Source organism: Streptomyces sp. NRRL S-646 (assembly GCF_000720765.1).
Lineage (GTDB): Bacteria > Actinomycetota > Actinomycetes > Streptomycetales > Streptomycetaceae > Streptomyces.
On the sequence record NZ_JODC01000014.1, the window covers coordinates 1 to 57167 of the forward strand.

The 57167-nt window shown below is 70.2% G+C and carries 50 protein-coding genes, 2 pseudogenes and 1 riboswitch (1 of these 53 running past the window's edge); of the genes and pseudogenes, 36 read left to right on the forward strand and 16 right to left on the reverse strand.

Translation table 11 applies throughout. From position 1 onward, the window contains the following. The 3 genes and pseudogenes from IH68_RS0134080 to gcvT all read right to left on the reverse strand — a co-directional run. Nucleotides 1-225 (reverse strand): annotated as a pseudogene (locus IH68_RS0134080) (serine hydroxymethyltransferase); the annotation flags it as partial. A 14-nt stretch (nucleotides 226-239) separates the two neighbouring features. Further along, complete coding sequence (gene gcvH, locus IH68_RS0134085; RefSeq protein ID WP_030942748.1) at nucleotides 240-617, reverse strand: glycine cleavage system protein GcvH; 378 nt, start codon at nucleotides 615-617, stop codon at nucleotides 240-242. A 128-nt stretch (nucleotides 618-745) separates the two neighbouring features. Further along, a complete protein-coding gene (gcvT, locus tag IH68_RS0134090; protein WP_030942750.1) occupies nucleotides 746-1879 on the reverse strand; it encodes a glycine cleavage system aminomethyltransferase GcvT in 1134 nt (377 codons plus the stop codon). 155 nt (nucleotides 1880-2034) lie between these two features. Continuing rightward, nucleotides 2035-2139, reverse strand: a riboswitch (glycine riboswitch). Between the two features lie 190 nt (nucleotides 2140-2329). Between gcvT and IH68_RS0134095 the strand changes: the two genes are divergently transcribed. The 10 genes from IH68_RS0134095 to IH68_RS0134145 all read left to right on the forward strand — a co-directional run bounded on the left by IH68_RS0134095 (nucleotide 2330) and on the right by IH68_RS0134145 (nucleotide 13922). Beyond that, nucleotides 2330-2998: an AAA family ATPase gene (locus tag IH68_RS0134095; RefSeq protein WP_030942752.1), complete on the forward strand. Its 669-nt coding sequence runs from the start codon at nucleotides 2330-2332 to the stop codon at nucleotides 2996-2998. Between the two features lie 82 nt (nucleotides 2999-3080). Continuing rightward, entirely contained in the window at nucleotides 3081-3875 is a 795-nt protein-coding gene (locus IH68_RS0134100; RefSeq protein ID WP_030942753.1) for an enhanced serine sensitivity protein SseB, read from the forward strand. A gap of 173 nt (nucleotides 3876-4048) precedes the next feature. After that, entirely contained in the window at nucleotides 4049-4843 is a 795-nt protein-coding gene (locus tag IH68_RS0134105) for an enhanced serine sensitivity protein SseB C-terminal domain-containing protein (protein ID WP_030942754.1), read from the forward strand. A 310-nt stretch (nucleotides 4844-5153) separates the two neighbouring features. After that, nucleotides 5154-6161 carry an ABC transporter permease gene (locus IH68_RS0134110; RefSeq protein WP_030942755.1) on the forward strand — a complete coding sequence of 336 codons (1008 nt, stop codon included), beginning with the start codon at nucleotides 5154-5156 and terminating at the stop codon, nucleotides 6159-6161. A gap of 70 nt (nucleotides 6162-6231) precedes the next feature. Further along, nucleotides 6232-8022 carry an ABC transporter substrate-binding protein gene (locus tag IH68_RS0134115; RefSeq protein ID WP_030942756.1) on the forward strand — a complete coding sequence of 597 codons (1791 nt, stop codon included), beginning with the start codon at nucleotides 6232-6234 and terminating at the stop codon, nucleotides 8020-8022. 110 nt (nucleotides 8023-8132) lie between these two features. Further along, nucleotides 8133-9131, forward strand: a complete 999-nt coding sequence (locus IH68_RS0134120) for an ABC transporter permease (RefSeq protein WP_030942758.1) — start codon at nucleotides 8133-8135, stop codon at nucleotides 9129-9131. Beyond that, a complete protein-coding gene (locus IH68_RS0134125; RefSeq protein ID WP_030942760.1) occupies nucleotides 9128-10225 on the forward strand; it encodes an ABC transporter ATP-binding protein in 1098 nt (365 codons plus the stop codon). Before IH68_RS0134120 ends, IH68_RS0134125 begins: the two co-directional genes overlap by 4 nt. Further along, nucleotides 10222-11487, forward strand: a complete 1266-nt coding sequence (locus IH68_RS0134130; protein ID WP_051833881.1) for an ABC transporter ATP-binding protein — start codon at nucleotides 10222-10224, stop codon at nucleotides 11485-11487. Before IH68_RS0134125 ends, IH68_RS0134130 begins: the two co-directional genes overlap by 4 nt. Before the next feature lie 354 nt (nucleotides 11488-11841). After that, nucleotides 11842-13233, forward strand: a complete 1392-nt coding sequence (locus IH68_RS0134140; protein ID WP_030942764.1) for a M1 family metallopeptidase — start codon at nucleotides 11842-11844, stop codon at nucleotides 13231-13233. A 32-nt stretch (nucleotides 13234-13265) separates the two neighbouring features. Further along, entirely contained in the window at nucleotides 13266-13922 is a 657-nt protein-coding gene (locus IH68_RS0134145) for a trimeric intracellular cation channel family protein (RefSeq protein WP_030942766.1), read from the forward strand. Here IH68_RS0134145 and IH68_RS0134150 read toward each other — a convergent pair. After that, nucleotides 13831-15054 (reverse strand): alpha/beta hydrolase, encoded by a 1224-nt coding sequence (locus tag IH68_RS0134150; protein WP_030942769.1) that lies wholly within the window; start codon nucleotides 15052-15054, stop codon nucleotides 13831-13833. The two genes, IH68_RS0134145 and IH68_RS0134150, sit on opposite strands and share 92 nt — an antisense overlap. 164 nt (nucleotides 15055-15218) lie before the next feature. Between IH68_RS0134150 and IH68_RS0134155 the strand changes: the two genes are divergently transcribed. Next, nucleotides 15219-16079 carry a thioesterase family protein gene (locus tag IH68_RS0134155; protein WP_030942771.1) on the forward strand — a complete coding sequence of 287 codons (861 nt, stop codon included), beginning with the start codon at nucleotides 15219-15221 and terminating at the stop codon, nucleotides 16077-16079. Here the strand turns inward: IH68_RS0134155 and IH68_RS0134160 are convergent. Beyond that, nucleotides 16066-16770: a TIGR03086 family metal-binding protein gene (locus tag IH68_RS0134160; protein WP_267883760.1), complete on the reverse strand. Its 705-nt coding sequence runs from the start codon at nucleotides 16768-16770 to the stop codon at nucleotides 16066-16068. The genes IH68_RS0134155 and IH68_RS0134160 overlap by 14 nt on opposite strands. A 110-nt stretch (nucleotides 16771-16880) precedes the next feature. Between IH68_RS0134160 and IH68_RS0134165 the strand changes: the two genes are divergently transcribed. Next, nucleotides 16881-17858, forward strand: a complete 978-nt coding sequence (locus tag IH68_RS0134165; protein WP_030942776.1) for a helix-turn-helix transcriptional regulator — start codon at nucleotides 16881-16883, stop codon at nucleotides 17856-17858. A gap of 151 nt (nucleotides 17859-18009) precedes the next feature. Next, the gene (locus IH68_RS57330; RefSeq protein WP_030942778.1) at nucleotides 18010-18351 is read left to right on the forward strand and encodes a hypothetical protein; all 342 of its coding nucleotides are present in this window, start codon (nucleotides 18010-18012) and stop codon (nucleotides 18349-18351) included. Nucleotides 18352-18421: 70 nt separating this feature from the next. Here the strand turns inward: IH68_RS57330 and IH68_RS0134175 are convergent, their stop codons facing one another. Next, nucleotides 18422-19048, reverse strand: coding sequence for a TetR family transcriptional regulator (locus IH68_RS0134175; RefSeq protein ID WP_030942780.1), 627 nt, complete (start codon nucleotides 19046-19048; stop codon nucleotides 18422-18424). 146 nt (nucleotides 19049-19194) lie between these two features. Here IH68_RS0134175 and IH68_RS57335 point away from each other — a divergent pair, with 146 nt between their 5' ends. The 3 genes from IH68_RS57335 to IH68_RS0134190 all read left to right on the forward strand — a co-directional run bounded on the left by IH68_RS57335 (nucleotide 19195) and on the right by IH68_RS0134190 (nucleotide 20961). After that, nucleotides 19195-19356 carry a hypothetical protein gene (locus IH68_RS57335; protein WP_030942782.1) on the forward strand — a complete coding sequence of 54 codons (162 nt, stop codon included), beginning with the start codon at nucleotides 19195-19197 and terminating at the stop codon, nucleotides 19354-19356. A gap of 37 nt (nucleotides 19357-19393) precedes the next feature. Beyond that, nucleotides 19394-19678, forward strand: a complete 285-nt coding sequence (locus IH68_RS0134185) for a hypothetical protein (RefSeq protein WP_030942785.1) — start codon at nucleotides 19394-19396, stop codon at nucleotides 19676-19678. A 119-nt stretch (nucleotides 19679-19797) separates the two neighbouring features. Then, entirely contained in the window at nucleotides 19798-20961 is a 1164-nt protein-coding gene (locus tag IH68_RS0134190; RefSeq protein ID WP_030942788.1) for a cysteine desulfurase family protein, read from the forward strand. 21 nt (nucleotides 20962-20982) lie between these two features. Here IH68_RS0134190 and IH68_RS0134195 read toward each other — a convergent pair whose 3' ends face one another. Both IH68_RS0134195 and IH68_RS0134200 read right to left on the reverse strand, forming a co-directional pair. Further along, nucleotides 20983-22506: a multicopper oxidase family protein gene (locus IH68_RS0134195; protein WP_051833882.1), complete on the reverse strand. Its 1524-nt coding sequence runs from the start codon at nucleotides 22504-22506 to the stop codon at nucleotides 20983-20985. 185 nt (nucleotides 22507-22691) lie between these two features. Beyond that, nucleotides 22692-23351 (reverse strand): N-acetylmuramoyl-L-alanine amidase, encoded by a 660-nt coding sequence (locus tag IH68_RS0134200; RefSeq protein ID WP_030942792.1) that lies wholly within the window; start codon nucleotides 23349-23351, stop codon nucleotides 22692-22694. Between the two features lie 60 nt (nucleotides 23352-23411). On the opposite strand from IH68_RS0134200, the gene mnmA reads away from it, so the two are divergent. Next, entirely contained in the window at nucleotides 23412-24548 is a 1137-nt protein-coding gene (mnmA, locus tag IH68_RS0134205; protein ID WP_030942795.1) for a tRNA 2-thiouridine(34) synthase MnmA, read from the forward strand. A 6-nt stretch (nucleotides 24549-24554) separates the two neighbouring features. Here mnmA and IH68_RS0134210 read toward each other — a convergent pair whose 3' ends face one another. The 5 genes from IH68_RS0134210 to IH68_RS0134230 all read right to left on the reverse strand — a co-directional run bounded on the left by IH68_RS0134210 (nucleotide 24555) and on the right by IH68_RS0134230 (nucleotide 30123). Continuing rightward, the gene (locus tag IH68_RS0134210; RefSeq protein WP_107057565.1) at nucleotides 24555-26189 is read right to left on the reverse strand and encodes a glycosyltransferase family 39 protein; all 1635 of its coding nucleotides are present in this window, start codon (nucleotides 26187-26189) and stop codon (nucleotides 24555-24557) included. Nucleotides 26190-26199: 10 nt separating this feature from the next. Beyond that, nucleotides 26200-27201: a glycoside hydrolase family 26 protein gene (locus IH68_RS0134215; RefSeq protein ID WP_030942801.1), complete on the reverse strand. Its 1002-nt coding sequence runs from the start codon at nucleotides 27199-27201 to the stop codon at nucleotides 26200-26202. Further along, on the reverse strand, nucleotides 27198-28826 hold the full coding sequence (locus tag IH68_RS0134220) for a glycosyltransferase family 2 protein (RefSeq protein ID WP_078912745.1): 1629 nt from the start codon (nucleotides 28824-28826) through the stop codon (nucleotides 27198-27200). The genes IH68_RS0134215 and IH68_RS0134220 overlap by 4 nt, the downstream gene beginning before the upstream one ends. Nucleotides 28827-28966: 140 nt before the next feature. Continuing rightward, nucleotides 28967-29740 (reverse strand): alpha/beta fold hydrolase, encoded by a 774-nt coding sequence (locus IH68_RS0134225; RefSeq protein WP_030942808.1) that lies wholly within the window; start codon nucleotides 29738-29740, stop codon nucleotides 28967-28969. Nucleotides 29741-29799: 59 nt separating this feature from the next. After that, on the reverse strand, nucleotides 29800-30123 hold the full coding sequence (locus IH68_RS0134230) for a DUF427 domain-containing protein (RefSeq protein WP_030942811.1): 324 nt from the start codon (nucleotides 30121-30123) through the stop codon (nucleotides 29800-29802). 50 nt (nucleotides 30124-30173) lie between these two features. Here IH68_RS0134230 and IH68_RS0134235 point away from each other — a divergent pair, with 50 nt between their 5' ends. The 10 genes and pseudogenes from IH68_RS0134235 (at nucleotide 30174) to gatB (ending at nucleotide 41630) form a co-directional block, all read left to right on the forward strand. After that, nucleotides 30174-30713: a TIGR00730 family Rossman fold protein gene (locus IH68_RS0134235; RefSeq protein WP_030942815.1), complete on the forward strand. Its 540-nt coding sequence runs from the start codon at nucleotides 30174-30176 to the stop codon at nucleotides 30711-30713. Nucleotides 30714-30924: 211 nt separating this feature from the next. Continuing rightward, a complete protein-coding gene (locus IH68_RS0134240; protein WP_030942818.1) occupies nucleotides 30925-31623 on the forward strand; it encodes an SDR family oxidoreductase in 699 nt (232 codons plus the stop codon). 210 nt (nucleotides 31624-31833) lie between these two features. Next, the gene (locus IH68_RS0134245; RefSeq protein ID WP_030942821.1) at nucleotides 31834-32835 is read left to right on the forward strand and encodes a methionine synthase; all 1002 of its coding nucleotides are present in this window, start codon (nucleotides 31834-31836) and stop codon (nucleotides 32833-32835) included. Nucleotides 32836-32850: 15 nt separating this feature from the next. Beyond that, the gene (ligA, locus tag IH68_RS0134250; RefSeq protein ID WP_030942824.1) at nucleotides 32851-35043 is read left to right on the forward strand and encodes an NAD-dependent DNA ligase LigA; all 2193 of its coding nucleotides are present in this window, start codon (nucleotides 32851-32853) and stop codon (nucleotides 35041-35043) included. A gap of 259 nt (nucleotides 35044-35302) precedes the next feature. Further along, on the forward strand, nucleotides 35303-37549 hold the full coding sequence (locus tag IH68_RS0134255; RefSeq protein WP_030942827.1) for a putative bifunctional diguanylate cyclase/phosphodiesterase: 2247 nt from the start codon (nucleotides 35303-35305) through the stop codon (nucleotides 37547-37549). After that, nucleotides 37527-37730, forward strand: a pseudogene (locus IH68_RS59910) (hypothetical protein); the annotation flags it as partial. The gene IH68_RS0134255 and the pseudogene IH68_RS59910, both read left to right, overlap by 23 nt. 326 nt (nucleotides 37731-38056) lie before the next feature. Beyond that, nucleotides 38057-38353, forward strand: a complete 297-nt coding sequence (gene gatC, locus IH68_RS0134265) for an Asp-tRNA(Asn)/Glu-tRNA(Gln) amidotransferase subunit GatC (RefSeq protein ID WP_007384860.1) — start codon at nucleotides 38057-38059, stop codon at nucleotides 38351-38353. 5 nt (nucleotides 38354-38358) lie between these two features. Then, on the forward strand, nucleotides 38359-39861 hold the full coding sequence (gene gatA / locus IH68_RS0134270; RefSeq protein WP_030942830.1) for an Asp-tRNA(Asn)/Glu-tRNA(Gln) amidotransferase subunit GatA: 1503 nt from the start codon (nucleotides 38359-38361) through the stop codon (nucleotides 39859-39861). Next, nucleotides 39858-40100: a hypothetical protein gene (locus IH68_RS0134275; protein ID WP_030942833.1), complete on the forward strand. Its 243-nt coding sequence runs from the start codon at nucleotides 39858-39860 to the stop codon at nucleotides 40098-40100. Before gatA ends, IH68_RS0134275 begins: the two co-directional genes overlap by 4 nt. A gap of 15 nt (nucleotides 40101-40115) precedes the next feature. Next, nucleotides 40116-41630, forward strand: a complete 1515-nt coding sequence (gene gatB / locus IH68_RS0134280; protein WP_030942836.1) for an Asp-tRNA(Asn)/Glu-tRNA(Gln) amidotransferase subunit GatB — start codon at nucleotides 40116-40118, stop codon at nucleotides 41628-41630. 56 nt (nucleotides 41631-41686) lie between these two features. On the opposite strand, the gene IH68_RS0134285 is transcribed toward gatB, so the two are convergent. Then, on the reverse strand, nucleotides 41687-42490 hold the full coding sequence (locus tag IH68_RS0134285) for an SAM-dependent methyltransferase (protein WP_030942839.1): 804 nt from the start codon (nucleotides 42488-42490) through the stop codon (nucleotides 41687-41689). Nucleotides 42491-42676: 186 nt separating this feature from the next. On the opposite strand from IH68_RS0134285, the gene IH68_RS0134290 reads away from it, so the two are divergent. From IH68_RS0134290 to IH68_RS0134320, 7 genes are all read left to right on the forward strand, one after another. Next, nucleotides 42677-42970 carry a hypothetical protein gene (locus IH68_RS0134290; protein WP_030942841.1) on the forward strand — a complete coding sequence of 98 codons (294 nt, stop codon included), beginning with the start codon at nucleotides 42677-42679 and terminating at the stop codon, nucleotides 42968-42970. 190 nt (nucleotides 42971-43160) lie between these two features. Next, entirely contained in the window at nucleotides 43161-45404 is a 2244-nt protein-coding gene (locus tag IH68_RS0134295) for an MMPL family transporter (protein WP_030942844.1), read from the forward strand. Beyond that, entirely contained in the window at nucleotides 45382-45954 is a 573-nt protein-coding gene (locus IH68_RS0134300; protein ID WP_030942847.1) for a GNAT family N-acetyltransferase, read from the forward strand. The genes IH68_RS0134295 and IH68_RS0134300 overlap by 23 nt, the downstream gene beginning before the upstream one ends. 80 nt (nucleotides 45955-46034) lie before the next feature. Further along, the gene (locus tag IH68_RS0134305; protein WP_030942850.1) at nucleotides 46035-46586 is read left to right on the forward strand and encodes a hypothetical protein; all 552 of its coding nucleotides are present in this window, start codon (nucleotides 46035-46037) and stop codon (nucleotides 46584-46586) included. Nucleotides 46587-46783: 197 nt separating this feature from the next. Beyond that, nucleotides 46784-46981 carry a hypothetical protein gene (locus IH68_RS0134310; protein WP_030942853.1) on the forward strand — a complete coding sequence of 66 codons (198 nt, stop codon included), beginning with the start codon at nucleotides 46784-46786 and terminating at the stop codon, nucleotides 46979-46981. Between the two features lie 149 nt (nucleotides 46982-47130). Continuing rightward, nucleotides 47131-50169: a helix-turn-helix transcriptional regulator gene (locus IH68_RS0134315; RefSeq protein ID WP_078912746.1), complete on the forward strand. Its 3039-nt coding sequence runs from the start codon at nucleotides 47131-47133 to the stop codon at nucleotides 50167-50169. Nucleotides 50170-50191: 22 nt separating this feature from the next. Further along, nucleotides 50192-50383, forward strand: a complete 192-nt coding sequence (locus IH68_RS0134320; protein WP_030942858.1) for a DUF6191 domain-containing protein — start codon at nucleotides 50192-50194, stop codon at nucleotides 50381-50383. Nucleotides 50384-50387: 4 nt separating this feature from the next. Here IH68_RS0134320 and IH68_RS0134325 read toward each other — a convergent pair whose 3' ends face one another. Beyond that, nucleotides 50388-51533: a PQQ-dependent sugar dehydrogenase gene (locus tag IH68_RS0134325; RefSeq protein ID WP_030942861.1), complete on the reverse strand. Its 1146-nt coding sequence runs from the start codon at nucleotides 51531-51533 to the stop codon at nucleotides 50388-50390. A gap of 156 nt (nucleotides 51534-51689) precedes the next feature. Further along, nucleotides 51690-52688: an aldo/keto reductase gene (locus IH68_RS0134330; protein ID WP_030942864.1), complete on the reverse strand. Its 999-nt coding sequence runs from the start codon at nucleotides 52686-52688 to the stop codon at nucleotides 51690-51692. Between the two features lie 75 nt (nucleotides 52689-52763). Between IH68_RS0134330 and IH68_RS0134335 the strand changes: the two genes are divergently transcribed. Further along, nucleotides 52764-53714: a 2-hydroxyacid dehydrogenase gene (locus IH68_RS0134335; RefSeq protein ID WP_030942866.1), complete on the forward strand. Its 951-nt coding sequence runs from the start codon at nucleotides 52764-52766 to the stop codon at nucleotides 53712-53714. Nucleotides 53715-54171: 457 nt separating this feature from the next. Beyond that, a protein-coding gene (locus tag IH68_RS0134340) for a putative bifunctional diguanylate cyclase/phosphodiesterase (RefSeq protein ID WP_420719022.1) crosses the window boundary here: on the forward strand, nucleotides 54172-57167 show its 5' portion. It continues 7 nt past the right edge of the window; 2996 of the gene's 3003 nt are visible here — the first part of the coding sequence; the start codon lies at nucleotides 54172-54174; the stop codon falls past the right edge of the window.

Below are 57167 nucleotides of genomic sequence, written 5' to 3' on the forward strand. Positions count from 1 at the left end.
CTCGGCGACGTCCACGTGCTCGCAGCCGCCGTAGTAGCGCCGGCCCGGGTAGCCCTCGGCGTACTTGTTGGTCAGCACCGAGCCCTGCGCCTCCATGACGGCGGCCGGGGCGAAGTTCTCCGAGGCGATCATCTCGAGGGTGGACTGCTGACGGTGCAGCTCGGCGTCGACCGCGGCGGCGATGTCCGGGTCGAGCTCGTGCAGGGGCGTGTTCAGTACGGACATGCGTCTACGGCTCCTCAGCCGGCGTTCTGGACGGTGTACTCGTCGGCGGAGAGCAGGTCGGCCGGCTCCTCCGTGACGCGGACCTTGAAGAGCCAACCGCCCTCGAAGGGGGCCGAGTTGACCAGGGACGGGTCGTTCACCACGTCCTCGTTGATCTCCGTGACCTCACCGGTGACGGGGGAGTACAGGTCGCTGACCGACTTGGTCGACTCCAGCTCGCCGCAGGTCTCGCCCGCGGTCACGGCGGAGCCCACCTCGGGAAGCTGGGCGTAGACGACATCGCCGAGCGCGTTGGCCGCGAACTCCGTGATGCCGACCGCCGAGACGCCGTCCTCGGCGGCCGACAGCCACTCGTGCTCCTTGCTGTAACGCAGCTGCTGGGGGTTGCTCATGGCCTGAATTCTCCTGTACGCGGTGGAGTGCTGATGAATGGGGGACTGCTGAAAACGCGTGTGAGCAGCGAAAATGTGCGCGGGGTCACGTCAGGGGACAGAGCCCCCCGCCCAGTGTCAGTCAGTGTCTACTTCTGGCGCTTGTAGAACGGCAGCGCCACGACCTCGTACGGCTCGTGGCTGCCCCGGATGTCCACGCCCACACCCTCGGTACCGGGTGCCGCATGGGCCGCGTCGACATACGCCATCGCGATCGGCTTGCCCAGCGTGGGGGAGGGGGCGCCGGAGGTGATCTCGCCGATCACCTCGCCGCCCGCGACGACCGCGTACCCGGCGCGGGGGACCCGGCGGCCCTGCGCGACCAGACCGACGAGGACGCGCGGCGGGTTCTCCGCGGCCCTGGCGGCCGCGTCCTGGAGCGCCTCGCGCCCCACGAAGTCGCCCTCCTTCTCGAACTTCACCACCCGGCCGAGCCCGGCGTCGAACGGCGTGAGCGAGGTGGACAGTTCATGCCCGTACAGCGGCATGCCTGCCTCCAGGCGCAGCGTGTCCCGGCAGGACAGCCCGCAGGGCACCAGCCCGACGGGCGCTCCCGCATCGGTCAGCGCCTGCCACAGCTTCTCCGCGTCACCGGGGGCGACGAACAGCTCGAAGCCGTCCTCGCCGGTGTAGCCGGTGCGCGCGATGAGGGCGGGGACGCCGGCGACGGTGCCGGGCAGGCCGGCGTAGTACTTCAGGCCGTCCAGGTCGGCGTCGGTGAGCGACTTGAGGATGCCCGGGGACTCGGGGCCCTGCACGGCGATCAGCGCGTAGTTGTCCCGGTCGTCGCGCACCTCGGCGTCGAAGCCGGCCGAACGCTCCACCAGCGCGTCCAGCACCACCTGGGCGTTGGAGGCGTTGGCGACCACCAGGTATGTAGAAGAAGCGGCTTCGGTCTCGGCGAGCCGGTAGACGATCAGGTCGTCCAGGATGCCGCCGTCGGCCCGGCAGATCATGGTGTAGCGGGCGCGGCCGACGCCGACGGAGGCGATGTTGCCGACCAGGGCGAAGTTCAGGAGCTGCGCGGCCTGCGGGCCGGTCACGGTGATCTCACCCATGTGGGAGAGATCGAAGAGCCCGGCCTTCGTCCGCACGGCGAGGTGCTCGTCGCGCTCGGAGCCGTAGCGCAGGGGCATGTCCCAGCCTGCGAAGTCGGTCATCGTCGCACCGAGCGAGCGATGCAGTGCATCGAGCGCGGTGTGACGGGGTGCGGTGCTGCTCATCGGACGATCGTCTCCCAGGGCGCATGAATGACGGGCGAGGTCGTTCCTCCCCATCTGTCATCGGAACCTGAGAGGTTCGCCATGACCACAAGTGTGGCTTCTGGCTTGCACCTTGGGTGGGACCACTGTCACAGCGGTCCGCTTTTCAGATGTGCCTCGCCCGCGCGGTAACGGGGCCTGAGAGATTCAAGGGAGGGACTTGCTCCTTCGGCGCCCCAGCGATACAGACGTACTGCCGGGGACTCTCCCGCGCGGATTCAAGCGGCCGGTATGCAGTTGGCGCGCACATCATTGCACGCCTCGTCCGCGTGCGGCAGGGCCGCATCCGGCACCTCCTTCTGTAACTGGGTTGTGGCCGGAACCGAACGCAACCGCGAGACACCGTGCATTACCTTCCCTTTACAAACGGTGGGGAGAAGCTTTCCTGACCCCGCAGGAAGGACGATCACGGTGAACAGGACCACGGTGTACGCCACGACCTCGGCCGTCGCGCTGCCCAAGCAGCCCGCGGCCCCGGCCAGGGAGGTGTGCGGCGTCCGGCCGGCCCCCGTGGTCCGCGATCTGCGCGACCGCTCGGGGCACAGCCCGCACGCCCTGCTCTTCGGCCCCCGTGACCTCGTGGTGATCACCGGCCTGCCCGGCAGCGGCAAGTCCACGCTGATGGAGCGCGCGGTCCGCGGCATCCGCATCGACTCCCAGGACGCCCGCGACCGCTGGGAGGCCCGCACGCCGCGCTTCCTGCCCTATGCGGTCTACCGGCCCCTCGTCCGCCTCGCCCACTACGCCGGACTGCGCCGCGCCCTGCGCAGCGGCGAAGGGGTCGTCGTGCACGACTGCGGTACGCAGGCCTGGGTGCGCGGCTGGCTGGCCCGCGAGGCCCGCCGCCGCGGCGGCACCCTGCATCTGCTGCTGCTCGACGTCACACCCGGTACGGCCCTGGAGGGGCAGCGCGAGCGCGGCCGCGGCGTCTCGCGCTACGCCTTCCTGCGCCACCGCACGGCAGCGGCCCGGCTGATCCGCGCGGTGGAGCGGGGAGACCTGCCCGAGGGCGTCGGCTCGGCGGTGCTGCTGGACCGGGACGCGGCGGACGTCCTGCGCAGGATCGGTTTCACGGGCTGACTGACGGGCCGACCCCTTTGTCCGCTCCACCCGCTAGCCTTTCCAGCCACAGCAGTGGTTCTCAGCAGGCGGTCGGACACAGATGGACTTCCCAACGGATCTTCCCGCGGACTTTCCCATGCAGGCGCACCCCCATCCGCACGGCGGATGGCCCGGCAACGAGCTGGAGGAGGTGCTGTCGGCCTCCCTCGGCATACCCTCGGCGGGCGGCCGGATCCTCGAGGTGCTCGGCCGCAGCTTCCTCTGGGTGCCGCTGCCGAACGGCGGCGGCCCGCACAGCGGCCCCCTCGACCTGCCCACACTGGAGATCGAGGGCCAGGCATACGTCCCGGTCTTCAGCTCCGAGGAGCAGTTCCGGCAGGTCGTCGGCAACCACATGTCGTACACGGTCACCCCGGCCGTCGAGTTCGCCCGCGGACTGCCTCCGCAGGTCGGCCTCGCAGTGAACCCGGACGGCGTGGTCGGGATCCCGCTCCCGCCGCCCGCCGTCGCCGAACTCTGCCGGGTGGGCCGCACCCCGCTGGACGGCCCCGCCTCCGGCGGCCGGGTCAAGCTCTTCGAGCCGGACTGGCAGGACGACCCGATCGACTTCCTCGCCGCCGCCTCCGCCGAGTTCGCGGAAACAGGCGTCGTCGTCACGGCCCGCCGCTGCCTCGCCGCCATCGAGACGGCGGACCCGGTGATGTTCGTGGGCGTCGAACTCTCGCAGTTGGAGGGTGACATCAGAGCCCTCCCCCTGGAGGCCCTGGGCAGAGCCATCACCAGGATCCCCACCCAGTGGCCGGTCAACCTGGTCCTCCTGGATGTGACGGACGACCCCGTGGCGACCTGGATGAGGGAACAGGTTCGCCCTTTCTATACAAGGGATCACTTGTAAGCGCCGTGCAGGGCGGCCGACCAAAGGTGCGCGGGGCCGTGCCGATCTGCGGTTCTGCCGCGTGAGCGCGACAAGCCACAACGCACCGCACTCGCCGACGCACACCAAGTCCCGGGCCGCTGGGCGCTTAAGCTGTTGGCATACGCGGGGCAACCACCAGAAGGGGCACACACGTGAGCGCCAGCACCACGACCGGGACGGTCGAGAACATGCTGCGCCAGGTGACGCCGGGGCGCTACGACGCCTACGAGGCACTCCTCCGCGCACTCGCGACCCCCGGCTCCGGCCAGGTCTGGATGCTCCTGTGGCACGGCCAGGCGGGCTCCCCGGACGCCCAGTACGGAAACATGGAGGTCGACGGCTACGGCTACGCCCCGTGCGTCACCTCCGCCCAGGAACTGTCGGCCAGTGGCTGGAACAGGTCGTACGAGGTGGTCGACGGGCTGGACGTCGCCCGGACCCTGTACCCCGACCACTTCGGCCTCTGGCTCAACCCGCACGCCCCGGGCGGCGGCGTGGGCATCCCGTGGCTGGACCTCCGCCGTATCGCCACCGGTCTGGAGCGTCAGGCGGCCGGTCCGCTGCGGATGTCGGAACCCGCGATCGAGATCTCGCAGTTCTACGCCCTGCTCGCGCAGAAGGCCCACCGCACCCCGGCCGTCCGCTCGCTGCGCCGCGCCTGGGTGCAGCCGGCGCTCGGGGCGCCGTACCTCGCCATCGGCCTTGACGTGTACGACACCAGCCCGCCCGCGGTGGACTCGGTGCGGGCGATGATGCAGCAGTCCATCGGCGCCGTCCCGGACGGACTGCCGGTGTCGACGGTGGCGATGTCGGACGAGTACGACCCCGTCGCGCTGTGGATGCGCGCGAGCGCCCGCCCCTTCTACGACCGCGAGGCCCACGCGGCCGCCCCGGCCCAGGCCCCGGCGGCCGGGTACGGCTACCCGCCGGTGCATGGCGGATACTGAGACGAAGGTCTGGTCCGTACCAGGCCGAGAGTCTGTCTGCGCGCGTAGATAGGGCCGGAAGATCCGCTGACGCGGAGAATGTCCAAAATGATCCCTGTCCGGCCGCCGTTACCCGCTGTCCGGATAACGGAACCCTCCAGCCCGCATCACGTTTACGCATCCTTTCACCGCCAAGTCTGGCAACAGATCGCCAAAGCGTTGAAGACTCCCGGTCCAGGGGGGTTCGCCCCCGTGTACGACGGACTGATCACGCCGCCACCGCGGCAAAAGTGCGGGCCGGCCACCGCCGGTTGAGAGGGGTCCCTGCCAGATGACGGCACCATTGCACGAGCCGACCGCAGAAGCGGCCCCGAGCGCGGCCGAAGAAGCGGCGGTCGCCACCGCCGGCGAGAAGGCCGTACAGGGGCGTTCCCTGGGCCGGATCGCCTGGGAGCGCCTGAAGAGGGACAAACTCGCCCTCACGGGCGGCATCGTCGTGCTCGTACTCGTCGTGGTGGCGCTGCTCGCACCGGTGATCACCAGCCTCTACGGGCAGGACCCCGACGTCTACCACGAGAGCCTGATCGACCCGCTGTTCAGCACTCCCAAGGGGTCGCTCGGCGGCATCAGCGGCGACCACTGGCTGGGCGTCGAGCCGGTCAACGGCCGCGACATCTTCGCCCGCATCCTCTACGGGGCCCGGATCTCGCTCCTGGTCGGCTTCCTGTCCGCGATCGTCGCCGTCGTGCTCGGCACGATCCTCGGCATCCTGGCCGGCTTCTTCGGCGGCTGGGTCGACTCGGTCATCAGCCGCGTCATGGACGGCCTGCTGGCCTTCCCGCAGTTGCTCTTCATCATCGCGCTGGTCTCCGTCATGCCGAACGAGATGCTCGGCCTGAGCGGCTCCAGCGTGCGTGTGTTCGTGATGATCCTGGTCATCGGCTTCTTCGGCTGGCCCTACATCGGACGCGTGGTGCGCGGCCAGACCCTCTCGCTGCGCGAGCGCGAGTACGTCGAGGCTGCCCGCTCGCTGGGCGCCGGGCGGTTCTACATCCTGTTCAAGGAACTGCTGCCCAACCTCGTCGCCCCGATCATCGTCTACACGACGATGATGATCCCCACCAACATCCTCACCGAGGCGGCACTCAGCTTCCTGGGCGTGGGCGTCAAGCCCCCCACGTCCTCCTGGGGGCAGATGCTCTCCACCGCGATCGACTACTACGACTCGGACCCCATGTACATGGTCGTCCCCGGCGTGGCGATCTTCATCACCGTTCTGGCCTTCAACCTCTTCGGCGACGGCGTGCGGGACGCGCTCGACCCGAAGGGATCACGCTGAACTGCCGTACCCCAAGCGTCCCGTGAGTACTCCCACGGGGTCTCTCATCAAAACCGGAGGATCCGAGATCGTGACTACCCAACGCACCTCAGGGCGGCGTAAGCAGGCGTTGGCCGCTGCTGCTGCGGTCGCCGGCATGCTGACCATGGCGGCGTGCGGCGGCAGCAGCGACAGCGGCGGTTCGAAGTCGGGTGCGGCCGGCTTCGACGCGGCGAACAACAAGGTCGCCCAGGCCGATCAGGTCAAGAAGGGCGGCACGCTGAAGTTCGTCACCGCCCAGGACGCCGACTCGTGGGACACCACGCGCGGTTACTACGGCTTCATGTGGGACTTCTCGCGCTACTACAGCCGTCAGCTGCTCACGTACAAGACCGAGCCGGGCGCCAAGGGCGCAGAGGTCACTCCCGACCTCGCCACGGACGAGGGCCAGGTCTCGGGCGACGGCAAGACGTACACCTTCCACCTGCGTGACGGGATCACGTGGGAGGACGGCAAGGCCATCACCTCCCAGGACATCAAGTACGGCATCGAGCGCGTCTGGGCGCAGGACGTGCTGTCCGGCGGTCCGATCTACCTGCAGCAGATGCTCGACCCCAAGGGCACCTACAAGGGTCCGTACAAGGACACCTCCAAGGACAAGCTCGGCCTGAAGGCGATCGACACGCCCGACGCCAAGACGATCGTCTTCCACCTGCCCAAGCCGAACTCGGACTTCAAGCAGGTGCTGGCGATGGTCACGGCCTCGCCGGTCCGCCAGGACATGGACACCAAGTCCAAGTACGGCCTGAAGCCGTTCTCCTCCGGCCCGTACAAGTTCCAGTCGTACAGCCCGGGCAAGTCGCTGGTGCTGGTGCGCAACACCAACTGGAAGGCGTCCTCGGACCCGATCCGCAAGGCGTACCCGGACAAGATCACTCTGGACATCTCCACCAACCAGAGCGACATGGACCAGCGTCTGATCAACGGCGACTACGACATCGACGCCAGCCAGACGGGCCTGGGCCCGCAGGGCCGCACCATCGCCCTGAAGCAGCACAAGGACAACCTGGACAACCCGGTCTCCGGCTTCATCCGCTACGCGGTCTTCCCGCAGAGCGTCAAGCCGTTCGACAACATCGACTGCCGCAAGGCCGTCATCTACGCCGCCGACCACGTGTCGCTGCAGACCGCCCGCGGTGGCCCGATCGCCGGTGGTGACATCGGCACGAACATGCTCCCGCCGTCGATCCCCGGTGGCGAGGGCCAGAAGTACGACCCGTACAAGATCGCCGGTGCCAACAAGAACGGCAACGACGCCCTGGCCAAGCAGGCGCTGAAGGCCTGTGGCCAGCCGAACGGCTTCAAGACCACCATCGCCGTCCGCAACAACAAGTCGCAGGAGGTGGCCACGGCCACGTCCCTGCAGGCGGCGCTGAAGAAGGTCGGCATCCAGGCCGACATCTACCAGTACGACGGCTCGCAGAGCGCCGGCATCATCGGCTCCCCGTCGAACGTGGCGAAGAAGAAGCTCGGCATCATCATCATGGGCTGGGGCCCGGACTTCCCGACCGTCCAGGGCTACGGCATCCCGCTGTGGAGCAGCAACTACATCCTGCAGAGCGGTAACAACAACTACGCTCTGATCAAGGACAAGACGATCGACGGTCTGTTCGACCAGTACAACGGCGAACTGAACGAGGCGAAGAAGACGCAGATCGCCACGGAGATCAACCACAAGGTGAGCGACGGCGCGTACTACCTGCCCTTCACCTTCGAGCGGCTCCTGAACTGGCGTTCCTCGCGGATCGGCAACGTGTACACGACGAACGCGTACAGCGGCTACTACGACTTCGTCAACATCGGTCTGAAGTCCTCGAAGTAATCCCGGCACACCCGCCGTACGGCACGAAAGGCAGGTGAAGGCCGGCGCGGCGGGACCGCGGGCCCCGGATGACCTCCGGTGGCCCGCGGCCCCGCGGCGGGCCGTTAGCTGTGCTCGCTTACCTCCTCAGGCGGCTCTTCGCCGCCGCAGTGATGCTGATGGTCATCATCCTGGTGGTCTTCAGCATCTTCTTCCTCGTCCCCAAGTGGGCGGGCGTGGACATCGCCACGAGCTTCGTGGGCAAGCAGGCCGACCCCGCAGCAGTGGAAGCGGTGCGGACGAAGCTGGGTCTGAGCGACCCGATCTTCATCCAGGTATGGCACTTCTTCAAGGGCATCTTCGTGGGCCGCACCTACGCGGCCGGCGGCGACATCACCCACTGCTCCGCGCCGTGCTTCGGCTACTCCTTCCGCAGCGAACAGGCCGTCTGGCCGGTGCTGACCGACCGCTTCCCGGTGACCCTGGGTCTCGCGCTCGGTGCCGCCGTACTGTGGCTGGTCTTCGGTATCGCGGCGGGTGTGCTGGCCGCGCTGAAGCGGGGCAGCCTGTGGGACCGCAGCGCGATGGTCGTCGCGCTCAGCGGTGTCTCCCTCCCCATCTACTTCACCGGTCTGCTCAGCGTCGCGATCTTCGACATCGGGCTGCACTGGATCGACGCTCAGTACGTGCCCTTCAGCCAGGACCCCGCCCGCTGGTTCGAGAGCATGCTCCTGCCCTGGATCACCCTCGCGTTCCTCTACGCGGCGATGTACGCCCGGATCACCCGCGCCAACATGCTGGAGATCCTCGGCGAGGACTACATCCGCACGGCGCGCGCGAAGGGCCTCAAGGAACAGGTCGTCATCGGCAAGCACGCCATGCGCTCCACGATGACGCCCATCCTGACCATGCTCGGCATGGACCTCGGCGCCCTCATCGGCGGCGCGATCCTGACCGAGACGACGTTCAGCCTGCCGGGCCTCGGCCAGGCGGTGCTGACCGCCATCAAGAACCAGGACCTGCCCATCATTCTGGGCGTCACCCTGATCACTTCTCTCGCGGTGCTGATCGCCAACCTCGTGGTGGACGTCCTGTACGCCGTGATCGACCCCCGAGTGAGGCTCGCATGACGGAACTGAGCAAGAGCGGAGCGGCCGTGGGCGAGCCCACGGGCACCTCGCCCGCCCCGACCTCCTTCCTGGAAGTGCGCGACCTGAAGGTGCACTTCCCGACCGACGACGGCCTGGTCAAGTCCGTCGACGGGCTCTCCTTCAAGCTGGAGAAGGGCAAGACCCTCGGCATCGTGGGCGAGTCGGGTTCCGGCAAGTCGGTGACCTCGCTCGGCATCATGGGTCTGCACACGGCCGGCCAGTACGGCAAGCGCAAGGCGCAGATCTCCGGTGAGATCTGGCTGGACGGCACCGAGCTGCTCAGCGCCGACCCGGACGAGGTGCGCAAGCTGCGCGGCCGTCAGATGGCGATGATCTTCCAGGACCCGCTGTCCGCGCTGCACCCGTACTACACGATCGGCCACCAGATCGTGGAGGCGTACCGCATCCACCACGACGTCGACAAGAAGACCGCGAAGAAGCGCGCGGTCGAGATGCTCGACCGGGTGGGCATCCCGCAGCCGGACAAGCGGGTGGACAGCTACCCGCACGAGTTCTCCGGCGGTATGCGCCAGCGCGCGATGATCGCGATGTCGCTGGTCAACAACCCCGAGCTGCTGATCGCGGACGAGCCGACGACCGCCCTGGACGTGACCGTCCAGGCGCAGATCCTCGACCTGATCCGGGATCTGCAGAAGGAGTTCGGCTCCGCGGTCATCATCATCACCCACGACCTGGGCGTCGTCGCCGAGCTCGCCGACGACATCCTGGTGATGTACGGCGGCCGCTGCGTGGAGCGGGGCCCGGCCGACAAGGTGTTCTACGAGCCCCGCCACCCCTACACCTGGGGCCTGCTCGGCTCGATGCCGCGTCTGGACCGGGAGCAGCAGGAGCGCCTGATCCCGGTCAAGGGCTCCCCGCCCTCCCTGATCAACGTCCCGTCCGGCTGCGCCTTCAACCCGCGCTGCCCGTACGCCGACGTCCCGAAGGACAACGTCACCCGCACGGTCCGCCCCGAGCTGACCGAAGTCGGCAGCCAGCACTGGGCCGCCTGCCACATGACGCAGGAGCAGCGGGAGCGTATCTGGACCGAAGAGATTGCGCCGAAGCTGTGAGCGAGGACAAAGTGACCACTCCCGCGAAGAGCGACGGTGCCACCCTCACCAAGGACGCCGCCCCCGGCGAGACCCTGCTGAAGGTGACCGGGCTCCAGAAGCACTTCCCGATCAAGAAGGGCCTGCTCCAGCGGCAGGTCGGGGCCGTGCACGCGGTCGACGGCATCGACTTCGAGGTCAAGGCCGGCGAGACCCTCGGCGTCGTGGGCGAGTCCGGCTGCGGCAAGTCGACGATGGGCCGGCTGATCACCCGGCTGCTCGAACCGACCGGCGGCACGGTCGAGTTCCAGGGCAAGGACATCACGCACCTCGGTGTGAGCGGTATGCGTCCGCTGCGCCGCGATGTGCAGATGATCTTCCAGGACCCGTACTCCTCGCTGAACCCGCGCCACACCATCGGCACGATCGTCGGGGCCCCCTTCAAGCTGCAGGGCGTCGAGCCCGAGGGCGGCATCAAGAAGGAAGTGCAGCGGCTGCTGTCGGTGGTCGGCCTCAACCCCGAGCACTACAACCGCTATCCGCACGAGTTCTCCGGCGGTCAGCGCCAGCGCATCGGCATCGCCCGCGCACTCGCCCTGAACCCGAAGCTGGTCGTGGCGGACGAGCCGGTCTCCGCGCTGGACGTGTCGATCCAGGCGCAGGTCGTCAACCTGCTCGACGATCTCCAGCAGGAGCTGGGCCTGACGTACGTGATCATCGCGCACGACCTCTCGGTCGTCCGGCACGTCTCGGACCGGATCGCGGTGATGTACCTCGGCAAGATCGTGGAGCTGGCCGACCGCGAGTCGCTGTACCGGGCGCCGATGCACCCGTACACCAAGGCGCTGATGTCGGCGGTTCCGATCCCGGACCCGCGGCGCAAGAACGCCAAGAGCGAGCGCATCCTGCTCAAGGGCGACGTGCCCTCGCCGATCTCGCCGCCGAGCGGCTGCCGCTTCCACACGCGGTGCTGGAAGGCGACGCAGATCTGCACGACGACCGAGCCGAAGCTCGTCGAGCTCAAGCCCGGCCAGCAGGTCGCCTGCCACCACCCGGAGAACTTCGAGGACCAGGCCCCGCAGGACACCGTCCTGCTGACGGTCGCCAAGGAGGCGGCCGAGCTGGTCGCGGACGAGGTGCTCGCGGAGTCGGCGGAGACGTCGGCGGCGGTGGCGGCGGAGGTCGCCGAGATCGAGGCCGAGGCCGACGCGGAAGCGGAGGAGCCCGGGGAGGCGGCGCCCACCGCCGAGTCCGGGAATCCGGAAACCGGCGGCGACAAGTAAACCGAAATCGGTCGGAGCGAAATGCCCCGGCAGTCCGAAGGGACTGCCGGGGCATTCGTATGTCGGGGAGCCTTTTCAGGTCAGGAATTCGTCTACCAGTAATGCCGGCCGACCTTGTAGCCGTTGGAGCCGTAGGAGTTGATGTTGTGCGAGTACGTGTGGCCGGTGGTGACCGCCACGGAGAGGCTCTCGGAAAACCCGTCGGCCGCAATGCCGTCATGGAGCCTGGGGCCGGACAGGAGTCAACCTCCCGGTAGCGCATGACGACTTGGTAAAGTCATGTACATGTCGGTGTGGGGGAGTGCAGGGTCGGGCGTATCCGTCTGATCGGACTACGCACCGAAGGGGCTACTCATGCCACTCTCCCGTTCGGCACGCTTAGGGGCCCTCGCAACAGCGGCGGCCTCTTTCCTTGTCATCGCCGCCTCCTCCGCCCCCACCCCGGGCGCCCCGGGTATCGGCGACACCTACTTCCCGAACCTCGGCAACGGCGGCTTCGACGCCCGCCACTACGCCCTCGACGTGGCGTACAACCCGGACAGCGACCGCCTCGACGGCCGTACGACGCTCACCGCCCGCGCCACCCGGACCCTCTCCTCCTTCGACCTGGACCTGCAGAAGCTGGAGGTCACCGGAGTCGAAGTGAACGGCAGACGCGCCGAGTTCACCCGGGACGGCGACGAACTGCGCATCACACCGAAGGGAGTGCTCCCCAAGGGGCACACCTTCACGGTCACCGTCACCTACGGCGGCGTCCCCGAACCCCTCAACGGCCCCATCGTCTTCGGCTCCGACTACGGGTGGATGAAGACCCCCGACGGCGTCTTCGTCGCCTGCGAACCCAACGCGGCCTCCACCTGGTTCCCGTCCAGCGACCACCCCGACGACAAGGCCACCTACGACATCCGTATCAAGGCGCCCAAGGGTCTGACCGGCGTCTCCAACGGCCGCCTCGTCTCGACGTACGACAAGGGCGACTCGACGTACACCCACTGGCGTGAGTCGAAGCCCATGGCGACCTACCTCGCGACCGCCACCATCGGGAAGTTCGACGTCAAGACCGGCACCACTCCTTCCGGGATCCCGATCTACGTCGCCATCGACCCGGTGCTCGCGAACAGCAACAACGTCGACGTGTACGCCGTCACCGCGGCGGCCACCGACTACTGGTCGCAGGTCTTCGGGCCGTACCCCTTCGAGGAGACCGGTGCGATCGTCGACGACATGCCCCAGGCCGGGTTCTCGCTGGAGGTGCAGAGCAAGCCCGCCTACTCGGCCGTGCGCAACGAGACGACGATCGTGCACGAGCTGGCCCACCAGTGGTTCGGCGACTCGGTCTCGGTCGAGCGCTGGAAGGACATCTGGCTCAACGAGGGCTTCGCCACCTACGCCCAGTGGCTGTGGGCCGAGCACCAGGGCACCCGCAGTGCCCACGACTCGTTCCTGGCCGCCTACAACGCCCGTGCTGCGGACAACCCCTTCTGGCAGATCACCGTCGCCGACCCGCAGCGGGACACCATGTTCGCCTCAGCGGTCTACCAGCGGGGCGCGATGACCCTCCAGGCGCTGCGCGAACGCATCGGCGACGAGGCGTTCTTCAAGCTGCTGCCGACCTGGACGAGGATCCACCGCTACGGCAACGCGAACACCGCCGAGTTCATCAAGCTCGCCGAGAAGATCTCCGGGCAGAACCTCGACGACCTGTTCCAGAAGTGGATCTACACCACCGGCAAACCGGCCCTGTGAGGACCGTGAGAACCCCCGAGTAAGAATGTGGGGTGCTCCAGCAACTGTTCAGCCCCTCCGTCCAGCACACGCTCGACCTCGTCGGCATCTTCGTGTTCGCCATCTCAGGCGCGCTGCTGGCCGTCCGCAAGAACTTCGACGTCTTCGGCATCGCCGTGCTCGCCGAGGTCACCGCGCTGGGCGGAGGGCTGTTCCGGGACCTGATCATCGGGGCGGTGCCCCCGGCCGCCTTCACGGACCTGGGCTACTTCATCACCCCGCTCCTCGCCGCCCTCATGGTCGTCTTCCTGCACCCGCACGTCGAGCGCATCCAGGTCGCCGTCAACGTCTTCGACGCGGCCGGCCTCGGCCTGTTCTGCGTCGCCGGGACGATCAAGGCGTACGAGTACGGGCTCGGCCTCACCCAGTCGGCGACCCTCGGCCTCGCCACCGCCGTCGGCGGCGGTGTGCTCAGGGACGTCCTGGCCAACGAGGTGCCGTCGCTGCTGCGCTGGGACCGCGATCTGTACGCGGTCCCAGCGATGGTCGGCTCCACCATGGCAGTCCTGTGCCTCCGCTACGACGTCCTGACCCCGTTCACCAGCGGGCTCGCGGTCGTCACCGCCTTCGTCCTGCGCCTGCTTGCGATGAAGTACCACTGGCGAGCGCCGCGTGCGTGGAACCGCCGGTCGACGGTACGGGAGGAGTAGTGCTCCGGGTCCGGACGTGGTGCTGGCCCATCTCCACGGAGAGCCAGCGGAACGACGGGACCACCTGCGGCCGCCACAGCGCCATGGTGTGGCCGCCCGCGCTCTTCGGGATGAAGACGACATGCACGGTCGTCGGCGCCTTCGCGGCCTGTTCGAGGCCGATGCCCGCCTCGTAGCCGTCGTGCGGCTGGCCGGAGACGTACAGCGCGATCCGGGGCGGGGTGGGCGACTTCTTCAGCAGCAGGTAGGGGTTGTTCTCGGCCCTGACCCTCGGGTTCTGCGCGGCGAGCGAATTGCGTTCGCCGATCGGGTCGTTGTAGCCGGACATGCTGATCGCGGCCATGTAGCGGTCCGGGTGCGCGACGGCCAGCTTGGTCGCGCAGTGCCCACCGGCCGAGTAGCCGGCGGTCGCCCAGCCCTTGGGGCCGGGCTGGGCCCGGAAGTTGTCCATGACCATCTTGGGCACGTCGATGCTGAGCCAGCTGTCGGCGTTGACCTGGCCCGGGATGTTGGCGCAGCCGGTGTCCACGCCGGCCAGCAGGTTGGTGCGCGGGGCGACCAGGATGAACGGCGCGACCTGGCCGCTTCGCATCAGCGGGGCCAGCTGCTGGGTCGCCTTCATCGACCCGAACCAGGCCTTCGCCGAGCCCGGGTAGCCGGGCAGCAGCTCCACCACCGGGAACTTGTGGTGGCGGTAGGCGGGTTCGTCGTACTGCGGCGGCAGCCACACGTAGACCTCGGCGTTCACACCGGAGACACGGCCCTTGAGCTGTGTCTGGCGCACGCCGCGCATGCCCGGTCCGGTGGCCGGGGTGAAGTCCTGCTTGACCTTGGGCAACCGTTTCAGCGCTATTCCGCCGGTGCCGTCGGCACCCAGATTGGCCGCCTGCTGCACGTGGTTGCCCGTGCCGAGCAGGTCGTCCCAGTTGTCGTAGAGGTTGTTGGAGTTGTTGACCATCACGAAGACCAGCGCGACCGCCGTCCCCTGGGCGAACAGCAGCATCAGCATCCGGGCCGCCGCGCGCACGGCTTGCGGACCGCGCATCCGCGTCCACAGAGCGAGCGGCAGTATCAGGGCGATCGCGAACAGCACGATCAGTGTGTAGAGGAACGGAGTCCCGGTGAGGCTCATGTCCCCATAGAGGGGGAGAGGCGTCTCCGGGTTGAGGACGAGTGCGGACACTTACCAAGAAATTGCCGGAACCTCACCCAGGAGGACGGCGGCCAAACGAACGTGTCATGCGCCCGTAACCTGGAAAGCTACCGCTTAGTAGTTTGTCGTTGTACGGTTCAGGCATGCCAGAAGCAGCTTCCGCACAGGCCACCAGGGCCGCCATCGGCGACAGCGAGTTCGACCGGGACACCGCGCTCGTCCGGCGCGCACCCGGCGTGTACGACATCGACCTCTCCGCCGGCTGGACCATCATCAACGCCGTCAACGGCGGCTATCTGCTGGCCGTCCTGGGCCGCGCCCTCGCGGACGCCCTGCCGCACGCCGACCCGTTCACGATCTCGGCGCACTACCTGACTGCGTCGCAGCCGGGCCCGGCGGTCGTCCGCACCGACGTCGTACGGACCGGCCGCACCCTGTCGACCGGCCAGGCCTCGCTCTTCCAGTACGACGAGCAGGGCCGCGAGGTGGAACGCATCCGCGTCCTCGCCTCGTACGGCGACCTGGACGCACTCCCGGACGACGTCCGCACGACAGCCGTCCCGCCGGCGTTCCCGCCCATGGACCAGTGCTTCGGTCCCCAGGACGGCCCCGCCCCCGTCTCCGGCAGCTCGGCGATAGCCGACCGCCTGATGATCAAGATCGACCCCGCCACGCTCGGCTGGGCGGTCGGCGCACCGTCCGGCAAGGGCGAGATGCGCGCCTGGTTCGGCCTGGCGGACGGCCGGGACGCCGACCCGCTCTCCCTCCTCCTGACGGTGGACGCACTCCCGCCCACCGCCTTCGAACTCGGCCTGAAGGGCTGGGTGCCCACGGTGGAACTCACGGTCCACGTCCGCTCCCGCCCGGCCCCCGGCCCCCTGCGCGTCTCGATCACCACCCGCAACCTGGCCGGCGGCTTCCTGGAGGAGGACGCGGAGGTCTGGGACAGCAACGACCGCCTGGTGGCCCAGTCCCGCCAGCTGGCTCGCGTCAGGCTCGGCTGAGCGGGGCGCGCCGCGGGTCGAGCCGGGGCGGGCCGGGGCCGGGCGAGCGGCTTACGCCCCGGCCCATGTCCACTGCCCGCGGACGCCGGCCCCTTCGGAGGCGGCCTTCGCCCCCGCCGCCCCTTCCCGTCCCGACCCGGGGGCCAGCCCCCGGACCCCCGCTCCTCAAACGCCGGAGGGGCTGAATTTGGCTCAGCCAACTCACGTCGCGCTGCGGGTCGGGCAGGACGCGGCGGGCGGTGATGAGGGCGAACTCGGCCAGCTCCGGGTCGAGTTCGAGGGGGTGGCCCAGCGAATCGGAGAGGTCCCAGGTGTGGGTGACCAGTTCCATGACGTAGCCCGAGAGGGCCGCGCGGCCCGGGACCTCGCCCCAGGGGACGCGCACCGGGGCCTCCATGCGGTCGTCGCCCGCCCAGGCCCTGAGGACCCGGGTGCGGACCTCGTCGTACACGCCCGTCCAGTCGTCGTCGGCCACGTCGTCCGCGAACGGGCGTACGGCGAGCCCGTCGCCGCCCTCGCCGACCACCGCGATGCGCAGGGTGCCGCCGACGATGTGGCTGAGCAGGGTGCGCACGTCGAACTCGGTACAAGGGGTCGGACCGGTCAGCTGCTCGGGACGTACGCTCTTGATGAGCGCCGCCGCCTGCTCGGTGGCGCGGGAGTACACGGGGCGGGGGTCGATGGCGTTCATGGCGTTCATGGGGACCTCTCTCTGAAGGGCTCGGGTCAGAGAGTCGCCGCATAACCTGACAGTTTCCGTCAACATTTGCCGGGAGCTTCGCGTGGAGCGATTCTGATGCCGTGAAGTCCGACCGACTGCTCTCGATCCTGCTGCTCCTGCAGACCCGCGGCCGCGTCCCCGCGCACGAACTCGCCGACCGCCTCGAGGTGTCGGTGCGGACCATCTACCGGGACGTCGAGGCCCTGTCCGCCTCCGGTGTCCCGGTCTACGCCGAGCGGGGGCGGCACGGCGGCATCGAGCTGCTCGCCGGGTTCCGTACGGACGTCACAGGGCTGACCGCCGACGAGTCGCGCGCCCTGTTCATCCTCGCCGCCCAGGGTGCACACGCCGCACTCGGCCTGGACGCGGCGCTCGGCTCGGCGCTGCGCAAGGTGATGGCCGCGCTGCCGGCGCCGTACCGCCCGGCCGCGGAGGTGACCTCCCGCCGCATCCTCGTCGACGCCACGCGCTGGAAGGGCGGTCCGCAGGCCGCCGTCGACCTGGACACCCTGCAGGACGCCGTCTTCGCCGACCGTCGGCTGCGGCTGCGCTACCGGCACAGCGGGGCGCAGGAGGCACGGACGTACACCGTCGACCCTTACGGGCTCGTGTCGAAGGCGGGCGTCTGGTACCTCGTCGCCGACCGCCGTGGGAAACCGCAGCTCTTCCGCGCCGACCGGGTGCAGTCCGCCACCGTCCTGGACGACGAGGTGCAGCGGCGGCCGAGTGTCGAACTCGCCGATGCCTGGGAGGTGTTGCGCCGCCAGGTCGAGGAGCGGCCCGGCGGACTCGGCGTCACCGTCCGCGTCCGCCGCGACCGCCTCGACATGTTCCTGCGCCTGAACGCCTCGCAGCTCGCCGAACTCCCCGGCGGCGACGGCGAGGGCGAGTGGGTGACCGCGCGGCTCGTGTACCGCGTCGTCCGCGAGGCACGCCAGCTGCTGCAGTTCGCCGACCACGTGGAAGTCGTCTCGCCGCCCGAGGTGCGCGCGGAGCTGGCCGCCGCGGCTGCTTCTGTCATGGATCTGTACCAGCGAGTAGGCGAGCGCGGTTTGTGAAGTCGCAGGTCAGAGCGGTCTCCTGGGATCCTCTTTACCTGAGTCACAGGCCGGGGACAGACCGCACCCAAGGAAGCCCCAAGCGCCGTTGATTGAGTTCCCGCACTCGAGGCTCCCTCATCTCCCTTCATCTTCCTTGGAGTTGTTTCTCATGAAGCGTGTGCGTCTCGTCCCCGCAGTGGCTCTGCTGGCGCTCTCGCCTCTGGTCCTGGCGGCCTGCGGCTCGGGCGACTCGTCGTCGTCCTCGAACAGTGGCAACTCCGGGCAGCAGCAGGCCTGTCAGGCACCGACCGGCAACGTCTCCGGGCGCCCGAGCGGTGCCCCCTCCGGCGCCCCCTCGGGCATGCCGAGCGGCGCCCCCAGCGCCGGCGGAGGCCAGGGCGGCCCCGGCGGAGGCGGCAAGGGCGGCGGCTGCGGCGGCGGTCAGGGCGGCCCCGGCGGTGGCGGTGCCGCACCCAGCGGCGCCCCCACCGCGCAGGCCACCAAGAACTGACCTCGGACGCCGTACGGCAAGGGGCGGCACCCCCGGTGAACGGGGGTGCCGCCCCTTCTCGCTGCCCGGCTCAGTCCAGCCAGTGGTGCCGCCCGATGCTGATCAGCCGCATCTGGCGGCTCGCGACCTGCGCCACGCGCTCCCGGTCCTCCTTGGCGCCCTCCAGGGCCTCCAGGAACAGCGAGGCGGTGATCAGCATCTGGTCCACGTACAGATGGGCCAGCATGAGAAGGTCGTCGTCGCTCCAGCCCTCGGACTCCGGGTCCTTGGCGAGCTCGCCCTTCACCTCCTCGGCGAACCGGGCCAGTTGGTCCCGGATGGCCTCGCGCACCGGCTGGACCCCGCCGTGTCGCTCGCGGGCGATGAAGCGGACATGGGCGGGGTACCCGTCCACATGGCCGGCGATCAACTCGATGGCGCGCGCTATGCGTTCCTCGCTGGAGTCGGCCGCGGACACCGTCGTCCGGATCATCGGGTGCAGGCTGCCCAGTGCCTCCTCGACCAGGGCCACGCCGAGATCCGCAGTGGAGCGGAAGTGGCGGTAGAAGGCGGTCGGGGCGACGCCCACGGCGCGCGTGACCTCGCGCAGGCCCAGACTGCTCAGGCTCTGCTCCTCCAGCAGACCGAGCGCCGCGTCCAGGAGCGCCTGCCGGGTCTTCTGCTTCTGGGCCTGCCGGATGCCGAGAGTGTGACTCATGTCATCCAGTTAACAACTGTTCTCTGGATTTGGAAAGCCGTCGGGCGCGCTAGACTCTGTAGTCAGTGAACAAGTGTTACTACAACCGTTCACCGAAACTTAACCAGAGGCGCCCTCCCGGGGCGCACGGAGGGGGATCGAATCCCATGCTGTTCCTCGTCGCCGCACTCATGCTGCTCGGCGTCGTCCTGGGCACCGTGGCCCACGCGCCGCTGACCGTCACCGCTCTCGTGGCCGCCGGCATCGCCGTCTGGCTCGGCATCTTCGCCGCCCGCGAGCGCCACAGCCGCCGCACCTCGGCCAACTGACCACCCGACCGACGTCCGTCCACTGGAGCTGAGCACGATGCAACTCACCGCCCCGGCCACGAGCCGCACCGACACCACCACCCGCAAGCCCGCCCGCGACGCCGACGGCATGGCCGTCGCCTCCTTCATCCTCGGCCTTCTCGGCCTCCTCGTGCTGAATGTCTTCCTCGGTCCCGTCGCCATCGTCCTGGCCGCCGTCGCCCTCTGGCGCGGCACCACCCGCCGCGGCCGTGCCTACCTGGGTATGGCCCTGGGCGTGGCCGACCTGGCGGTCCTGGTGATCGCCATGCAGATGTCCAACACGATTTCGTGGAGCCTGTGACCCCGAGGCGCACACCATGACGAACGGCCGACCTCCCCGAGGACGACGGGGCCCGGTCGCCGAACCGCCCGGCCTGGACGTACGGCCGACGACGGGGGCCCCGTAGAATCGGCCCCACCATGGCTTACCTCGACCACGCCGCGACCACCCCGATGCTCCCCGAGGCAGTCGAGGCGATGACCGCCCAGCTGAGCGTCACGGGCAACGCCTCCTCCCTCCACGCCTCCGGCCGGCAGGCCCGCCGTACCGTCGAGGAGGCCCGAGAGGCCCTCGCGGAAGCGCTCGGCGCCCGCCCCAGCGAGGTCGTTCTCACCTCCGGCGGCACCGAGGCCGACAACCTCGCCGTGAAGGGCCTGTACTGGTCCCGCCGCGACGCCGACCCGAACCGCACCCGCGTCCTCGCCAGCCCCGTCGAGCACCACGCCGTCCTCGACGCCGTGCACTGGCTCGGCGAACACGAGGGCGCCACCGTCGAGTACCTCCCGGTCGACCCGTACGGACGGGTCCACCCCGAGGCGCTGCGCGAGGCCATTGCCCGCAACCCCGACGACGTGGCCCTGGCCACCGTGATGTGGGCGAACAATGAGATCGGCACGGTCATGCCGGTCCGTGAACTCGCCGACGTGGCAGGGGAGTTCGGTATCCCGCTGCACGCCGACGCGGTCCAGGCCTTCGGCCAGGTCCCGGTCGAGTTCGCCGCCTCCGGTCTCGCCGCGATGACGGTCTCCGGGCACAAGATCGGCGGCCCGTACGGCATCGGTGCCCTGGTGCTGGGCCGCGAGTACACCCCCGTACCGGTCCTGCACGGCGGCGGCCAGGAGCGCCACGTCCGCTCCGGCACCCTCGACGTCCCCGCCGTCGCCTCCTTCGCGGTGGCCGGACGCCTCGCCGCCGAGCAGCGCGAGTGGTTCGAGCGGGAGATCGGCGCCCTGCGCGACAGCCTGGTCGAGGCCGTCCGGACGGCGGTTCCGGAGGCGATCCTCGGCGGCGACCCGGTGGACCGCCTCCCTGCCAACGCCCACTTCACCTTCCCCGGCTGCGAGGGCGACTCCCTGTTGCTGCTCCTCGACGCCCAGGGCATCGAGTGCTCCACCGGTTCCGCCTGCACCGCGGGCGTCGCCCAGCCCAGCCACGTCCTGCTGGCCACCGGCACCGACCCCGACCTGGCCCGCGGCACCCTCCGCTTCTCCCTCGGCCACACCTCCACGGAGGCCGACGTCGAGGCCCTCGCGAAGGCGATCGGCCCCGCGGTCGAGCGTGCGCGCGCCGCGGGGCTGACCTGACGGTGACCGCCTGACCCGTAACTAGCTGTCCGTCACCATGAGGGACGCCATCATCCCCTCGTCCTCGTGCTGCAGCAGATGGCAGTGGAGCATGTACATGTAGGTGTCGTCGGAGAAGTCCGTGAACTCCATGGCGATCTTGATGGTTCCGCCGCCGACCACCTCGTACGTGTCGAACCAGCCGAGGTCGACCCCGGTCGGATCCTCACCGTTGACGGAGATCAACTGGTACGGCACGTCGTGCAGATGGAACGAGTGCTCCAGCTGGGTGTTGTTCTTGATCGTCCAGATCTCCTTGGAGCCCAGCGTGGTGCTGATCATGGCCATGGACGACATGCTCGTGCCGACCGAACCGTCGATCGTCATCGATGTGCCGCTCTGGCCGAGCGTGATGGTCCGGGCGGTGAAGTCGCTGGTGTCGTACCGGTCGATCGTGTTGAGCGAGCTCGGCAGGTCGTCCGGCGTGTCGGTGCCGGACGCCGTGATCGCGAGGACGTCGTAGGTGCCGCTGCCGCCGCGCACCCAGCCGGTGGTGACGACGGCCTGGAGCGTGACGGCGTCCGACAGGTCCAGCACGAACTCCGCGCGGGCCCCGGCCACCAGCCGGATGCTGGTCACTTCGGTGGCCGCAGTGAGATAGCCCTGGTCGGTGGCGATCTGGTCGAGGTTGCCGCCGTCGCTGCGCTGGATGGTGATGATGTCGGACGGCGAGGCGTTGAGGACGCGGAACCGGGTGCGGGTCTTGGCCGCCGTGAAGGTGAGCGTGGTGTCGTCGACGTTGGTGCCGTTGAGCAGGAGCGGGAAGCTCAGGCCGCTGCTCAGGTAGCCGGTCAGGTCGTACTTGAGGGCGCCCGCGCTGTCGGCGGCCAGGCTCTGGAAGATCAGCGGGATGTCGTCGGTGCCGTAGGTGCTGGGGAGGTCCGAGGACGCGGTCGAGTCGTCCTCGACGATGATCATGCCGGCCAGGCCGTGCACGGCCTGCTTGGCCGTGGTGCCCAGGGCGTGCGGGTGGTACCAGAGCGTCTTGGCGTCGTCCTTGACCGTGAACGTCGGGGACCAGGTCTCCCCGTCGGCGAAGGCGACCTGGGGGCCGCCGTCCATCTTGGCCGGGACGTGGGCGCCGTGGAAGTGGACGGTGGTGTCCTCGCCCAGGCTGTTGGTGATGTTGAGCAGGACCGTGTCGCCGCTGGTCCACTTCAGGGTGGGACCGAGGAAGGACTGGTTGTAGCCCATCGTGTCGCTGGTGACCCCGGAGAGCACCTCGGCGGTACCGGTCTTCGCCTCCAGCGTGAACGTGGTGGTGCCGTCGGAGGTGGTGCCCTCCAGCAGGTCCGGGACGGTCAGGGTGGCGGTGGTGGTCGCGGCGCTCGCCCTGCTCCTGCCCGCCTCGGTCAGCAGGGTGAAGGCGGCCCCGGCCCCGGCGACGGCCCCGAGGCCGACTCCGGCCATGCCGCCGAGGAACCTGCGCCGGTGCATGCCTTTGCCCTTGCGGGTGTCCTCGCCGTGTCCGCCCGTGCCCGAGCCGGGCTCTGTGGTGTGAGTCATGGGCGGGATCGTTGAACCAAGGACTGTGTGAGGACTGGGCCGAAGTTGGGAAGAGGCCGCGCCGGCTGTGAAGGCGCCCTGAGCGTCCGCCTCACCCAACTGCCCTGAAAAAAGGCCAAGTTGAAGAAGGCCAGATCGCGCACGGCGTGGGGGACGCAACGGACACGTCGTCCCGGCGGAAGGCTTTACGACTTCGTTGTCTTCGCCGACCGCACCAGTCGCATGTACCGGTCCCAGTCCCAGTACCGCCCCGGGTCGGTGTGATCCGTCCCCGGCACCTCCACGTGCCCGATGATGTGCTCCCGGTCGACGGGTATGCCGTACCGCTTGCAGATCCCCGCCGTCAGCCGCGCCGAGGAGGCGTACATCGCGTCCGTGAAGGAGGATCTGCGCTCCACGAAGCCCTCGTGCTCGATGCCGACACTGCGTTCGTTGTACTCGCGGTTGCCCGCCTGGAACGCCACGTCCAGCTCGCGGATCATCTGTGTGATGTGCCCGTCCTGGCGGACGATGTAGTGGGCCGCGGCCTTGTGGTCCGGATCCTGGAAGGCCTTGACCGCGCTCGCGAAGCCGCCCTGGGTGACATGGATGATCACCCGGTCTATCGAGTAGTCGTCCGGCCGGTCGGCCCGCCGGTAGTTCGCCGACGAGGCCGCGAGCCACTGCGCACCCCGGAAGTCGACCGCACCCGGGGTGCGTGGCTTCTCCACCCCCGGCAGCCGCCACCACAGGTGCGACAGCTCCTCACGCGCCAGCACGGCCGTGCCTACGGCGGCCGCCGCCCCGCCCACCAGCAGCGCGCGGCGCCCGATCCGCCGGTCCGAGTCACTCCTGCTCGCCCCCATGTGATCACCAACGGATACTCGTGGGCTCCGGTTCCCGCGTCCCCGTACTCTTGAAGGGCTATGACTGACACCTCGCAGCGCCCCCGCCCTCTTCGCGTACTCGCCGCCATGTCCGGCGGAGTCGACTCCGCCGTCGCCGCCGCCCGCGCCGCCGAAGCCGGCCACGACGTGACCGGCGTCCACCTCGCACTCTCCGCGAACCCGCAATCCTTCCGCACGGGCGCGCGCGGCTGTTGCACCATCGAGGACTCGCGCGACGCCCGCCGCGCCGCGGACGTCATCGGCATCCCGTTCTACGTCTGGGACCTCGCCGACCGCTTCCGCGAGGACGTGGTCGAGGACTTCGTCGCCGAGTACGAGGCCGGACGCACCCCGAACCCGTGCCTGCGCTGCAACGAGAAGATCAAGTTCGCGGCCCTGCTGGACAAGGCCCTCGCGCTCGGCTTCGACGCCGTCTGCACCGGCCACTACGCCCAGGTGATCGTGAACGAGGACGGCACCCGCGAGCTGCACCGCGCCTCCGACATGGCCAAGGACCAGTCGTACGTCCTCGGCGTCCTGGACGAGAAGCAGCTGGCGCACGCCCTCTTCCCGCTCGGCGACACGGTGACGACCAAGGACGAGATCCGTGCCGAGGCCGAGCGCCGCGGTCTCGCGGTTGCCAAGAAGCCCGACTCGCACGACATCTGCTTCATCGCCGACGGCGACACCCAGGGGTTCCTGGCGAACCGGCTCGGCAAGGCCGAGGGCGACATCGTCGACGAGTCCGGCGCCAAGCTGGGCACCCACGAGGGCGCGTACGGCTTCACCATCGGCCAGCGCAAGGGCCTGCGCATCGGCACCCCGGCACCCGACGGCAAGCCGCGCTACGTCCTCGACATCTCGCCGGTGAACAACACGGTGACGGTCGGCCCGGCCGACGCCCTGGACGTGACCGCCCTGACCGCGATCAAGCCCCGCTGGTGCGGCACCGCCCCCTCCGGCCCCGGCACCTACACCGCCCAGCTCCGCGCCCACGGCGGCGAGACCGAGGTCACCGCCGAACTGGTCGACGCCACCCTGGAGGTCTCCTTCGCGGAGCCGGTCCGCGGTGTCGCCCCCGGCCAGGCGATCGTGCTGTACGACGGCACGCGCGTGGTGGGCTCGGCGACGATCGCGACGACCACGCGCGCGAGGACGACGACTTCGGTCGCCTGACCGGCTCTAGGAAGGCGCCCAGAGCTCGAACCGGCTGCTGCCCCAGCCCGCGGCGTACGGCACCGTGCCGATGAGGCGGTAGCCGGTCGAGTGAACCAGGGCGGCACGGACCGTCGTGCTCTCGCCCGTCGGGTTGCCCCGGTCCAGCACGATCAGCGTGAAGTGCCGGTCGGCCACGGCCGCCTTGAAGCCGGCCGCGCCCGTGAGGTGCCGTCCGGAACGGGCCGTGTAGTCGATCGTGTAGGTCGAGTTCCACTGCTGGTACGAGGTGTCCTTGCCCAGCTCGTAGACCGGCACCTCGTAGGTGTCGGCGAGGTAGCGCCCGTGCGCGTTGACGTACGGGCGCACCGCGGCCACCAGGCCCCTGGAGTCGGGCCAGGCGTGGAAGTTGTCATAGGCCTGCGACATGCCGCTGGAGAGCAGCACCACGCCCAGGAAGATCGCCCACTGCGGGTACTTGAAGTGCGCGCCCATCAGCCGGGTGACGCCGACCCCGGCGAGCGGTGCCGCGAAGAACAGGCCGTAGCCGATGTGCTTGTGCAGCGAGACCTCGGTGTGCAGGTGCAGCTGGTAGGCGGGCGCGAGCAGGGCGGTGCCGACCAGCAGCAGGCCGAGAGCGGACCGCCAGCGGGCCCCCGGCAGGTTCCCGCGCCAGCCCGGCATCTCGCTCATCCGGCCGGTGCGGACGTACGAGAACGCCCCCACAAGGGCCACGGCGACCGCCAGGCCGCCCCAGCGGGCGCAGTCGCGCAGGATCTGCCCGGAGGGCGTCGTACCGGCCGCGCGGGCCGTCGTGGTGGACTGGATCGCCGCGAGGTAGCCGGAGGCGTACAGCCCCGCGCCCAGCAGCGCTGCGGTGACCACGCAGAGCAGCACGCCACGCACCAATGCCCGCGGCAGACCGCGCCGTTGGTAGGCGGTCAGGACGCACAGCAGCACCACGGTGGGCAGATACAGCGCCGAGGCGTACTTGACCGCCACGGCGAGCGCGGCGACCGGCGCGGCGAGCAGGGTCAGCAGGGGGTGCGCGTCCGAGGTGCGTACGACGACCCAGGCGGCCAGCGCCAGCAGGAACAGGGCGAGGGCGTCGTAGGTGGCGAAGTTGCCCATGAACGCCGTGGACTGGGCGATCGCGAAGACACCGGCCGCGCACAGGCCCGCCCGCTCGTTGAACAGGCGGCGGGTCAGCGCGTACAGCAGGGACGTGCAGCCCAGCATGCAGGCGAGGCTCAGCGCGCGGGCCCCGGCCAGCCCGAACACGGAGTCGACGGCGGCCGCCAGGACCGGGTAGAGGACGGGCGCGCCGGAGAAGTAGCTCTCGAAGCCGCCGTAGAGCCTCGTGCCGTGCAGCAGATGGCCGAGCTCGGCGTGGCCGGCGAACAGGTAGAGCGCCTCGTCCTCGAAGGCCGTGTTCTGCAGGCGCAGCGACAGCGCGGTCTGCATGACCAGCAGGGCCAGCAGGACCAGTCGACTCACCCAGACGCGGCGCGAGCTGGCCTGGGCCGACCAGCCGGAGTCGGGGACGGGGCGCAGCGTGTAGCCGCCCGGCCGCAGCACGCGCAGCTGCATCGTCTCGGCGACCCGGCGGCGGGCCTTCGGGCGCGCCACGGGCAGCTGCATGGTCGAGTCGTTCTGCTCCATCTGCGGCCCCCTACGGATTGCGGACGTCGAAGCCGAAGGAGCCGTCCGCGGCGGCCTTCCGGAACGCGGCGAGCGACAAGGGGCCGCTGTTGATGCGCCAGTCGGCCTCCTTCTTGAGGTTGAACCAGACCAGGCCCAGCACGTCGGCACGCGCGCGTACACCCGCGAACAGGTCGGCGATCTGGGTCGGCTTGCTCTCCCCGGCCTGGACACCTGTCTCCGCGATCAGGAACGGCTTGTCGCTGAAGCGGCGGATCTCGGTCATGGTCGGGCCGAAGAGGGTCTTGAAGGTGGTCGGGCCGCTCAGCGCGTAGTAGCCGACGACGCCCACCCAGTCGACGTACGCGTCACCGGGGTAGTAGGGCTCGAGCCGGACGTCCGGGACCGGGTTGACGACGTTCGGGCTCCACACCCAGATGACATCGGCCGCGCCCTCGTCCGTGAACAGGTCGTGGATGTGCCGCCACGCGCGCGCGAAGTCGGCCGCCCTGGTCCTCTTGCTGCCCCAGGGGTACCAGCCGCCGTTCATCTCGTGCCCGAAGCTCAGCGCGAGCGGCCGGTTGTAGTCGCGCACGGCGTCCGCGAACTCCCGGATGTACGCGTCGTCCTGTCCGCCGGCGATCTGCGCGGCCGTACGGGAGAAGGGCTCCCAGACCAGGAAGGGAAGTTGGCCGTCGTCCCACACGGCACGGTCGACGTCCGCCTGGAACGGGTCGCCCCACTTCGCGTAGTACTCACGCAGGTTGGGCTGCTTCCCCGCCTTCCCGGCGAAGGCGGTCACGGGCGCGGAGGCGCGGGGCGAGCCGTTGAAGGCGACACCGAGGTACTTGCGGTCCGGCTTCAGCAACGGGCGTATGTCGTACGGCGGTCCGCTGTTCTGCGTCTGCTGCTGCGCCTTGGCCGCCGCGGCCGCGGAGACCTGCGGGGCGGGCGGCGCGCAGGCGGAGACGGCGGCCAGCAGACAGCCGACGAGGGCGAGCAGCAGGAGGCGGGGCCTGGTCGTCCGGCTCATACGGCGGCCTCCTCGGCGCGCGGCTGGATGAGGGCGCGGGCGACCGCGACGCCGTAGAAGAGACCCGAGGCGAGCATCAGGGCGTAGTCGGACGGGCTGAGCGAGGTGCTCATCCGCCAGACCGCGACCGCGATCCAGGCCACGGCGGTCGTCCCGCTCCAGGCCCACATGCCGATCCACAGGCGGCGCGTCTTGCTGCCCTTGGCGCCGCCCGCTCCGGTCGGCGTCCAGCCCATCGGGCGGCGGCGCACGGTGTCCCAGACGGCGAAGGCGTGCGCCCAGCCGTACAGGATGCGGGTGGCCCAGGCCTCCAGGCGGTAGGGGTTGCGGTGCCAGATCGGGTAGATCACGGTCAGGTAGACGACGCTCGGCAGGACCAGGCCGATGTTCGCCAGCTTCAGCTGCTCGGGGGCCGCCAGCATGATCGTCAGGGCGATGAGCGGGCCGCTGAAGGTCAGCAGTCCGGTCTCGATGTAGTAGACGAATCCGGACAGATAGCACAGCCGGCTGACGAAGCGCATCTTCGTGCGCCAGAAGTCCCTGCTGCCGAGCATCGCGAGCGAGGCCATGCACCAGCGGTACTGCTGGCTGTAGAAGGCGCCCACCGTGTCCGGGCACACCCCGGTGGACAGCGCGACCGGGACATACGTCAGATCCCAGCCGCGGGCGCGCAGTTCGAAGCCCGTGTACATGTCCTCGGAGTGCTCGACCAGGCTGGTGCCGCCGATCTCGGCCAGGGCGCTGCGCCGGTAGACCGCACAGCTGCCGACACAGATCGAGCCGTCGCTCTTCTGCCGGGACACCTGGACGCTGCGGTAGAACAGCTCCTGTACGGCCGCGGCTCCGCGCTCGATCCAGTTCTGCTGGTCCAGGACCCGGAAGAACTGCGGCGACTGCACGATGCCGGTGCGCGGCTCGCGGTCCATGTACGGCAGCAGCTCCTGCAGCAGATCCGCACGGGGAGCGAAGTCCGCGTCCAGGATGAGGATGAACTCGCCCGAGGAGCGCTCGAAGCCGTGCCGCAGATTGCCCGCCTTCTTCATCCATCCCCGGTTGGGCCGCACCAGGTACCGGAAGCCGAAGTCGTCGGCCATCGCGCCGATCTCCGCGTCGTCGGAGTCGTCCAGCACGATCGGGGTGACCGTCCCCGGGTAGCGCTCGGCCAGCGTGCGCACATGCAGCCAGGTGTTGTGCAGCACCTCGATGGGCTCCCCGCACACCGGCAGGAACACGTCGACGTCCGGATACCGCTCCGGCTGCCAGGCCTTGACCAGACGGCGGTGCCCGCGCAGGTCGAAGCTCGGGGTGAAGGCGTCCAGCCGGAACGAGATCAGAAAGCTCACCACGGACAGCAGCAGGAGCGGGATGTACGCCCAGATCCACGCGCTGGTCGCCGCCGCCTCCACCTGACTGATCACCAGGCACACGAACCCGACGAGAGAGGAGTACGTCAGCACCCAGGTGTGGCGCCTGACGTACGAGATCTTCTCCCGGTCGTCGGGAGGGGAGGGCAGCAGCCCCGTCCGTTCATGGCCGGAAAGAGCCTTGCGCGGTTCGGCCCGGCGGCGGCGCTGCGACGGAACCGCCGGGATGCCGCCGTCGGGCAGGGTGTGCGCGGTGTTCATGGGTCGTGCTCCACAAGCGAGCCGGAATGCCGGGGGACAAGGAGGCTCGCCGGAAGCGCGAGTTCGTTGTGAAGCTTATGTGACTATTCCGCCCCGGTGGGTCTCGGGTTCTTCAAGTCCTGACGTGGGAGCGCGCTCATCTAGAAGAACTCCGCCAGCGCCGGCGCGAGGACGTTCGGATCCACCATGTGGGTCTGTCCCTCCAGGATTCGATACGTCCCCTGGGGTGCCGTTTCGGCCACCACCCGGGCGGCCTCGCGCATCCAGGCGGGGCTCGCGCTGCCCGCAAGGGACAGAACGGGCACATCGATCCCGGCCAGCCGGTCCCGCGGCACCAGACCGTCCCCCATCACGGCGTTGTCGTACGCCAGGCTCGGCGCGATCGCCTCCATGCCGGACCACATGGGGGAATTGCGGGCGCCCTGGATCATCTCCTCGGCCAGCCCGGTCAGCCTGAGGAACAGCTCGACCGCGTCCCCGCGCCGGCCCTGCCCGAGCGCCTCGTCGAGCTGCTCGGTGTACTCCGCGCGCTCCTTCGCGCCGCCCTCGTACACCGCGAACGGCACCTCGTACACGGCGACCCGACGGACCGGCAGCCCGCTCGCGGCCGCCTCCAGGACCAGCGCGCCGCCCGACGAGATGCCGTACAGCGAGGCCTCGCCGCCCACCGCGTCGATGAGCGCGGCGAGATCCTCGACCTCGCGGGCCACTGAGTACGGCAGGGTGTCCCCGCTCTCGCCGCGGCCCCGGCGGTCGTAGGAGACGACGCTGAAACGGCCGGCGAGCGGCCCGGCGAGGGGTGCGACGGTGGCGCCCGTCGACATCGCTCCGCTGACGAGGATGACCGCGGGCCCCTGCCCGGTGCGTTGATACGCGAGGGAGGTGCCGTCGTGCGAAATGGTCTTCTTGTCCATGCCTGTGGAGACTGCCCCAAGGCAGGGAAATAATCGCCCTTACGCGCTGAAGACCTCGCTCACGACACCTCGACTTCGTAGAAGCAGAGGTGGTCCTTGATCTCGGCGACCGCGGGCTTGGGCTCGGGGTAGGACCACACCAGGTCCGCCGCGTCCGGCAGCGACCAGTAGCTCGCGGTGCCCTTGAAGGGGCAGTAGGTGTGGGTGTCGGACGGGGTCAGCAGATCGAGCCGTACGTCCTCGGCGGGGAGGTAGTACCGCGGCGGACAGCCCGTCTCCCGCAGTACGAGGGGCCGTTCGCTCTCCGCCAGGACCTGCTCGCCGTGCACCACGCGCACGTGCCGGTTGCCTTGCTCGATGGTGATCGTGTGTCCTTCGGCCATACCGGAAAAGCATTCGCCGAGGCCCTTTTCTTCCCGCGTACGGTGAGGGCATGCGAATCTGCGTCTTCCTCTCCGCCGCCGACCTCGACGACCGCTACACGCGCCCCGCGCGCGAGTTCGCGAAACTGCTGGGCAAGGGCGGGCACACGCTCGTCTGGGGCGGTTCGGACGTCGGCCTGATGAAGGTGGTCGCCGACGGCGTGCAGGAGGCCGGAGGACGGCTGTGCGGGGTCTCCGTGGGCTTCCTGGCGGCCAAGGCGCGGCAGGGCGCGGACGAGATGGTGGTCGCCCGTGACCTCGCCGAGCGGAAGAAGCTGCTCCTGGAGAAGGCCGACGCGGTGGTGATCATGGTCGGCGGGACGGGAACCCTGGACGAAGCCACCGAGATCCTGGAACTGAAGAAGCACGGCCACACCGACAAGCCGGTCGTCCTGCTCAACACCGCGGGCTTCTACGACGGCCTCAAGGAGCAGTTCCGGCGCATGGAGGACGAGGGGTTCCTGCCCCGGCCCCTCACCGACCTGGTGTTCTTCGCGGAGGAGCCGGTGGGTGCGCTGGCCTTCCTGGAGGAGAGCCAGGGCGTCGAGTGAGGCGGTCATGATGCGGGCGGGGGAGCTGGGCGAGTGTCGTGCGGCTGGCGGCTGGCGGCTGGCGGCTGGCGGCTGGCGGCGGGTGCGGGCGGGGCCTCGTGCGGATGTTCGCGGGTGCGAGCGGGGAAACGGGGCGGGCGTCGAGTGAGGCGGTCATGATGCGGGCGGCGGAACAGGGCGGGGCGTTGCGCGGACGCCGGCAGGTGCGAGCATGGCGGGCATGGCTACCCATGTGATCACCGGAGCGGGCTCCGGCATCGGCGCGGCCGTCGCCCGCCGCCTCCACGCGCGCGGGGACGAACTCGTCCTGCACGCGCGCGACGCGGGCCGCGCGAAGGAACTCGCGGCGGAGTTTCCCGGTGCGAGGACGCTGGTCGGCGACCTGGCCGACCCGGACAAGCTGTCCTGGGCCTTCTCGCACCAGACGCTGCCGGACCGCGTCGACTCCCTGCTCCACATCGCCGGCGTCGTCGACCTGGGCCCGGTGGGCGAGCTCACCCCGAAGTCCTGGCGCCACCAGCTCAACGTCAACCTGATCGCCCCGGCCGAGCTGACCCGCCACTTCCTGCCCCAACTCCGCGCCGCACGCGGCCAGGTGATCTTCGTCAACTCCGGAGCGGGCCTGAACGCCCACGCCGACTGGTCCGCCTACGCGGCCTCGAAGCACGGCCTGAAGGCCCTGGCGGACTCGCTGCGGCACGAGGAGCACGGCAACGGCGTCCGCGTCACCTCGGTCTACCCAGGCCGCACGGCCAGCCCCATGCAGGCCAAGGTCCACCAGCAGGAGGGCAAGGAGTACGACGCGTCGAAGTGGATCGATCCGGAGTCGGTCGCGACGACGATCCTGACGGCGGTCGACCTGCCGCGGGACGCGGAGATCAATGACCTGACGGTGCGCCCGGGCAGGTGACGGAACTCTTTCGCCCCCGCCGCCCCTTCCCATTCCCGTCCCTGGGGGCTGCGCCCCCAGACCCCCGCTTTCGGCCTGAACGGCCTCGTCCTCAAACGCCGGACGGGCTGAGAATCAGCCCCTCCGGCGTTTGAGGAGCGGGGGTCCGGGGGCCGGCCCCCGGGTCGGGACGGGTAGGGGCGGCGGGGGCGAGAAACATAGGCTTCCCGTGTGAACGCACACCTTTCCTTCGGCCCCGCCACCGGTATCGGATCCATGCCCGGCGGCGACGCCCGCGAGGCGGCCAAGACCGTCACCGGGACCTTCGAGGACTTCCCCTTCCTGCCCGAGCTGCCGACCCGCGGCCCCGGCGCCGACATGATCGGCAGAACCGCAGGCATGCTCGTGGAGCTGTACGCGCGCGTGGAGCCCAGCGGCTGGCGCATCGGCGACCGCCCGGGCCGCGACACCAAGCGCGCACGCTCGTGGCTCGGCGAAGACCTCGACGCACTGGAGGAGTTCACGCAGGGCTACGAGGGCCCGCTGAAGCTGCAGGCGGTCGGCCCCTGGACCCTCGCCGCCGGCCTGGAGCTGAAGAACGGAGAGGCGGCCCTCTCCGACCCCGGCGCCTGCCGCGACCTGGCCGCCTCGCTCGCGGAGGGACTCCGGCTGCACCTGGCGGAGGTGCAGCGACGCATCCCCGGCGCCCACCTCGTCCTCCAGCTCGACGAGCCCTCCCTCACCGCCGTACTCCGCGGCCGGGTGAAGTCCGCCAGCGGCTACCGCACCCACCGGGCCGTCGACCGCCAGCTCGTCGAGGCCGTCCTCCGCGATGTCGTCGGGGTTCACAGCGACGGCCCCACCGTGGTCCACTCCTGCGCACCGGACGTCCCGTTCGCCCTGCTGCGAAGGGCGGGCGCGGCAGCGGTCTCCTTCGACTTCTCGCTCCTCACCGAGCGTGACGACGACACGATCGGAGAGGCGGTGGAAGCGGGTATCCGGCTCTTCGCAGGTGTCGTACCGGGCACGGACGGCCCATTGTCAGACCCTGCCGGTAGCGTCATGGGTGTCAGGACGCTGTGGCGCAGGCTGGGGCTGCAACCGGGACTTCTCGCGGAGGCGGTCACGGTCACGCCGTCGTGCGGACTCGCGGGGGCCTCCCCGGACTACGCACGCAAGGCCCTCGCCCACTGCGTCCGGGCGGCGAGATCCCTCGCGGACAACCCAGAGTAACGGGAGGACAACACGGTGGCCGGCGACAAGCAAGCGGAGACGACGGTGCCCGCCGAGGCACGGGAGAAGCACGCGAAGCTCGCTGAGCAGATCGAGGAGCACCGCTTCCGGTACTACGTGAAGGACGCTCCGGTCGTCAGCGACGCGGAGTTCGACAAGCTCCTGCGCTCCCTGGAGGCGCTGGAGGAGGAATACTCCGAGCTGCGCACGCCGGACTCGCCGACCCAGAAGGTCGCGGGGGCGTACGAGACGGAGTTCACCTCCGTCGAGCACCGCTCACGCATGCTCTCCCTGGACAACGCCTTCAGCGACGAGGAGCTGGCCGCCTGGGCCGAGCGCGTCGCCAGGGACGTCGGCGGCCCCGGTTACCACCTCCTGTGTGAGCTCAAGGTCGACGGCCTCGCCGTCAACCTCACCTACGAGCGCGGCCGCCTCACACGCGCTGCGACCCGCGGCGACGGCCGCACGGGCGAGGACATCACCCCCAATGTCCGTACGATCGCGGAGATTCCTGACAGGCTGTCCGGTGACCGCGTCCCCGACCTCGTGGAGATCCGCGGCGAGGTCTACTTCCCGATGGAGAAGTTCGAGGAGCTCAACGCCCGCCTCGTGGAGGCCGGCGACAAGCCCTTCGCCAACCCGCGCAACGCGGCGGCCGGTTCACTGCGCCAGAAGGACCCCCGCGTCACCGCCACCCGCCCACTGCACATGGTCGTCCACGGCATCGGCGTCCTGGAGGGCTTCGAAGGCCTCACCCGCCTCTCCCAGGGCTACGACCTCCTCAAGACCTGGGGCCTGCCCACGTCCCGGCACAACAAGGTGGTCGACGACCTCGACGGCGTACGGGAGTTCATCGCCTACTACGGCGAGAACCGCCACTCCGTGGAGCACGAGATCGACGGAGTCGTCGTCAAGCTGGACGAGATCCCGCTCCAGGGACGGCTCGGCTCCACCTCCCGCGCCCCGCGCTGGGCGATCGCGTACAAGTACGCGCCGGAAGAGGTCAACACCAAACTCATCAACATCCGCGTGGGCGTGGGCCGCACGGGCCGGGTCACTCCGTACGCCCAGGTCGAACCGGTCACGGTGGCCGGCTCCGAGGTCGAGTTCGCCACCCTGCACAACCAGGACGTCGTCAAGGCCAAGGGCGTCCTCATCGGCGACACCGTGGTGCTGCGCAAGGCCGGTGACGTGATCCCGGAGATCCTCGGCCCGGTCGTCGACCTGCGCGACGGCAGCGAGCGAGAGTTCGTGATGCCGGCCGAGTGCCCCGAGTGCGGTACGACGCTTCGGCCGATGAAGGAGGGCGACGTCGACCTGCGCTGCCCCAACGCCCGCACCTGCCCGGCCCAGTTGCGCGAGCGGCTGTTCTACCTGGCGGGCCGCAAGGCGCTGGACATCGAGCACTTCGGCTACGTCGCCGCGGCCGCCCTCACCAAGCCGCTGGAGCCGCAGGACCCGCCGCTCGTGGACGAGGGCGACCTCTTCGACCTCACGATCGAGCGGCTGCTGCCCATCAAGGCGTACGTTCTCGACCAGGACAGCGGTCTGCCCAAGCGCGACCCGAAGACCGGCGAGGAGAAGGTCGCCACGGTCTTCGCCAACCAGCAGGGCGAGCCGAAGAAGAACGCGGTTGCCATGCTGGAGAACATCGCCGCGGCCAAGGAGCGTCCGCTCGCGCGCATCCTCACCGGCCTGTCGATCCGTCATGTCGGCCCGGTCGCCGCCGAGGCGCTGGCCCGCGAGTTCCGGTCGATCGAGCGCATCGAGCAGGCCACCGAGGAGGAGCTGGCGAACACGGACGGCGTCGGCGGAATCATCGCCACCTCCCTCAAGGAATGGTTCGCCGAGGAGTGGCACCAGGAGATCATCCGCAAGTGGCGGGCCGCGGGCGTCCGCATGGAGGAGGAGAGCTCGGGCGAGGACGAGGGCCCGCGCCCGCTGGAAGGGCTGACCGTCGTGGTCACCGGCACCCTCGAACACTTCACCCGCGACGGAGCGAAGGAGGCGCTGCAGAGCCGCGGTGCGAAAGTAACCGGTTCCGTTTCGAAGAAGACATCGTTCGTTGTCGTAGGTGACAATCCTGGGTCGAAATATGACAAGGCGATGCAGGTCAAAGTGCCTGTTCTGAACGAGGACGGCTTCAACGTCCTGCTCGAACAGGGACCGGACGCGGCGGCCGAAGTTGCGCTTCCCACAGAGGAATAGCGATTGAAGGCCACCCGATCGGCGCATACCAGATGCATACGGGTGGCCGGGGTGCATTCGGGCAACCGTCTACGACCGCTGCCCGTGGAAGCCTTCTGCGGCCTACTGTTGAGGTGTGCACCTGCCGTGCCCAGCTGCGGTTGGGGCAACCCCTTGCTCTTGACGAGCAAGGGGAAGGGTTTTCCAACGCGGTGCCGTTGACGGATGTCGGGCAACGGGCCGCGTGGCGTGGGCACCGCCGGCTGTGAGAGGGACGGGAATGGAACCGACCGAGAGCGCCGCCCCTGACTCACGGCTGCGCCTGCGCCGGATCACCGGCGTATGGCGGGCGAGCCGACGGGCCGGGCGGCCTTCGGAGCGTCCGGGTGCGGAGGGGCGCGCCACCGGACAGTACACCGTGTCGGACGGGCGCGCCCCGCACCTCACCGCCGACCACCCTCCCGGACTGCCGGATCCCGAACACGAACGGCACATGTCCTGGCCCGCGCTGCCGGCGGCGGTCGTCGCGGCGGCGGCCTTCGTCCTCGGCGCCGGCTTCTACCGGGGGTTCACGGGGACCCACGCGCTCTTCCCGCCCGGCACCGTCGGCTGGTCCTTCGCCGTACTGACCGGCATCATCGTCGGCCACCTGGTCATGCTCGGCCGCTCCCGCTGGTGGGGCGGCACCGGCTCCGGCGCCGCCCTCACCCTCGCCGTCCTGCTGCTGTACGGCTGGGTGCCCGCCGGAATGGTCAGCCTCACCGTCGTCGTGCTGGTCGGCATAGCCCGGCGCAACCGCTGGCGCCAGGGCGTGCTGCACGGCTCGGTGGACATCCTCGGCATCGGAGCGGGAGCCCTGGTGCTGGGCGCCTTCGGACGTGTGCCGTCCGTGGAGAAGCCCTGGAACCCCGACACCTGGACCCTCTACACCGCGCCCGAAGTGATGCTGGTCGCCGTCGCGTACCTCCTGGTCACCCGCACGCTCCTCTGGTATCTGCACGCCCCGCGCCACGGTGGTCTGCCCACCGTCGCCCGCACCGCCCTGGCCAGACAGGGCCTGGTCGCGGTCGCGCTGCTCGGCATCGCCCCGCTGGTCTGCGTGGTCGCCGTCGCCGAGCCGGTGCTGCTGCCGCTGTTCGCCATCCCGCTGATCGCCCTCGACTCCACCCTGTGGATAGCCCGCGCCCGGGCCGAGGAGCAGCTGCGCGACCCGCTGACCGGGCTGCCCAACCGGCAGTGGCTGCTTGAGCGCATCTGGACCGCGCTGGACGACGCCGAACGCATCGGCGCCCGCGCCGCCCTGATGGTGATCGACCTGGACCGCTTCCGCTCGGTCAACGACACCCTGGGGCATCTCGCCGGTGACCGGCTGCTCCTGCAGATAGCCGACCGGCTGCGCCTCGCGCTCCCGCGGGGAGCGGAGGCCGCTCGGCTCGGCGGCGACGAGTTCGCCGTTTTACTGCCGGTGGCCGACTCCACGACCTCCGCGACCCGGGTCGCCCGGGGCCTCGTCGCCGCTCTCAGCTCCCCGCTCGACCTCGACGGGCTCACCCTCGTCCTGGAGGCCAGCGCGGGTGTCGCCGTCTTCCCGGACCACGCGCTGGATGCCGAGGGGCTGCTGCGGCGGGCGGACGTGGCGATGTACCAGGCGAAGCGGGACCGTACGGGCGTCGAGGTGTACGAGTCCAAGCGGGACTCGAACACACCGGACCGGCTCGGCCTGCTGGGCGATCTGCGCCGGGCGCTGGACGCGAAGGAGGTGGAGCTGCACTACCAGCCCAAGGTTCAATTCGACGGACAGGTCGCCGGTCTTGAGGCCCTGGTCCGGTGGGTGCATCCCGAGCGCGGGAAGGTGCCGCCGGACGAGTTCATAGCGATCGCCGAGTCGTCGGGGCTGATGCCCCATCTCACGGAGTACGTCCTGGATACGGCGCTGGCCCAGGTGGCCAGGTGGCGGGCCCAGGGCCTGCATGTGCCGGTCGCGGTCAACGTCTCCCCGCGTGACGTCCACACCCCCGGTTTCGCCGGCTCCGTCGCCGCCCGGCTCGCCCGGCACGGGGTCCCGGCGGGAGCGCTCCAGCTGGAGATAACGGAACACGTCCTGCTCGAGGACCCCCAGCGCGCCGCCGACACACTGGCCGGACTGACCGGGCACGGCGTGAAGATGTCACTGGACGACTTCGGAACCGGCTACTCCTCCCTGGTGCATCTGCGGCGGCTGCCGGTGAGCGAGCTGAAGATCGACCGCTCCTTCGTGGCCCGCCTCGCCGTCGACGCGGAGGACGCGGAGATCGTCCGCTGCACGGTCGACCTCGCCCATTCCCTCGGTCTGCTGGTCGTCGCGGAGGGCGTCGAGGACGACGAGACCTGGGAGCGGCTGCGTGACCTCGGCTGCGACGCCGTACAGGGATGGCTGGTCGCAGCCGCGATGCCCGCGGAGGAGACGACGGCGTGGCTGCGGGCACGGGGCTCGCGGGGATGGCAGCGGCCTCGCGCGGCCCTGCCTGCCGCGGCCACAGACGAGTAGTTCGCCCACCGACCCGTCGGCCCACCCGCGCGGGCCGACGGGCCCGGCTGTGTGCCGTGCTGCCGACAGCAGTTCGACGGGCGGGGCGCTCTCCACCCAGCGCGTCACCCTCACCGGCGGCGCTGACGGCGCCAAACCGCACTGGCACAACAACTCCGCCGAGATGTTCTTCCTGCTCGACCACTTCCTGAAGAGCGAGGCCTGGGACGGGCGTCGCTGACCTGCCGTCGGCCCCATGGGCGTAGGGTCCGGGAAACCGTTTCACGGTCACTGGGCCCCGCCCCATAGGATTGGGGCTTGTCGGCACATTCCCGTCTGCCGCGCGACGCCTGGCACGCACGCTCGCCGCGTTGCCGAATCGTCCACGTGGCTCCGCCACGAGGACGCTCCGGCGCCTTGCGATCGCACGCACCAGACGCCGCGCGGCCCGCCCTTCGGGCGGACGACGGGAATGTGCCGACAAGCCCCAGCCCCAAACCACACACACTCACCCCAGAGGAACGCTGCATGCCTGGCATCACGCGCGAGGAGGTCGCCCACCTCGCCCGGCTGGCGCGTCTGGAGCTGAAGCCCGAAGAGCTCGAACACTTCGCGGGACAGCTGGACGACATCATCGGCGCGGTGGCCCGCGTCAGCGAGGTCGCCGACCAAGACGTACCGCCGACCTCGCACCCGCTCCCGCTGACGAACGTCATGCGTGCGGACGAGGTCCGTCCGTCGCTCACCCCCGAGCAGGCGCTCTCCGGCGCCCCGGCCCAGGAGCAGCAGCGTTTCAAGGTGCCGCAGATCCTGGGGGAGGACTAACCGCCATGACGGACAACGTCAACATCATCAAGCTCACGGCCGCCGAGACCGCTGCGAAGATCGCCTCCGGCGAGCTCACGGCCGTCCAGGTCGCCGAGGCCCACCTGGCCCGTATCGAGGCCGTCGACGAGAAGGTGCACGCCTTCCTGCACGTCGACCGCGAGGGTGCCCTGGCCCAGGCCCGTGCCGTCGACGAGAAGCGCGCCAAGGGCGAGAAGCTCGGTCCTCTCGCCGGTGTCCCGCTCGCGCTCAAGGACATCTTCACCACCGAGGGCATCCCGACGACCGTCGGCTCGAAGATCCTCGAGGGCTGGATCCCGCCGTACGACGCCACCCTCACCAAGCGGCTCAAGGCCGCCGACGTCGTCATCCTCGGCAAGACCAACATGGACGAGTTCGCCATGGGGTCGTCGACGGAGAACAGTGCCTTCGGGCCCACCGGCAACCCGTGGGACCTGACCCGCATCCCCGGCGGCTCCGGCGGCGGTTCGTCCGCCGCGCTCGCCTCCTTCCAGGCCCCCCTCGCCATCGGCACCGACACCGGCGGCTCCATCCGCCAGCCGGCCGCCGTCACCGGCACGGTGGGCGTGAAGCCGACGTACGGGGCGGTCTCCCGCTACGGCATGGTCGCCTTCTCCTCCTCCCTCGACCAGGGCGGGCCCTGCGCCCGCACGGTCCTGGACGCGGCGCTGCTGCACGAGGTCATCGCCGGGCACGACCCGCTCGACTCGACGTCCATCGACGCGCCCGTCCCGCCGGTCGTCGAGGCCGCGCGCAACGGCAGCGTCGAGGGCATGCGCGTCGGTGTCGTCAAGCAGTTCCGCGGCGAGGGCTACCAGGCCGGCGTCATCCAGCGCTTCGACGAGTCCGTCGCCCTCCTCAAGGAGCTGGGCGCCGAGATCGTCGAGCTGGACTGCCCGTCCTTCGACCTCGCACTGTCGGCGTACTACCTGATCGCGCCCTCCGAGTGCTCCTCCAACCTCGCCCGTTTCGACGGCCTGCGCTACGGCCTGCGTACCGGCGACGACGGCTCGCACTCCGCCGAGGAGGTCACCTCCCTCACCCGTGAGGCGGGCTTCGGCCCCGAGGTGAAGCGCCGCATCATGCTCGGCACGTACGCCCTGTCGAGCGGCTACTACGACGCCTACTACGGCTCCGCCCAGAAGGTCCGCACGCTCATCACGCGCGACTTCGAGAAGGCCTTCGAGCAGGTCGACGTGATCGTCTCGCCGACCACGCCCACCACCGCCTTCCCGATCGGCGAGCGCGCCGACGACCCGATGGCGATGTACCTGGCCGACCTCTGCACCATCCCCACGAACCTCGCGGGCAACGCGGCCATGTCGCTGCCCTGCGGTCTGGCCCCGGAGGACAACCTCCCGGTCGGTCTGCAGATCATCGCTCCGGCGCTGAAGGACGACCGTCTTTACAAGGTCGGCGCAGCCGTCGAGGCCGCCTTCGTGGAAAGGTGGGGGCACCCGCTCCTCGAGGAGGCTCCGTCGCTGTGACCAAGGCACTGACCAAGGCCAAGGACTTCAAGAAGTCCAAGTCCGGTACATACGTGTCCATCGCCACCACCGCCTTCGGCGCGTTCGGTGTCGCCAAGCGGATCAAGAAGGCCAAGGCCGAACAGGACACGCTGCGGCTGATCGACGCGACGGTGGCCGCCGTCGGCATCGTCACCGGCCTCGCCATCCTGTACCGCGAGCTGAAGCGGCTGGGCGACGACGACGTCCTGCTGGGCTGAGAGGGAAGTTTCACCGTGACCACCACGACCGACCTGGAGTCGTACGAGGACGCGCTGGCGTCGTACGACCCCGTCATGGGCCTCGAGGTCCATGTCGAACTCGGCACCAAGACCAAGATGTTCTGCGGTTGTTCGACCGAACTCGGTCAGGACGCCAACACGCAGACCTGCCCCACCTGCCTCGGCCTGCCCGGCGCGCTCCCGGTCGTCAACGCGATCGGCATCGAGTCGGCGATCAAGATCGGTCTCGCGCTGAACTGCGAGATCGCCGAGTGGTGCCGCTTCGCCCGGAAGAACTACTTCTATCCGGACATGCCGAAGAACTTCCAGACCTCCCAGTACGACGAGCCGATCGCCTTCAACGGCTACCTCGACGTCCAGCTGGAGGACGGCGAGACCTTCCGTGTGGAGATCGAGCGCGCCCACATGGAGGAGGACACCGGCAAGTCGACCCACGTGGGCGGCGCGACGGGCCGTATCCACGGCGCCTCGCACTCGCTGCTCGACTACAACCGGGCCGGCATTCCGCTCATCGAGATCGTCACCAAGCCGATCGAGGGCGCGGGCGCGCGCGCTCCCGAGGTCGCCCGGGCGTATGTGCGTGAGCTGCGCGAGGTCATCCGGGCGCTCGGCGTCTCGGAAGCCCGCATGGAGATGGGCCAGATGCGCTGCGACGTGAACCTGTCGCTGCGCCCGAACGGCACCGAGAAGTTCGGCACCCGCTCCGAGACGAAGAACGTCAACTCGCTGCGGTCCGTGGAGCGTGCGGCCCGATTCGAGATCCAGCGGCACGCGGCCGTGCTGAACAGCGGCGGCACCATCATTCAGGAGACCCGCCACTTCCACGAGGACACCGGGTCGACGACCTCGGGCCGGGTGAAGGAAGAGGCCGAGGACTACCGGTACTTCCCCGAGCCGGACCTGGTGCCGGTGGCCCCCTCGCGCGAGTGGGTCGAGGAGATCCGGGCGGCGCTCCCCGAGATGCCGCTGGCCCGCCGTACCCGGCTGCTCGCCGAGTGGGGCATCTCCGCCACCGACATGCAGGCGATCCTCAACGCCGGTGCGCTGGACCCGATCGTCGCGACGATCGACGCCGGTGCCGACGCGGCCTCGGCCCGCAAGTGGTGGATGGGTGAACTGGCGCGCAGCGCCAACGAGTCGGGCACCTCGCTCGACGAGCTGGCGATCACGCCGGAGCAGGTCGCCAGGGTCACCGAGCTCGTCTCGAAGGGTGACCTGAACGACAAGCTGGCCCGCCAGGTCATCGAAGGCGTCCTCGCGGGCGAAGGCACCCCGGACGAGGTCGTCGAGAAGCGCGGGCTGAAGGTCGTCTCGGACGACTCGGCGCTGGGCACGGCGGTCGACGAGGCCATCGCCGGCAACCCGGGCATCGCCGACAAGATCCGCGGCGGCAAGGTGGCCGCGGCCGGTGCCCTGGTCGGCGCCGTCATGAAGGCGACCCGCGGTCAGGCCGACGCGGCCCGCGTCAAGGAGCTGATCCTGCAGAAGCTGGGCGTCAGCGAGGGCTGAGCACGCGACTCGGGGGCTGCGCCGGCGTACCGGCGCAGCCCCCGAGTCATGTCAACTCACAGCCGGCGTCCCACGACCCGCGCGAAGCCGAGCAGATGCCCGACGTCGGCGTGCATGAGGTCCACCGACCAGCGCGCCATGTCCGCCATGAACTCGCTGGAGCTCTCCTCGGCGCACACCTCGCTCCACAGCAGCCAGTCCCGCCAGCCGTCCTCGAGCCAGTCGGCCGTCTCGACCTCCACGGCCCTGCTGCGGGTCCACAGGCGGCGCCACCACTCGGGGGTGTGGAACGCCCAGAAACCGGGGTCCTTCTCCCAGTACTCCTTCAGGTGCTCCGGCGGCTCGTCGCCCTCCGGTTCCTGCCGGAGTGCCGGTACGACGATCCCGATCCGTCCGCCCGGCTTCAACAGCCGGGTCAGCGTGGGCAGATAGAGATCGTTGGTGCCGAAGTACTGGTACGCGTCGACGGACACGATCGCGTCGAAGGTGCCCTGGCCGAACGGCAGGTCGTGTGCCTCGGCGTACACGGGCAGCACGCGGTCGGCGACGCCCGCCTCGGCGATGCGTACGGCGTTCTCGTCGGGCTTCACCCACAGGTCGGCCGCGGTGACCTGGACGTCGTACTCCCGGGCGAGGAAGACGGACGTCATCGCGCGGCCGCAGCCCAGGTCGAGGACGCGGGCGCCGGGGCGCAGCTCCTCGAGGCCGAGCGCGGGGGCCAGCCACTCCAGCAGCCACAGCGCGTGCGGGCCCATCTGGTTCTCGACGGTCCAGCGGGCGTCGTAGCGGCTGCTGCGGGACCAGCGGGGGTGGGTGAGGCGGTCAGTCAGGTCGTCGTTCTGGGTCCTGGTGTCGGACATCGGTGAACGGGCTCCTTGTGATCTTCGTAGTGGAAGTCGATGCGTAGGAGCTCGGTCGGACCTTCAAACAATGCACCCGCTTCGGTCGTCGGCGAGGAGCCGGGGACTGTCGACGGGCGGAAGCTAGCAGCCGTAGTGGACGCCCCGCACCTGGTTTCCCGGCGGGACGCGCTACGCTCGCCCGCCATGAACGGACGCGGTGATTCCGAGATACCCGACGTCGTGGATCCCGCCGAGGTCGCGCGGCGGGCCCGTTGGACGGCGGCCGGGACCGGGGCGCTGCTGGCCCTTGCGGGGCTGGCCGCGTCGGTGCTCCGTGCCACCGGTTCCGCTCCGGCGCTGGTGCCGGCCGCGTACGCGCTCGGCGCCTTCGTGTGCGCGCTGGCCGCGGTGCTGGGCTCCCGGGGGCGCACCCGGCGGGCGCTGTGGCTGCTGATCATCGGGGCGATGGTGATGGCACTGGGGGACCAGTTCGACTGAGGTGACAGAGTTGTCGTTACTGTCCTGTGATCTGGCTCCCAGTCGTGTGAATAAGTCCACGAATGGCATAAACGATCATTTCTGCCTGCAAGAGTGGTCTTCGCATTGCTCATGCGTTCTTTGCGGGCTGTTCATCTTGTGAACGACTGTTCCCGGTCAAAGATCCACAAATCCACCTGGGAGCACGTTCGTGGCAGCCCTTGCACGCTGGTGTGTTCGGCACCGCCTCGTCGCGGTACTGCTGTGGCTCCTCGCCTTCGGCGGGGTGAGCGCGGCCGCCGCCGTCACCGGCTCGGCGTACTCGAACGACTACGAGGCTCCCGGCACCCAGTCCGGCCGGGCCATGCAGCTGCTGCAGGACGGCTTCCCGGGGTTCGGCGGCGACAGCGACACCGTTGTCTGGCACACCACCTCAGGCACCGTCCGCGCCGCCGACGTCGAACAGACGATGACCGAGACCCTGGACAAGATCGCGGACCTGCCCGGCATCGCATCCGTCGCCGGTCCCTACGACGGCCAGGGCGCCGGCCGGATCAGCGCCGACGGGCACACCGCGTACGCCACGGTCACCTTCGACGACCGGGCCGAGGACATCAAGAAGCCCGAGGCCGAGGCCGTCGTCCACGCGGCCAAGGCGGCCGAGGCCGACGGTCTCCAGGTGGAGCTCGGCGGCAGCGCCGTCGGGCTCACCGAATCCGCGGGCGGGCACCTGGCCGAGGTGGTCGGTGTGGTCGTCGCCGCCGCCGTCCTGTTCCTCGCCTTCGGCTCGCTCGCCGCCTCGATGCTGCCCATCGCGACCGCGCTGGTGAGCGTCGGCACCGCGTACGGCGCCATCGTGCTGCTCGGGCACGCCATGACCGTCGCCGACTTCGCGCCCATGCTCGGCATGCTGATCGGACTCGGCGTCGGCATCGACTACGCGCTGTTCATCGTCACCAGACACCGACGCGGACTCAAACGCGGGCTGTCCGTCACCGAGGCGGTCACGGGCGCCGTGGCGACCACGGGACGCGCCGTGGTCTTCGCGGGTGCCACGGTTTGCATCGCCCTGCTGGGGATGCTGATCCTCAGGCTGAGCTTCCTCAACGGCGTCGCGATCGCCGCCTCCCTCACGGTCGTCCTGACGGTCGCGGCCTCGATCACCCTGCTGCCCGCCCTGCTGTCCTTCATCGGCCCGCGCGCCCTGAGCCGGCGCGAGCGGCGCCATCTGGAGGAGCACGGCCCGCAACCGGAACTTCCGACCGGGTTCGCCCACCGCTGGTCGGCGTTCGTGGAACGCCACCCCAAGGTGCTCGGCATCGTCGCGCTGGTCGTCATGACCGTCCTGGCGCTGCCCACCCTCTCTCTCCACCTGGGCACCTCCGACCAGGGCAACGACCCCAGGACGTCCACCACCAGGCAGGCGTACGACCTCCTCGGCGACGGTTTCGGGCCCGGCGTGAACGGCCCGCTGACCGTGGTGACGCGTGTCGACGGGGCCGAGGACAAGCTCGCCCTCGACAACCTCGACGCCACCATCCGCACCACCGAGGGCGTCGCGTCGGTGACCCCGGTGACCTACAACACCGGCGGCGACACCGCGTACTTCACGGTCGTCCCCGAGTCGGCGCCCCAGTCGCAGAAGACCAGCGACCTGGTCGACCGGCTGCGCACCGAGGTGCTGCCGCGCGCCGAGACCGGCACCTCGCTCGACCTGCACGTCGGCGGTGTGACGGCGAGCTACGACGACTTCGCCGACGTCATCGTCGGCAAGCTGCCCCTGTTCGTGGGCGTCGTCATCGGCCTCGGCTGTCTGCTCCTGCTGCTCGCGTTCCGGTCCATCGGCATCCCGGTGAAGGCCGCCGCGATGAACGTCGCGGCCGTCGCGGCCGCCTTCGGTATCGTCGTCGCGATCTTCCAGTGGGGCTGGGGCAGCGAGCTGCTGGGCCTGGGCCGCGCGGGGCCCATCGAGCCCTTCCTCCCCGTGATCATGGTGTCCGTCCTCTTCGGGCTCTCCATGGACTACCAGGTCTTCCTGGTCAGCCGGATGTACGAGGAGTGGCTGGAGACCGGCGACAACCGGCGCGCCGTCCGCGTCGGGCTCGCCGAGACCAGCCGGGTGATCAACTCCGCCGCGGTCATCATGATCTCGGTCTTCCTCGCCTTCGTCCTCAGCGGCGACCGTGTGATCGCCATGTTCGGCATCGCGCTCGCCTCCGCCGTCGCCCTCGACGCCTTTGTGCTCCGCACCCTGCTGGTACCGGCCCTCATGCACATGCTGGGCGGCGCCAACTGGTGGCTGCCCCGCTGGCTCGACCAGCGCCTGCCCCGCATCAGCATCGAACCGCCCGAGGCCCGCGCGGCCCATGAGAGGCTGGCCGCGGCGACGGACGCCGAGGTGGCGGACGTGCTGGCGAAGGGGCGGGACGAGGATGTACGCGATACCTCTGGGTGACGACGCCGAACTGCGTCCCCTGGAGCCCTGGCACGCCGAGGAGTTCCTGGCGCATCTGGAGCGCGGACGGGACTTCATCGGGCAGTTCATCGCTTTCGGGTCCACGGCCGTCGACGTGCCCTCCGCGCGGGAGGTGCTCCAGCGGTACGCCGAGATGCGCGCCGCGGACACCGCCTCGCACCACGGCATCTGGCTGGACGGAAAGCTCGTGGGCGGCGTGCTCACGCTGAACTTCGACGCGGAGAACGGCAACGCCGAGGTCGGCTGCTGGCTGGAGCCCGCGGCGACGGGCCGCGGACTGATCACCCGGGCGATGCGGGTGCTCATCGACTGGGCGGTCGAGGAGCGCGGCATCCACCGCATCGAATGGGTCGCCGCCTCGGGGAACGTACCCAGCCTGAACGTCGCCCGGCGCCTCGGAATGACCCGCGATGGGGTACGACGCGAGGCGCACCCCTATGGTGGGGTGCGGCACGACCTCGAGGTGTGGTCGATCCTCGCCCCGGAGTGGCGCGCAGCACGCGCGGGTGCCGCACACAACGATCAGTAACGATCCGTAAGAAGAGGCCTCCACGATCGCCTCGACGATCATTAAGAGACCTCTCAGACAGCGTCCGTACGGTGCGAGGTATGGGAACCACCAAGACTGATGACGAGGCCGGCACGACCGAGGCCACCGAAGTGAAGCCCGACGAGGAGACGGTGCACGCCACCGCAGCCGAGGAGACCCCTGAGGAGGCGACCGCCGAGGCCGACCTTGTCGAGGCCGAGGGCGATGAGCCCTCCGGCGTCGGCCAGGGCGCGGGTGCCGTCGTCTCCGCCGCGCTCGGCTTCGTCTCGCTGTCCGGCAGCTGGGTCGGGACCGTGGCGTCCGCGCGCCAGTCGCTCATCGGCCAGATGCACGCACAGACCTCGTCGGCCTCCGGCGTCGCCAAGCTCCTCAAGGAGGGTTACGGCGACGCCTGGCAGGCCACCGCGCTGTGGGGCGGCATCTTCGCGCTGCTCGCGCTGGTCGTCGGCGTCGTGGTGCTCGCCCGGCCCGCGTTCGGCGCCCCCGGCAGGCCGCAGGCGGTCTGGATCAAGTCGGTCGCCTGGGGCGGTGTGGCGCTCGGCGTCATCGGCCTGCTCCTGGCCGTCCTCAAGTACACCGACGTCCTGCTCGGGCTGCCCTCCGCGGGCTGAGTCACCGCAGGTCCTGAGGGGTCTTAGGGCATCCGTAAGCACCTTACGGAGCTCCTGAGGCCCCTCACGCACATCTAAGGCCCCCGGCGGGCCCGAAGATGCGGAACTCTCCCGATGTGGCGTACCCCCCTTGGAGACGAAGGTTGAGGCATCGCAGCAAGCGAAGCCCGAAAACCGCCTCTCACAAGGGACACACCATGTACGAGTACGAGATCTCCCAGCTCCGCTCCGCCGAACTGATCCGCCAGGCAGAGCAGGAGCGGCTGGCCCGCGAGGTCGTCCGCGCCCGCCGCGCAGCCCGCCACGGGGCCGCGGAGCGCTCCGCCGAGGACACGGTGTCGGCGGAGGCACATACCTACTCCCTCCGTCGGCACCGACGCCCACGTGCGGCGTGACAGCGCGGGATACGGGGGCACTTCTCGGCGCCGGTCAGGTTGTTTCAGCCCGTCCGGCGTTTGAGGACGAGGCCTCTTCAGGGCCGAAGCGGGGGTCTGGGGGCGGCAGTCCCCAGAAAACCGATGCCGGGTTGTCCGACCCGCATGCGATGCTCGGCCTCGTGGAGACCAGGTCCGTAAGCCCCGTGTTCGTCGGCCGAACCGAAGAACTCGCCACCCTGAACGACGCCCTCGCCCAAGCCGCCGCAGGCACCCCGCAGGCCCTGCTGCTCGGCGGGGAGGCCGGGGTCGGCAAGACCCGGCTGGTCGAGGAGTTCGCCACCGCGGCCTGCCGTGAGGGCGCCGTCGTAGCGCTCGGCGGCTGTGTCGAGATCGGCGCCGACGGGCTGCCCTTCGCCCCCTTCTCCACCGCGCTGCGCGCCCTGCGCCGTGAACTGCCCGAGCAGCTCGCCGCCGCGGCCGCCGGCCAGGAGGAGGAGCTCACCCGGCTTCTGCCCGAACTGGGCGAAGCCTCCGGAGGACGGCACGACGAGGAGGGCATGGCCCGCCTCTTCGAACTCACCGCCCGCGTCCTGGAGCGCGTCGCCGCCGACCGGACCGTCGTCGTCGCCCTTGAAGACCTCCACTGGGCCGACGCCTCCACCCGCCACCTCCTCGCCTATCTCTTCCGCACGCTGCGCACCGGCCGCCTGGTCGTCCTCGCCACCTACCGCGCCGACGACATCCACCGCCGTCACCCGCTGCGCCCCCTGCTCGCGGAACTCGACCGGCTGCGCACCGTCCGCCGCGTCGAACTCGGCCGCTTCAACCGGGAGGAGGTCGGCCGCCAGATCGCCGGCATCCTTGCCGCCGAACCGGATCCCACCCAGGTCGACGACATCTTCGAACGCTCCGACGGCAACGCCTTCTTCGTCGAGGAACTCGCCGTCTGCGCCAGCGAGGGCTGCGGCACCGGCCTCACCGACTCCCTCCGCGACCTGCTCCTGGTCCGTGTCGAGGGCCTGCCCGAGATGGCCCAGCGGGTCGCCCGGATCGTCGCCGAGGGCGGCTCCACCGTCGAATACCGACTGCTCGCCGCCGTCGCCGGGCTCTCCGAGGACGATCTCATCGAGGCGCTGCGGGCCGCCGTGAACGCCAACATCCTGCTGGCCACGCCCACCGGTGACGGATACCGCTTCCGCCACTCCCTGGTCCGCGAGGCCGTCAGCGACGACCTGCTGCCCGGCGAGCGCTTCCGCCTCAACCGCCGCTATGCCGAGGCCCTGGAGGCCGACCCGGCGCTCGTCCCCGCCGACCAGCGCGTCATGCGCCTGGCCAGCTACTGGTACCACGCCCACAGCGCGGCCAAGGCCCTCCCCGCCGTCCTGGACGCCTCCGTCGAGGCCCGCTGCCGCCACGCCTACAGCGAGCAACTGCGGCTCCTGGAACGGGCGATGGAGCTGTGGGACACCGCCCCCGAGGACGTACGGGGCCGGCTGCGCCCCATCGACTACACCGAGGTCTACCCGCCCTGCGGCTGCGACCCGGCCACCACACCCCTGCGCTACATGGACCTGATGGCCGAGGCCGCGGTCGCCGGCCGGCTGTCCGGTGAACGCGAACGCGCCCTGAAGATCACCAAGCGCGCCCTGCATCTCCTGGAGGACGAGGGCGACCCGCTGCGCGCCGCCTGGTTCTGGGTCCAGCGCTCCCGTCTCGTGCAGGCCCTGGCCCGGGGCGACGGCTGGCAGGAACTCGGCACCGCCCAGGAGCTTGTCCGCGGCCTGCCGCCCTCCGAGGTCCACGCCGAGGTGCTCTCCACCGCCGCCAACTGGTCGATGCTCCACGAACCCGGCCCCGACGCCCTCTCGTCCGCCGAGCGCGCCGTCGAGTACGCGCGCATGGTCGGCGCCCGCGAGATCGAGCTCAACGCCCGCCTCACCTACGGCGGCCTCATGGTCGACGCAGGCTCCGTCGAGGCGGGCCTCGCCGAGATGCACGAGGTCAAGGACCGGGCCCTGGAGGAGGGTGTCGCGTACGTCGCCGGTCGCGCCTACATCAATCTCGCCTCCGAACTGGACGCGGTCGGCCGCACCCGGGAAGCCGTTCCCCTCCTCCAGGAAGGCCTCGTCCACACCAGGAAGTTCGGCCAGCTGGACTCCGAGGCCTGGGTGTGGGCCAACCTCTCCGAGGCGCTCTACTCCCTGGGCCGCTGGGACGAGGCCGCCGACGCGGCGGCCGGCGCTCTGCGCGTGGGACACGGCGCCAAGCCCCGGGGCGGCGGCGCCAGCTGCCTCGCGCACGTCGCCCTCGGCCGCGGCGACCTGCCCGAGGCTGCCCGTCAACTCGCCGCAGCCCGCAGCTACTTGGGCACGCACGATCCCATGCCTCAGCACACCCTGCTCCTCTCCCGCATCGAGATCGGCGTGGCCGCCGGCGAGGGCCGCCTCCTCGACGCCCGGGCCGAACTCGCCCGCGCCCTGGTCTCCGACATTCCGCCCGGCACCCAGCGCTACGGCTGGCCCCTGCTGCTCGCCGCCGCCACCGCCGAGGCCGATGCCCGGACCCTGCCCGCGGCGGCACAGGGCCGCGCCGACGCCCTCGAACGGCTCCGCGAGGCCGTCAAGAAGACCACCACCGACACCCCCATCTGGCTCGCCCACGAGCAGTGGGTCCGCGCCGAACTCGCCCGCGCCGAGGGCTGCGACACCACCGACACCTGGTCGGACGTGGTCACTGCCTTCGAAGCCCTTGACCGCCCCTACGACCTCGCCCGCGTCCGCCACCGACTGGCCGAGGCACTTCTCGCCTCGGGCGGCGACGACGAGCGCGACCGCGCCACCGAACTGCTGCGCCTGGCCCACGCCGTCGCCGACCACCTCGGCGCCCGGCCCCTCGCCGACGCGGTCGCCCTGCTCGCCCAGCGGGCCCGCCTCGCCCTGAAGCGCGTCCCGGACCGGCGGCCCGCCGACCCTGCGGAGGCGCTCGGGCTCACCGGGCGTGAACGCGACGTCCTGCGCCTGGTCGCCGCCGGTCGCACCAACCGCCAGATCGCCGAGGAACTCTTCATCTCCCCGAAGACCGCCAGCGTCCATGTGTCGAACATTCTGGGCAAGCTCGGCGTCTCAGGAAGAGGAGAGGCGGCGGCGGTGGCGCATCGACGGGGACTCTTCCCGCCGGGGGACGGCGACCGGTTGATCGCCGGATGACGGAGCAGCTGAAGGGAAAGCGATGTTCAACGTCTTCGAGGAACTCTTCGCACCCGGCCGCAAACACACCCGCGACGAGAAGAAGAGGCTGGAGCTGACCCGCGAGGACGTCGGCGACAACGACCCCGGACGCGGGCCGATAGACCTCGAGTCCGGGAAGGTGGTCGTACGGCCGCCTCGGCACGAGGACGAGACGGACGCTGCTGAGGAGTGATTCCTCAGCCGACCTGCAGCTCCAGTATTCGGTCGTCGCCGGACCTCGGGTCTCCTCGCCCGTCCGTGTTGCTCGTCGTCAGCCACAGCTTGTCGCCGCCGGCCGAGACCACGGTGCGCAGGCGGCCGTACTTGCCCTGCAGGAAGGGCTGTGGATCGGCCGAGGCCGCCGTCCCGTTCAGGGGTATCCGCCACAGGCGCTGCCCCTTCAGGCCCGCCATCCAGATCGAGCCCTCGGCGTAGGTGATGCCGCTGGGGGAGGCGTCGTCCGTGTGCCACTGGGCTATCGGGTTGTGGTACTTGGGGTCGGACGACCTGCCCTCGGCGTCCGGCCAGCCGTAGTTGTCGCCCGGCTTGATCGCGTTCAGTTCGTCCCAGGTGTCCTGGCCGAACTCCGAGGCGAACAGGCGCTGTTCGGGGTCCCAGGCCAGGCCCTGAACGTTGCGGTGACCGTAGGTGTAGACGGGGGAGTCCGGGAAGGGGTTGCCGGGAGCCGGGTCGCCCTCCGGGGTGAGACGGAGGATCTTGCCGCCGAGGGACTTCTTGTCCTGCGCCAGGCCTCGGTTTCCGCTCTCGCCCGTGCCCGCGTACAGCATCCTGTCCGGGCCGAAGGCGATCCGGCCGCCGTTGTGGATATAGCCCTTGGGGATGCCCTTGAAGATCGTGTCCGGCGCGCCCAGCTGTTCGCCGGCCGGCTTCTTCGCGTCGTACAGCAGACGGACGATGCGATTGTCCGAGGCCGAGGTGAAGTACGCGTAGATCATGTGGTCCGCGGCATAGTCCGGGGAGAGCGCGATGCCGAGGAGGCCGCCCTCTCCGGCGGGGGAGACCCCGGACACCTTGCCCAGCTCGGTCTTCCTGCCCGTCTTCTCGTCGACCTTCGTGATCGTCCCCTCGTCCCGGGAGGAGACGAGCAGGTCTCCGCCGGGCAGCCGGGCGAGGCCCCACGGAGTGTTCAGGCCCGTGGTGACCGTGCGCAGCACCTTGACGGAGCCCTTGGCGGGCGGGGCCTTTTCTGCCGCCTGCCGGGACGGGGACGAATTCGAGGCAGTGCTCCCCGGCCCCGTACCGTCACCGCCGCCTCCGCCCCCACCGCTGGAGGAACAGCCGGCCGTCAGCAGGAGCGCGGTCGTGGCCAGCACGGCCGGCACAGCTCGTCGTAGCACGATCTTGGTCCCTTCGGCGGCGGTCCAGCAGCAGGTTCTACTTGTCTTACACCGCTCGCGCCTCGCAGGTTCCCGGTCGACGGATCCCGAATCCCCGCCGCCGCGGCCGGCCGCCCGCTTTCGGTCCCATGACCGCCGACGTCAGTCCCAGGATCCCCGCGCACCCGGCAGTCCCGCCACTTCGGCGAGGTCCTCCGGGGGCAGCCGGAGTGCTGCGGAGGCGGCGTTCTCCGTTGCCCAGCGCTCCTGCTTGGTGCCCGGGACCGGGATCACGTGCCGTCCCTGTGCCAGCACCCAGGCCAGGGCGATCTGGGCGGGCGTGACCTCGTCGCCGTGCCGGGCCGCGATCCGGCGCAGGCCGGCCACGATCGGCTGGTTCGCGGCCATCATCTCGGCGGTGAAACGGGGGTGGCGGGCGCGCACGTCGTCCGGTTCGAAGCCCTGGCCCGGGGTGAGCGTTCCGGTCAGGAAGCCGTTGCCGAGCGGCATCGCGGCCAGGAAGCCGACGCCACGTGCCTCGCACCACGGCAGCAGCGACTCCAGTGCCTCCGGCGACCACACCGACAGCTCGGCCTCCACCGCGCTCACCGGGAACACCTGCTGCACCCGCTGGAGTTGCTTGATCGTCGCGTCGTGCAGGCGGCCGCCGGAGCGCCGGCCGCCGCGGGCGCCTACCGCGCACAGCCCCAACGCCCGTACCTTTCCGGCCTGGACGAGCTCCCCCATCGCGCCCCAGGTCTCCTCGACCGGGACCTCGGGATCCTCGCGGTGCAGCTGGTAGAGGTCGATGACGTCCGTCTGCAGGCGCCTCAGCGACGCGTCACAGGCACGCTTCACATAGCCGGGGCGGCCGTTGGCCACGATGTGCTGCTCGCCCACCAGCAGGCCGACCTTCGTCGACACGAAGGCGTCCTGCCGGCGCTCCTTCAAAGCCCGCCCCACCAGCAGCTCGTTGGTGAACGGGCCGTACATGTCGGCCGTGTCGAGGAGGCTCGAGCCCGCGTCCAGCGCCCGGTGCACCGTCCTGAGCGACGCGTCGCCCCGCTGCCGCGACCCGCTGTACGCCCAGCTCATCGGCATGCACCCGAGTCCGACGGCCCCCACCGCGAGTGCCCCCGCGCCGATCGTCCTGCGCTCCACCTGCTCGTGACCCTCCCTCTCCTGGCCCCCCAACCTAACCTCTGCACTCCCATGTCCCTGACATAGCCTCCTGACATGACTGCTGACGTGTGGCTTTCCATCCCGCCAGACACCATCGAGGGGCTTCCCGAAGGCCCCAACTACCGCTTCTGGGACGGCGCCGACGACTTCCCCGCGGACCCTGCCGACTGCGTCTATTACGTCGTTCCCTATATGAAGCCCAGTGAGGTGGGCGTACGTCCCCTGCCCTTGTTGAGCGGCGTGCAGGTCGTACAGACCCTGTCGGCCGGCATCGACAGCCTGGAGCCGGGGCTGAAGCACCTGCGTCCCGGCGTGCAGGTGTGCAACGCGCGCGGGGTGCACGAGGCGAGCACCGCCGAGCTCGCGCTCACGCTGATCCTCGCCTCGCTGCGCGGCGTCCCCGACTTCGTGCGCGCCCAGGGCCGAGGGGAGTGGCTCGGCGACTTCCGGCCCGCGCTGGCCGACAAGAACGTCCTCATCATCGGTTACGGGTCGATCGGATCCGCCATCGAGGACCGGCTCGTGCCGTTCGAGGTGGCGCGGGTGGCGCGCGTCGCGCGCTCTGAGCGCACCACGGCGCGCGGTCCGGTGCATCCGCTCACCGATCTGCCCGCCCTGCTCCCCGAAGCGGACGTCGTCGTCCTCGTCACGCCCCTCACCGAGGCCACCCGCGGCCTGGCCGGCGCCGAATTCCTCGCGCGCATGAAGGACGGCGCACTCCTCGTGAACGTCTCCCGCGGCCCCGTCGTCGACACCAAGGCCCTGCTCGCCGAGGTGGAGACCGGACGCATCACCGCAGCCCTCGATGTCACGGACCCGGAGCCGCTGCCCCGCGAACACCCCCTGTGGCGCGCGCCCGGCGTCCTCGTCAGCCCCCATGTCGGCGGCCCCACGTCCGCGTTCCTGCCGCGCGCCAAGCGGCTGCTGGTGGACCAGTTGACCCGGTTCGTGAACCGGGAGCCGCTGCGCAACGTGATCCTTACGACAGGCGCAACCGGCGCGTGACCCCGACGACTTGAGCGTCCCGTGCGCGCCCCGCGCGACGGGCGCAACGGGCGTGTAATCCGTTTCCGGTACCCTCCGCAACCTTGCGGACGCGGTCCGTGCTCGCATTCCCGCTGGTCGTCACGGAGCGTAGAGGAACTATGTCCCTGAGTGACGAGACTGGTGTATCGTCCCGAGCAGGGGCTGCGCCGCACCGTCGGCGCCGGGGATGGAAATTCAGACTGTGAGGGGGGCGACGGGCGATGCACGGCCTATGGGCGAGCGATCCGACGCGACGGGGCCGCCGGAGGCGACCCTGGCGTACGGCCGCGCGCAGACGCGGTCACCACGGCAGTCACGGCTGCCGGCACAGCCATCACCACCGCAGGCACAGCCGCCGGGGGCATGCGCACCCAGCGCGCCAGGAGTCGCGGAATCCGGGAGCGACGCGGACCGGGTGGGCCCGGTGAGCTCGCCCATGCCTCCCGCGACCACCCTCGACGGAGCGCTGCGGGTACAGCCTTCGCCGGGGACGCTGCTGCCCCGTCCGCCGGCCGTCGGCCGCGGACCCGGCCTGGTCCCTCAACTCGTTCTGGCCCTGGTGTGCGCGGGATACGCCGTCGGTTCCGCGTTCGGCTGGGGTTCGGACGAACTCTCTTTGATCATGGGTGACTTCGGACTGAGCGCCGCGGCCGGCACCGCCGCCGTGTCGCTGTTCCTGTACGCCCGTAGCCGCCGTGTCCGCTTTCGACCCGCCTGGCTGCTGTTCGCCCTCTCCTCGGCCATGGCCGCCCTGGGCAACGCGGTCTGGGGGTGGTACGAGGTCGTCCTGGGGGAGCAGGTGCCCACTCCCAGCTATGCCGACCTGTTCTTCCTGTGCTTCGCGCCGCCCGCGATCGTGGGGCTCCTGGTGCTCGCCAAGCGCCCGGTGACCAAGGCCGGCTGGGTGTGCCTCGCGCTCGACGCCTGGCTGATCGGCGGCTCGCTGCTCACGCTGTCGTGGAGCCTCGCGCTCGCCCAGGCGGCCAAGTTCGACGGGCCGAGTGTCGCGCACACCGCGCTGTCGCTCGCCTACCCCCTGCTGGACATCGCCCTGGTCAGCATGGTTCTCGCACTGCACTTCAGGCGCTCCGCGGTGAACCGCACCGCGGTCAACACTGCCATCGGCGCGCTGGCGCTGACGGTGATGTGCGACGCCCTGTTCACCTCGCCGCTGCTGCACAACAGCTACCACTCGGGCCAGTTGCTCGACGCGGGCTGGTTCGCCGGCTCCCTGCTCCTCGCGTACGCCCCCTGGGCCGCGCCCCGGCAGGGGCAGCAGCCCGAGGCCGCCCGGTGCGACCTCGACGGGCACACGCGCGTGGTGCACGAACACGTGCCGGGCCAGCGGGGCGGCGCGCACCAGCATCACCCGGCACCACAGGGAGGTGATCACGGCCGGTATCCGGCCGCCCGGCCCATCGCCGGCTCCCTGGCCGCCCTCACGCCCTATCTCGCCGCAGCCGTGTGCACCCTCGGGATCCTCTACACCGTCCTGAACGGCCACCGGGTCGACCGCGTGGTGCTCCTCACCGGCGGCACGGTCGTGCTCGCCCTCGTGGTGCGCCAGGGCATCATGCTGCTCGACAACATCACCCTCACCCAGGAACTGGCGCAGAAGGAGAACCACTTCCGCTCCCTGGTGCAGGGCTCCAGCGACGTCATCATGATCGCCGCACCCAACGGCATCCTCCGCTACGTCTCCCCGGCCGCCGCCGGGGTCTACGGCCGGCCCGCCGAGGACCTGGTGGGTACGGAACTGGCCAATCTCATCCACCCGGAGGACCTGGGCTGCGTGGTGCACGAGGTGCGCCGCTTCCTCGCCGCCAGCCCGCTCGAGGAACCCACTACGCGCATCGAATGCCGCTTCAGGTCCGGCGGTGGAGGAGGCTGGCTCAACGTCGAGTCCACCGTCAACCGCCACCACGGCGGCCTCATCTTCAACAGCCGGGACGTGACCGAAAGGGTGCGCCTGCAGGCCCAGCTGCAGCACAACGCCGAGCACGACCCGCTCACCGACCTGCCCAACCGCGCCCTGTTCACCAAGCGCGTCCAGCAGGCCCTGTCCGGCCGCCGGGCAGCCGACCGGGTGTCCCTGCGCGGGACGGCCGTCCTCTTCATCGACCTCGACGGCTTCAAGGCCGTCAACGACACGATCGGGCACCAGGCCGGGGACGAGCTGCTCGTCCAGGCCGCCCGCAGACTCCAGGACGCGGTACGGCACGGGGACACCGCCTCCCGGCTCGGCGGCGACGAGTTCGCGGCCCTGATCGCGGGGGACGGCACCCGGGACCGCTCCGCGCGCGAACGGCACATCCTGGAGCTCGCCGACCGCCTCAGGATCACGCTCTCGCAGCCGTACCTCATCGACGGCAACGATGTCCGGGTGGCGGCCTCCATCGGTGTCGCCTTCGCCGAGCCCGGCCTCGGCGCGGGCGAGCTGCTGCGCAACGCCGACCTCGCCATGTACCGCGCCAAGGCGGCCGGCAAGGGCCGCGTCGAGCTGTACGCCCCGCAGATGCAGCAGGACGTCGTACGCAAGGCGGAGCTGGCCACGCGGCTGCGTGCCGCACTGCACGACGGCGAGTTCGCGCTGCTGCACCAGCCCGTGGTCTGTCTGGAGGACGGCCGGATCACGTCGGTGGAGGCGCAGGCGCGCTGGCGGTCCTCGCAGGGGGTGCTGTTCACCCCTGCCGAGTTCCTGCGGGTCGCCGAGGACAGTGACAAGACCGCCGAGCTCGGCCGCTGGATGCTGGAGGAGGCCGTGGAGCAGGCCGCCGAGCGCACCGGCACGGGGCTGTCCGTGCCCGTCGCGGTCCCGATGAGCGCCCGGCGACTGCTCGACCGTTCGATGCCGCTCGGCTCGATCGAAGCCCTGCTGACCCGGCACGGACTGCCGTCCGGATCCCTGGTGATCGAGCTGTCCGACACCGACCCCCGGGTCTCCCTGGACGAACTGGAGCGTCGCCTGGGCGCTCTGCGCAGGCTCGGCGTCCGGATCGCCCTGGACGGCTTCGGCAGCGGCCACGCGGCGATCACGGCGCTGCGCAGACTCCCCGTCGACGTGCTGAAGCTCGACCGCAGCCTGGTCGAGGGCGTCGTCGAGTCCGCGCGGCTGCACAAGATCACCAGTGGGCTGCTGCGGATCGCGACCGACCTCGGGCTGCAGTCCGTGGCCGACGGCGTGGACCTGCCCGAACAGGTCGTGGCGCTGCGCGCGATGGGGTGCACGCACGGACAGGGCATGGCGTTCTCCGGTCCGCTGGACGAGTACCGGGTGCGCAGGGCGCTGACTTCCGGCCACTATCCGGTGCCGCACGGGCCGGCCGAGCCAGCGTTCGCGGGAGGTGGTTCAGGGGTGTACACAAGTGGTGTGCCCGCTGTTCTGGGAGGCGGAAGTGCCCTCCGCTCACATAATGAGACTCCCGTCCCACC

Excerpts from the sequence above, each read along its gene's own strand:
- gcvH (WP_030942748.1), bottom strand. The coding sequence starts at position 617 with ATGAGCAACCCCCAGCAGCTGCGTTACAGCAAGGAGCACGAGTGGCTG.
- gcvT (WP_030942750.1), bottom strand. The coding sequence starts at position 1,879 with ATGAGCAGCACCGCACCCCGTCACACCGCGCTCGATGCACTGCATCGC.
- IH68_RS0134100 (WP_030942753.1), top strand. The coding sequence starts at position 3,081 with ATGGACTTCCCAACGGATCTTCCCGCGGACTTTCCCATGCAGGCGCAC.
- IH68_RS0134110 (WP_030942755.1), top strand. The coding sequence starts at position 5,154 with ATGACGGCACCATTGCACGAGCCGACCGCAGAAGCGGCCCCGAGCGCG.
- IH68_RS0134125 (WP_030942760.1), top strand. The coding sequence starts at position 9,128 with ATGACGGAACTGAGCAAGAGCGGAGCGGCCGTGGGCGAGCCCACGGGC.
- IH68_RS0134140 (WP_030942764.1), top strand. The coding sequence starts at position 11,842 with ATGCCACTCTCCCGTTCGGCACGCTTAGGGGCCCTCGCAACAGCGGCG.
- IH68_RS0134150 (WP_030942769.1), bottom strand. The coding sequence starts at position 15,054 with ATGAGCCTCACCGGGACTCCGTTCCTCTACACACTGATCGTGCTGTTC.
- IH68_RS0134155 (WP_030942771.1), top strand. The coding sequence starts at position 15,219 with ATGCCAGAAGCAGCTTCCGCACAGGCCACCAGGGCCGCCATCGGCGAC.
- IH68_RS0134160 (WP_267883760.1), bottom strand. The coding sequence starts at position 16,770 with ATGAACGCCATCGACCCCCGCCCCGTGTACTCCCGCGCCACCGAGCAG.
- IH68_RS57330 (WP_030942778.1), top strand. The coding sequence starts at position 18,010 with ATGAAGCGTGTGCGTCTCGTCCCCGCAGTGGCTCTGCTGGCGCTCTCG.
- IH68_RS0134175 (WP_030942780.1), bottom strand. The coding sequence starts at position 19,048 with ATGAGTCACACTCTCGGCATCCGGCAGGCCCAGAAGCAGAAGACCCGG.
- IH68_RS57335 (WP_030942782.1), top strand. The coding sequence starts at position 19,195 with ATGCTGTTCCTCGTCGCCGCACTCATGCTGCTCGGCGTCGTCCTGGGC.
- IH68_RS0134185 (WP_030942785.1), top strand. The coding sequence starts at position 19,394 with ATGCAACTCACCGCCCCGGCCACGAGCCGCACCGACACCACCACCCGC.
- IH68_RS0134190 (WP_030942788.1), top strand. The coding sequence starts at position 19,798 with ATGGCTTACCTCGACCACGCCGCGACCACCCCGATGCTCCCCGAGGCA.
- IH68_RS0134195 (WP_051833882.1), bottom strand. The coding sequence starts at position 22,506 with ATGACTCACACCACAGAGCCCGGCTCGGGCACGGGCGGACACGGCGAG.
- IH68_RS0134200 (WP_030942792.1), bottom strand. The coding sequence starts at position 23,351 with ATGGGGGCGAGCAGGAGTGACTCGGACCGGCGGATCGGGCGCCGCGCG.
- mnmA (WP_030942795.1), top strand. The coding sequence starts at position 23,412 with ATGACTGACACCTCGCAGCGCCCCCGCCCTCTTCGCGTACTCGCCGCC.
- IH68_RS0134210 (WP_107057565.1), bottom strand. The coding sequence starts at position 26,189 with ATGGAGCAGAACGACTCGACCATGCAGCTGCCCGTGGCGCGCCCGAAG.
- IH68_RS0134215 (WP_030942801.1), bottom strand. The coding sequence starts at position 27,201 with ATGAGCCGGACGACCAGGCCCCGCCTCCTGCTGCTCGCCCTCGTCGGC.
- IH68_RS0134220 (WP_078912745.1), bottom strand. The coding sequence starts at position 28,826 with ATGAACACCGCGCACACCCTGCCCGACGGCGGCATCCCGGCGGTTCCG.
- IH68_RS0134225 (WP_030942808.1), bottom strand. The coding sequence starts at position 29,740 with ATGGACAAGAAGACCATTTCGCACGACGGCACCTCCCTCGCGTATCAA.
- IH68_RS0134230 (WP_030942811.1), bottom strand. The coding sequence starts at position 30,123 with ATGGCCGAAGGACACACGATCACCATCGAGCAAGGCAACCGGCACGTG.
- IH68_RS0134235 (WP_030942815.1), top strand. The coding sequence starts at position 30,174 with ATGCGAATCTGCGTCTTCCTCTCCGCCGCCGACCTCGACGACCGCTAC.
- IH68_RS0134240 (WP_030942818.1), top strand. The coding sequence starts at position 30,925 with ATGGCGGGCATGGCTACCCATGTGATCACCGGAGCGGGCTCCGGCATC.
- IH68_RS0134255 (WP_030942827.1), top strand. The coding sequence starts at position 35,303 with ATGGAACCGACCGAGAGCGCCGCCCCTGACTCACGGCTGCGCCTGCGC.
- gatC (WP_007384860.1), top strand. The coding sequence starts at position 38,057 with ATGCCTGGCATCACGCGCGAGGAGGTCGCCCACCTCGCCCGGCTGGCG.
- gatA (WP_030942830.1), top strand. The coding sequence starts at position 38,359 with ATGACGGACAACGTCAACATCATCAAGCTCACGGCCGCCGAGACCGCT.
- IH68_RS0134285 (WP_030942839.1), bottom strand. The coding sequence starts at position 42,490 with ATGTCCGACACCAGGACCCAGAACGACGACCTGACTGACCGCCTCACC.
- IH68_RS0134290 (WP_030942841.1), top strand. The coding sequence starts at position 42,677 with ATGAACGGACGCGGTGATTCCGAGATACCCGACGTCGTGGATCCCGCC.
- IH68_RS0134300 (WP_030942847.1), top strand. The coding sequence starts at position 45,382 with ATGTACGCGATACCTCTGGGTGACGACGCCGAACTGCGTCCCCTGGAG.
- IH68_RS0134305 (WP_030942850.1), top strand. The coding sequence starts at position 46,035 with ATGGGAACCACCAAGACTGATGACGAGGCCGGCACGACCGAGGCCACC.
- IH68_RS0134310 (WP_030942853.1), top strand. The coding sequence starts at position 46,784 with ATGTACGAGTACGAGATCTCCCAGCTCCGCTCCGCCGAACTGATCCGC.
- IH68_RS0134315 (WP_078912746.1), top strand. The coding sequence starts at position 47,131 with ATGCTCGGCCTCGTGGAGACCAGGTCCGTAAGCCCCGTGTTCGTCGGC.
- IH68_RS0134320 (WP_030942858.1), top strand. The coding sequence starts at position 50,192 with ATGTTCAACGTCTTCGAGGAACTCTTCGCACCCGGCCGCAAACACACC.
- IH68_RS0134335 (WP_030942866.1), top strand. The coding sequence starts at position 52,764 with ATGACTGCTGACGTGTGGCTTTCCATCCCGCCAGACACCATCGAGGGG.